At 69.7% G+C, this 54905-nt stretch carries 55 protein-coding genes and 1 pseudogene (1 of these 56 running past the window's edge); 18 read left to right on the top strand and 38 right to left on the bottom strand.

Annotated elements, in window-relative coordinates:
• Positions 1-249: the 3' portion of a hypothetical protein gene (locus EIZ44_RS39680; RefSeq protein ID WP_134734092.1), read on the top strand. It extends 15 nt beyond the left edge of the window; 249 of the gene's 264 nt are visible here — the last part of the coding sequence; its start codon lies off the left edge, out of view; the stop codon is at positions 247-249.
• A 14-nt stretch (positions 250-263) separates the two neighbouring features.
• On the opposite strand, the gene EIZ44_RS39675 is transcribed toward EIZ44_RS39680, so the two are convergent.
• Positions 264-854 (bottom strand): TetR/AcrR family transcriptional regulator, encoded by a 591-nt coding sequence (locus EIZ44_RS39675; RefSeq protein WP_134734091.1) that lies wholly within the window; start codon positions 852-854, stop codon positions 264-266.
• A 44-nt stretch (positions 855-898) separates the two neighbouring features.
• On the opposite strand from EIZ44_RS39675, the gene EIZ44_RS39670 reads away from it, so the two are divergent.
• On the top strand, positions 899-1348 hold the full coding sequence (locus EIZ44_RS39670; protein WP_134734090.1) for an SRPBCC family protein: 450 nt from the start codon (positions 899-901) through the stop codon (positions 1346-1348).
• A 42-nt stretch (positions 1349-1390) separates the two neighbouring features.
• Here EIZ44_RS39670 and infA read toward each other — a convergent pair whose 3' ends face one another.
• Positions 1391-1612, bottom strand: a complete 222-nt coding sequence (gene infA / locus EIZ44_RS39665; RefSeq protein WP_037818449.1) for a translation initiation factor IF-1 — start codon at positions 1610-1612, stop codon at positions 1391-1393.
• Positions 1602-2393, bottom strand: a complete 792-nt coding sequence (locus EIZ44_RS39660; protein ID WP_037818540.1) for a GNAT family N-acetyltransferase — start codon at positions 2391-2393, stop codon at positions 1602-1604. The genes infA and EIZ44_RS39660 overlap by 11 nt, the downstream gene beginning before the upstream one ends.
• Positions 2394-2852: 459 nt before the next feature.
• On the opposite strand from EIZ44_RS39660, the gene soxR reads away from it, so the two are divergent.
• Positions 2853-3314 (top strand): redox-sensitive transcriptional activator SoxR, encoded by a 462-nt coding sequence (gene soxR / locus EIZ44_RS39655; RefSeq protein ID WP_037818450.1) that lies wholly within the window; start codon positions 2853-2855, stop codon positions 3312-3314.
• Positions 3315-3387: 73 nt separating this feature from the next.
• Here the strand turns inward: soxR and EIZ44_RS39650 are convergent, their stop codons facing one another.
• Positions 3388-5610, bottom strand: coding sequence for an ATP-binding cassette domain-containing protein (locus EIZ44_RS39650; RefSeq protein WP_205673455.1), 2223 nt, complete (start codon positions 5608-5610; stop codon positions 3388-3390).
• A gap of 743 nt (positions 5611-6353) precedes the next feature.
• Between EIZ44_RS39650 and EIZ44_RS39645 the strand changes: the two genes are divergently transcribed.
• Together EIZ44_RS39645 and helR are read left to right on the top strand one after the other, a co-directional pair.
• Positions 6354-7466: an aldo/keto reductase gene (locus tag EIZ44_RS39645; RefSeq protein ID WP_134734089.1), complete on the top strand. Its 1113-nt coding sequence runs from the start codon at positions 6354-6356 to the stop codon at positions 7464-7466.
• Between the two features lie 1569 nt (positions 7467-9035).
• Positions 9036-11207, top strand: coding sequence for an RNA polymerase recycling motor ATPase HelR (gene helR, locus EIZ44_RS39640; protein WP_134734088.1), 2172 nt, complete (start codon positions 9036-9038; stop codon positions 11205-11207).
• Between the two features lie 4 nt (positions 11208-11211).
• Here helR and EIZ44_RS39635 read toward each other — a convergent pair whose 3' ends face one another.
• Entirely contained in the window at positions 11212-12177 is a 966-nt protein-coding gene (locus EIZ44_RS39635) for an Lrp/AsnC family transcriptional regulator (protein ID WP_037818452.1), read from the bottom strand.
• A 110-nt stretch (positions 12178-12287) separates the two neighbouring features.
• Here EIZ44_RS39635 and EIZ44_RS39630 point away from each other — a divergent pair, with 110 nt between their 5' ends.
• On the top strand, positions 12288-13700 hold the full coding sequence (locus EIZ44_RS39630) for an amidase (protein ID WP_134734087.1): 1413 nt from the start codon (positions 12288-12290) through the stop codon (positions 13698-13700).
• A gap of 306 nt (positions 13701-14006) precedes the next feature.
• Here EIZ44_RS39630 and EIZ44_RS39625 read toward each other — a convergent pair whose 3' ends face one another.
• Positions 14007-17102: an AfsR/SARP family transcriptional regulator gene (locus EIZ44_RS39625; RefSeq protein WP_338081106.1), complete on the bottom strand. Its 3096-nt coding sequence runs from the start codon at positions 17100-17102 to the stop codon at positions 14007-14009.
• 126 nt (positions 17103-17228) lie between these two features.
• On the opposite strand from EIZ44_RS39625, the gene EIZ44_RS39620 reads away from it, so the two are divergent.
• The 4 genes from EIZ44_RS39620 to EIZ44_RS39605 are packed head-to-tail and all read left to right on the top strand — an operon-like array spanning position 17229 to position 21431.
• On the top strand, positions 17229-18095 hold the full coding sequence (locus tag EIZ44_RS39620; RefSeq protein ID WP_134734085.1) for an NAD(P)-dependent oxidoreductase: 867 nt from the start codon (positions 17229-17231) through the stop codon (positions 18093-18095).
• A gap of 41 nt (positions 18096-18136) precedes the next feature.
• A complete protein-coding gene (locus tag EIZ44_RS39615; RefSeq protein ID WP_439098638.1) occupies positions 18137-18961 on the top strand; it encodes an NAD(P)-dependent oxidoreductase in 825 nt (274 codons plus the stop codon).
• 59 nt (positions 18962-19020) lie between these two features.
• On the top strand, positions 19021-19263 hold the full coding sequence (locus EIZ44_RS46215) for an ArsR/SmtB family transcription factor (protein WP_205673454.1): 243 nt from the start codon (positions 19021-19023) through the stop codon (positions 19261-19263).
• A 14-nt stretch (positions 19264-19277) separates the two neighbouring features.
• Positions 19278-21431 (top strand): HEAT repeat domain-containing protein, encoded by a 2154-nt coding sequence (locus tag EIZ44_RS39605; protein ID WP_134734083.1) that lies wholly within the window; start codon positions 19278-19280, stop codon positions 21429-21431.
• Here the strand turns inward: EIZ44_RS39605 and EIZ44_RS39600 are convergent.
• Positions 21370-21966, bottom strand: coding sequence for a gamma carbonic anhydrase family protein (locus EIZ44_RS39600; RefSeq protein ID WP_134734082.1), 597 nt, complete (start codon positions 21964-21966; stop codon positions 21370-21372). The two genes, EIZ44_RS39605 and EIZ44_RS39600, sit on opposite strands and share 62 nt — an antisense overlap.
• A gap of 78 nt (positions 21967-22044) precedes the next feature.
• Between EIZ44_RS39600 and EIZ44_RS39595 the strand changes: the two genes are divergently transcribed.
• Entirely contained in the window at positions 22045-22695 is a 651-nt protein-coding gene (locus tag EIZ44_RS39595) for a dienelactone hydrolase family protein (protein WP_134734081.1), read from the top strand.
• Between the two features lie 9 nt (positions 22696-22704).
• Here the strand turns inward: EIZ44_RS39595 and EIZ44_RS39590 are convergent, their stop codons facing one another.
• The 14 genes from EIZ44_RS39590 to EIZ44_RS39525 form a co-directional block, all read right to left on the bottom strand.
• Positions 22705-24777 (bottom strand): xanthine dehydrogenase family protein molybdopterin-binding subunit, encoded by a 2073-nt coding sequence (locus tag EIZ44_RS39590; RefSeq protein ID WP_134734080.1) that lies wholly within the window; start codon positions 24775-24777, stop codon positions 22705-22707.
• On the bottom strand, positions 24774-25778 hold the full coding sequence (locus tag EIZ44_RS39585; RefSeq protein ID WP_134734079.1) for an FAD binding domain-containing protein: 1005 nt from the start codon (positions 25776-25778) through the stop codon (positions 24774-24776). Before EIZ44_RS39585 ends, EIZ44_RS39590 begins: the two co-directional genes overlap by 4 nt.
• Positions 25775-26326, bottom strand: a complete 552-nt coding sequence (locus EIZ44_RS39580) for a (2Fe-2S)-binding protein (RefSeq protein WP_134734078.1) — start codon at positions 26324-26326, stop codon at positions 25775-25777. The genes EIZ44_RS39585 and EIZ44_RS39580 overlap by 4 nt, the downstream gene beginning before the upstream one ends.
• 100 nt (positions 26327-26426) lie before the next feature.
• On the bottom strand, positions 26427-26711 hold the full coding sequence (locus EIZ44_RS39575) for a gas vesicle protein K (protein ID WP_037818464.1): 285 nt from the start codon (positions 26709-26711) through the stop codon (positions 26427-26429).
• A gap of 11 nt (positions 26712-26722) precedes the next feature.
• Complete coding sequence (locus EIZ44_RS39570; RefSeq protein WP_051172506.1) at positions 26723-26935, bottom strand: gas vesicle protein; 213 nt, start codon at positions 26933-26935, stop codon at positions 26723-26725.
• Complete coding sequence (locus EIZ44_RS39565) at positions 26902-27636, bottom strand: GvpL/GvpF family gas vesicle protein (RefSeq protein WP_134734077.1); 735 nt, start codon at positions 27634-27636, stop codon at positions 26902-26904. The genes EIZ44_RS39570 and EIZ44_RS39565 overlap by 34 nt, the downstream gene beginning before the upstream one ends.
• On the bottom strand, positions 27633-27971 hold the full coding sequence (locus EIZ44_RS39560; protein WP_134734076.1) for a gas vesicle protein: 339 nt from the start codon (positions 27969-27971) through the stop codon (positions 27633-27635). Before EIZ44_RS39560 ends, EIZ44_RS39565 begins: the two co-directional genes overlap by 4 nt.
• A gap of 14 nt (positions 27972-27985) precedes the next feature.
• Positions 27986-29008 (bottom strand): SRPBCC family protein, encoded by a 1023-nt coding sequence (locus EIZ44_RS39555; RefSeq protein WP_134734075.1) that lies wholly within the window; start codon positions 29006-29008, stop codon positions 27986-27988.
• Positions 29001-29573, bottom strand: coding sequence for a hypothetical protein (locus tag EIZ44_RS39550; protein WP_037818471.1), 573 nt, complete (start codon positions 29571-29573; stop codon positions 29001-29003). Before EIZ44_RS39550 ends, EIZ44_RS39555 begins: the two co-directional genes overlap by 8 nt.
• A 13-nt stretch (positions 29574-29586) precedes the next feature.
• The gene (locus EIZ44_RS39545) at positions 29587-29823 is read right to left on the bottom strand and encodes a gas vesicle protein GvpG (protein ID WP_037818472.1); all 237 of its coding nucleotides are present in this window, start codon (positions 29821-29823) and stop codon (positions 29587-29589) included.
• Positions 29823-30551, bottom strand: a complete 729-nt coding sequence (locus EIZ44_RS39540) for a GvpL/GvpF family gas vesicle protein (protein WP_037818473.1) — start codon at positions 30549-30551, stop codon at positions 29823-29825. Before EIZ44_RS39540 ends, EIZ44_RS39545 begins: the two co-directional genes overlap by 1 nt.
• The gene (locus EIZ44_RS39535; RefSeq protein WP_205673453.1) at positions 30548-30991 is read right to left on the bottom strand and encodes a gas vesicle structural protein GvpA; all 444 of its coding nucleotides are present in this window, start codon (positions 30989-30991) and stop codon (positions 30548-30550) included. The genes EIZ44_RS39540 and EIZ44_RS39535 overlap by 4 nt, the downstream gene beginning before the upstream one ends.
• An 18-nt stretch (positions 30992-31009) precedes the next feature.
• The gene (locus EIZ44_RS39530; protein ID WP_037818560.1) at positions 31010-31276 is read right to left on the bottom strand and encodes a gas vesicle protein GvpO; all 267 of its coding nucleotides are present in this window, start codon (positions 31274-31276) and stop codon (positions 31010-31012) included.
• A 265-nt stretch (positions 31277-31541) separates the two neighbouring features.
• Positions 31542-32456, bottom strand: coding sequence for a hypothetical protein (locus tag EIZ44_RS39525; RefSeq protein ID WP_037818474.1), 915 nt, complete (start codon positions 32454-32456; stop codon positions 31542-31544).
• Between the two features lie 187 nt (positions 32457-32643).
• Between EIZ44_RS39525 and EIZ44_RS39520 the strand changes: the two genes are divergently transcribed.
• Positions 32644-33387 carry a S1 family peptidase gene (locus tag EIZ44_RS39520; protein ID WP_134667925.1) on the top strand — a complete coding sequence of 248 codons (744 nt, stop codon included), beginning with the start codon at positions 32644-32646 and terminating at the stop codon, positions 33385-33387.
• Between the two features lie 102 nt (positions 33388-33489).
• On the opposite strand, the gene ligD (EIZ44_RS39515) is transcribed toward EIZ44_RS39520, so the two are convergent.
• From ligD (EIZ44_RS39515) to EIZ44_RS39505, 3 genes and pseudogenes are all read right to left on the bottom strand, one after another.
• On the bottom strand, positions 33490-34353 hold the full coding sequence (ligD, locus tag EIZ44_RS39515) for a non-homologous end-joining DNA ligase (protein WP_134734074.1): 864 nt from the start codon (positions 34351-34353) through the stop codon (positions 33490-33492).
• Complete coding sequence (gene ligD / locus EIZ44_RS39510) at positions 34350-35294, bottom strand: non-homologous end-joining DNA ligase (RefSeq protein ID WP_134734073.1); 945 nt, start codon at positions 35292-35294, stop codon at positions 34350-34352. The genes ligD (EIZ44_RS39515) and ligD (EIZ44_RS39510) overlap by 4 nt, the downstream gene beginning before the upstream one ends.
• Positions 35295-35439: 145 nt before the next feature.
• Positions 35440-35850: pseudogene (locus EIZ44_RS39505) on the bottom strand (DNA polymerase ligase N-terminal domain-containing protein); the annotation flags it as partial.
• 143 nt (positions 35851-35993) lie between these two features.
• Here EIZ44_RS39505 and EIZ44_RS39500 point away from each other — a divergent pair.
• Together EIZ44_RS39500 and EIZ44_RS39495 are read left to right on the top strand one after the other, a co-directional pair.
• Positions 35994-38480: an ATP-dependent Clp protease ATP-binding subunit gene (locus EIZ44_RS39500; RefSeq protein WP_134734072.1), complete on the top strand. Its 2487-nt coding sequence runs from the start codon at positions 35994-35996 to the stop codon at positions 38478-38480.
• A gap of 273 nt (positions 38481-38753) precedes the next feature.
• Positions 38754-39704 carry a cation:proton antiporter domain-containing protein gene (locus EIZ44_RS39495; RefSeq protein ID WP_240691543.1) on the top strand — a complete coding sequence of 317 codons (951 nt, stop codon included), beginning with the start codon at positions 38754-38756 and terminating at the stop codon, positions 39702-39704.
• A 23-nt stretch (positions 39705-39727) separates the two neighbouring features.
• Here the strand turns inward: EIZ44_RS39495 and EIZ44_RS39490 are convergent, their stop codons facing one another.
• From EIZ44_RS39490 to EIZ44_RS39475, 4 genes are all read right to left on the bottom strand, one after another.
• On the bottom strand, positions 39728-40138 hold the full coding sequence (locus tag EIZ44_RS39490; protein WP_134734071.1) for a hypothetical protein: 411 nt from the start codon (positions 40136-40138) through the stop codon (positions 39728-39730).
• A gap of 79 nt (positions 40139-40217) precedes the next feature.
• Positions 40218-40517 (bottom strand): CapA family protein, encoded by a 300-nt coding sequence (locus tag EIZ44_RS39485; protein WP_134734070.1) that lies wholly within the window; start codon positions 40515-40517, stop codon positions 40218-40220.
• A gap of 446 nt (positions 40518-40963) precedes the next feature.
• A complete protein-coding gene (locus EIZ44_RS39480) occupies positions 40964-41560 on the bottom strand; it encodes a bifunctional DNA primase/polymerase (protein WP_240691542.1) in 597 nt (198 codons plus the stop codon).
• A gap of 290 nt (positions 41561-41850) precedes the next feature.
• The gene (locus EIZ44_RS39475; RefSeq protein WP_240691541.1) at positions 41851-43128 is read right to left on the bottom strand and encodes a GGDEF domain-containing protein; all 1278 of its coding nucleotides are present in this window, start codon (positions 43126-43128) and stop codon (positions 41851-41853) included.
• Between the two features lie 173 nt (positions 43129-43301).
• On the opposite strand from EIZ44_RS39475, the gene EIZ44_RS46045 reads away from it, so the two are divergent.
• Positions 43302-43430 (top strand): hypothetical protein, encoded by a 129-nt coding sequence (locus tag EIZ44_RS46045; protein WP_255443806.1) that lies wholly within the window; start codon positions 43302-43304, stop codon positions 43428-43430.
• Positions 43431-43434: 4 nt separating this feature from the next.
• Here the strand turns inward: EIZ44_RS46045 and EIZ44_RS39470 are convergent, their stop codons facing one another.
• On the bottom strand, positions 43435-44643 hold the full coding sequence (locus tag EIZ44_RS39470; protein ID WP_167754422.1) for an MFS transporter: 1209 nt from the start codon (positions 44641-44643) through the stop codon (positions 43435-43437).
• Positions 44644-44781: 138 nt separating this feature from the next.
• Between EIZ44_RS39470 and EIZ44_RS39465 the strand changes: the two genes are divergently transcribed.
• A complete protein-coding gene (locus EIZ44_RS39465) occupies positions 44782-45195 on the top strand; it encodes a hypothetical protein (RefSeq protein ID WP_134734066.1) in 414 nt (137 codons plus the stop codon).
• 7 nt (positions 45196-45202) lie between these two features.
• Here EIZ44_RS39465 and EIZ44_RS39460 read toward each other — a convergent pair whose 3' ends face one another.
• The 3 genes from EIZ44_RS39460 to EIZ44_RS39450 form a co-directional block, all read right to left on the bottom strand.
• Positions 45203-45547: a hypothetical protein gene (locus EIZ44_RS39460; RefSeq protein WP_134734065.1), complete on the bottom strand. Its 345-nt coding sequence runs from the start codon at positions 45545-45547 to the stop codon at positions 45203-45205.
• A gap of 33 nt (positions 45548-45580) precedes the next feature.
• Entirely contained in the window at positions 45581-47404 is a 1824-nt protein-coding gene (gene murJ, locus EIZ44_RS39455; protein ID WP_134734096.1) for a murein biosynthesis integral membrane protein MurJ, read from the bottom strand.
• Positions 47405-47662: 258 nt separating this feature from the next.
• Positions 47663-48550, bottom strand: coding sequence for a LysR family transcriptional regulator (locus EIZ44_RS39450; protein WP_134734064.1), 888 nt, complete (start codon positions 48548-48550; stop codon positions 47663-47665).
• 190 nt (positions 48551-48740) lie between these two features.
• Here EIZ44_RS39450 and EIZ44_RS39445 point away from each other — a divergent pair, with 190 nt between their 5' ends.
• Entirely contained in the window at positions 48741-49943 is a 1203-nt protein-coding gene (locus EIZ44_RS39445; RefSeq protein ID WP_134734063.1) for an MFS transporter, read from the top strand.
• Between the two features lie 14 nt (positions 49944-49957).
• Here EIZ44_RS39445 and EIZ44_RS39440 read toward each other — a convergent pair whose 3' ends face one another.
• The 6 genes from EIZ44_RS39440 to EIZ44_RS39415 form a co-directional block, all read right to left on the bottom strand.
• The gene (locus EIZ44_RS39440; RefSeq protein ID WP_134734062.1) at positions 49958-50572 is read right to left on the bottom strand and encodes a DedA family protein; all 615 of its coding nucleotides are present in this window, start codon (positions 50570-50572) and stop codon (positions 49958-49960) included.
• Positions 50569-50871 (bottom strand): hypothetical protein, encoded by a 303-nt coding sequence (locus EIZ44_RS39435; RefSeq protein ID WP_134734061.1) that lies wholly within the window; start codon positions 50869-50871, stop codon positions 50569-50571. The genes EIZ44_RS39440 and EIZ44_RS39435 overlap by 4 nt, the downstream gene beginning before the upstream one ends.
• Positions 50868-51170, bottom strand: coding sequence for a hypothetical protein (locus tag EIZ44_RS39430; RefSeq protein WP_134734061.1), 303 nt, complete (start codon positions 51168-51170; stop codon positions 50868-50870). Before EIZ44_RS39430 ends, EIZ44_RS39435 begins: the two co-directional genes overlap by 4 nt.
• Positions 51167-52225, bottom strand: coding sequence for an alpha/beta hydrolase family protein (locus EIZ44_RS39425; protein WP_134734060.1), 1059 nt, complete (start codon positions 52223-52225; stop codon positions 51167-51169). Before EIZ44_RS39425 ends, EIZ44_RS39430 begins: the two co-directional genes overlap by 4 nt.
• 69 nt (positions 52226-52294) lie before the next feature.
• On the bottom strand, positions 52295-52942 hold the full coding sequence (locus tag EIZ44_RS39420; protein WP_134734059.1) for a response regulator: 648 nt from the start codon (positions 52940-52942) through the stop codon (positions 52295-52297).
• Positions 52939-54333: a sensor histidine kinase gene (locus tag EIZ44_RS39415; protein WP_134734058.1), complete on the bottom strand. Its 1395-nt coding sequence runs from the start codon at positions 54331-54333 to the stop codon at positions 52939-52941. Before EIZ44_RS39415 ends, EIZ44_RS39420 begins: the two co-directional genes overlap by 4 nt.
• 214 nt (positions 54334-54547) lie before the next feature.
• On the opposite strand from EIZ44_RS39415, the gene EIZ44_RS39410 reads away from it, so the two are divergent.
• Entirely contained in the window at positions 54548-54754 is a 207-nt protein-coding gene (locus EIZ44_RS39410) for a hypothetical protein (protein WP_134734057.1), read from the top strand.
• Positions 54755-54905: the final 151 nt, after the last annotated feature.

The raw sequence follows: 54905 nt of genomic DNA, 5'->3' as shown, positions 1-54905 counted from the left end.
CGGGTTCCGCTCGCGCTGCTCGACGCGCTCGCTGCCGGGCTCGGGCTGGGTTATCTCGCCCGCGACTATCGCGACGCGCTGGTCTCGCACGGGCCGGTGGTGTCGGTCGCCGCGGTCGTCGGGATTGCGGTAATCGTGGTGGCATTTCGGGGATACCGCGTGCTTCGCAGTGCGAACACGCGCCTGGAAGCGATAATCGCGGACGAGTTGTCCCGGCGTAAGCCGTCACCTCGGCCGCGGCGGCGATAGGCCGCGAGGGGAAATTACCTGCCCAGTTCGACAATGGCGGCGTACAGGCCGGGCGCGAGGGCATCGGCTAGGCCGCCGGGCGGGACTGTTTCGCGCAGAAGGTGCAGCCAGGCGAAAACCGAACCGAGCAGCATCGCGTGCACGACTGACATCTCAGGGCGCCGAGCCAGTTCGCCGCGGGCGATCGCGCGGGCGAGCACTTCGGTCAGGTAAGCCCGTTCTCGCACCAAAAACAACTCGCCCAGCCGGGCGGTGGGTGCGTCTTCGGTGCGGAGGTCGGCGAGCAGGCCTGGCAAGGCGTTGCGTACTTGCGGTCCGTCCAAAGCGGACTGAATGTCGGCGAGAACGCCTGCTACATCGCCACGCAAGGTGCCGGTGTCGGGTGGTGCCGCGAGGGCGTCGTCGTGCACGACCGCGGCGAAGACGAGTTCCGCCTTGGACTTCCAGCGCCGGTAGAGCGCCGCCTTGCCGACGCCGGCGCGCGCGGCGATCGCGTCGACCGTGCATCGTTGGTAGCCGACTTCCTCCAGCAGTTCGTTGACCGCGGTTTGCACCGCCGCGTCGATCCCCTGCTCCCGCGGCCGTCCGCGCCGGTTGTGCGTCATGGAGCACAGTTTACGAGACTTCCAGTTCCGTATATGTTCGGGGCATGACCTGGGACAAAACCTCCACCCGCACCCTCGCCGTCGACCCGGCCGCGCTGTGGGACGTCCTCGCCGACGTCGAGAACTGGCCGCGCTGGGACCCGGACGTCGCGCGCGTCGTCCTGCACGGGCCGGTCGCGACGGGATCGACCGGATTCCTTTACCCCAGCGGCGGATTCCGCGGCGGCGTGCACGCGAAAATCGCGAAGGACTTCACCTTCACGAGCTGGCGGCCCGGCCACGAGTACACGCTCCGCCAGCCGGTTCCGCTCGGGACGATGGACCTCCGGCTGAGCGTCGCGGCCGTCCCCGGCGGGGCCGAGCTGACCCAGCGCATCGTCCTGGACACGCCGCTGCGCGCGGTCATGGTGCGGATCATCGGCGCCGACATCGTGGCGAACTTCGGCCGGAAATGCGACGCGCTGACCCGGCTCGCCGCCGCGAAAACGGGCTGACCGCCCTTGCGGTCCCGGCGGGAACCGCAAGGGCGGACCGGACTAGTTCCGGTACCGGAACAGGATCCGGCCCCGGTCGAGGTCGTACGGGCTCAGCTCCACCAAAACCCGGTCGAACGGGACGATCTTGATGAAGTTCTTCCTGATCTTGCCGCTGATGTGGGCCAGCACGTGGTGCCCGTTCGCCAGCTCGACGGTGAACCGGGCGTCGCGCAGGCACTCGACCACGGTTCCCTCGACTTCGATCCCGCCCTTACCGGCCATTGCGCATCAACTCCACCGTGCTGTTCGCCCGCCGCGCGCCGATGCCCTCGAACAGCGCCGTCGCCGCTTCGTTGGCCTCATTCACTTCGGCGGAGGCCGTCGGGATTCCTGCTCGGTGCAGGATGCCGAGCGTGTTCAGCAGCAACCCGCGTGCGATGCCGCGACGTTGCCGATCCGCGCGGACGGCGATGAGCCCGATCCGGGGCAGGCGCGTCACCTGAACCACCCGGAGCAGACCCACGTACTCGCCGTCCTCGACAGCGACGGCGTACTTCGACGGATCCACAATCGTGTCGTCAGCCAGTCGAGGCAGCACCTCGGCCGGCATCTCCGACCAGCCCACGCTCGCCTCGACCTCGGCGCGGACGACGCGGTCGAGCTCGCGCAGCGGACCCTCGTCGGCGGATCCTGCGGGCACGACCGTGACGCCCGGCGGCAGCACGACCGGCCCGGTGACGTGCGGATCCGTGGGCACGACGTACTCCCACTCGCGCCGCCGGACTGTCAGCCCGGCCCGTTGCCAGCCCTCCAGCAGTTCGCGGTCGGTTTCGTCGACCACGGTATGGAGCGGGTCCGGCAGCGCGGCCAGCATCTCGCGGGCCAGCTGGTCGAAGACTGAGCGATGCCAGGCGTCGACGCTGAGGAAGACCCGTCCGTCGGGCCGGGTGGTGGCTTCGGCGCGACCGGCCAGCCTGCCGTCGTCCAACGCCTGCCAGAGTCCCGGTTCGACCCGGGTGATGCTCACCGCGGGTTCGCCCGCGGTGAAACGCACAGTGTCCATGATGGTCACCTTTCGGAGTGCCTTTGCTCAAGGCGCTCCTGGCAACCCCTACGTCAGTCGCCCGACCGTGACGACACGGGGAGCACCCACATCGAAACAGCGTTCATGGGGCTCACCTCCTGGCGTCGAGTCACGGTCGGGCGAACGATAACCGCGCGCTGCGGGCCTCGTCCACCGAATTAAATTCTCCTCAGCCGATCCGCAGCACCCCCTTGCCGCGACCGTGTCCGGCGGCGCACAGATCGAGCAGCTCCCGCAGCCGCGGGACAGCGGACCCCGCAATCGTTTGCGCGAGGCTGCGATTTCCCGTCCAGCACCACGGACACAGCACGTCGGCCCCATGCTCAGGGTCGCAATCGGCACAAAATTCCCTTCCCGCGCAATCGCCGCCTTCCGCCCGGCGGTGCTTACAGTGGACTTCATCAAGCGGACTTGAGGTCAAGCACGGAAAGAGCTGCCATGCCCCAGATCACGCGCGAGGTCGTCTGGCTGAAGCCGGGACAGATCGCCGAACGCGCCGGTGTGAGCGTCCCGACGCTGCACTACTACGAGAGCCGCGGACTCATCGCGAGCAGGCGCACGAGCGGCAACCGGCGCGAGTACCGGCGGGACACGCTGCGCATGATCGCCTTCATCCGGACCGCGCAGCGCGTCGGCGTGTCGCTGGAGGAGATCAAGGACGCGCTCGCCGAACTGCCGGACCGGCGCATCCCCACCAAACGCGACTGGGCGCGCATCTCCCGCCGCTGGCACGACCGCCTCACCGAGCGGATCGAGGAGCTGACCGCGCTGCGCGACCGGTTCTCCGACTGCATCGGCTGCGGGTGCCTGTCGCTGAAATCCTGTCCGTACTCGAATCCGGACGACGTTCTCGGGCAGGGCGGGACCGGGGCGCGCCGGTTCCCTGGCTTCGGGTCGTGAGGGCCACCCGCACGGAATCTGATTCCCTCGGGGTGGCCCTCACGGACGGAACCGGAGGACAGCGCGGGTCGGCTTAACCGCTGAGGGCGGCCCGGAAGTAGCGGCCGGTCGCGCCGTCGTGTTCAGCGAGTCCCTTCGGCGTGCCGGTGTAGAGCACCTGGCCGCCGTTCTCACCCGCGCCGGGACCCAGGTCGAGCACCCAGTCCGCCGCCGCGACGACGTGCAGCGAATGCTCGACCACGACGAGCGTCCGGCCCTCGTCGACGAGCCGGTCCAGCAGCGCCACCATCCGCGTGGTGTCGCTGGGGTGCAGGCCCGCGGTGGGTTCGTCGACGAGCAGATCGTCACTGGTCGAGTCGAGCTGGCGGGCGAGCTTCAGCCGTTGCCGCTCACCGCCGGAGAGCGTGTCGAGCGTGCGGCCGCTCGCGAGGTGCCCGAGGCCCAGTTCGCCGAGCAGCGCGGCCAGCCGGACCACGTCCGGATGCGGCACGTATCGCGCCAGCGCCGACACCGGCGTGCCCAGCACTTCGAGCACCGTCCGTCCGTCGAGCCGCGTTTCCAGTGCCTCCGCGCGGAATCCGGTCGCATTGCACTCCTCGCACGGCGTGTCGACGTCCTCCAGGAACGCCAGATCGGTCCGCCGCACGCCGGTGCCGCGGCAAGCCGGGCACCCGCCCTGCGACCGCGGGTTGAACAGCTTCGGCGACTCGCCGCTCACCTCGGCGAACGCGCGCTGCACCGGATCGGCGAGCCCGAGCCAGGTGCCGACCGTCGACCGGCTCGTCGCGACGATCTGGCTCTGGTCGACGACCGTGAACCGCGGATGCCGCTCGGCGAGTTCGCCCGCCAGCGTCGACTTCCCGGACCCCGCCACCCCGGTGATCACCGTGAGCACGCCTGTCGGGACGTCGACGTCGATGTCGCGCAGGGTGTGCCGGTTCAACCCGCGCAACGGCAGCCAGCCGACGGGTTCCCGCAGCGTGTCCTTGATCCGGACGCCGGTGCGCAACGCGCGCGCGGTCGTCGTGTCCGCCTTCCGCAGCTTCGCCGGCGGACCGTGGAACACCACGCGTCCGCCCGCTTCCCCGGCTCCCGGGCCGAGGTCGATCACATGGTCCGCGGCGACCATCACCGCTTCGTGGTGGTCCACCACCAGCACCGTGTTGCCGTGATCACGCAGCCGCCGCAGTACGTCAACGAGGGACGCGACGTCGGCCGGATGCAGCCCGTCCGTCGGTTCGTCCAGGACGTAGGTGAGGTCGGTGAGGCTCGATCCCAAGTGCCGCACCAGCTTCAGCCGCTGCGATTCGCCGCCGGAGAGCGTCGGCGTCGCGCGGTAGCAGTGCAGATGCCCAAGGCCGAGCGTGATCATCGATTCCAGCCGCAGCCGCAGCGCCGCCACCAGCGGACGCGCCCACTCGTGGTCCAGTCCGGCGCAGAATTCCAGCAGCCCCGCCGCGTCGCGGTAGCCGAGGTCCACAATGGACACCCCGTTGATCCGGCTCTCCCGCGCGGCCGGAGCGAGCCTGCTGCCGTCGCACTCCGGACACGGCCGCTGCCGGGTCACGTCGGCGAGCGCCGCCCGCACCGCCGGACCCATCTTGGCCTCGCGTTCCACGAGGAGCCGGCGGATCCGCGGCACCATCGACTGGTACTTCGCGCTGGCCGGGAAACGGGGCAACGGATTGGGCGGCTTCTGCGTCGGACCGTGCAGGAGGAACTGCACCAGTTCCTCAGGCCATTCCCGCAACGGCAGATCGTTGTCGAAGAATCCCGAGTAGACATAGCGCTTCCAGATCCAGCTGCCGACCGCGAAACTGGGGAAGACCATCGCCCCGTCGTTAAGCGACCGGCCGCGGTCGATCATCCGCTCGCCGTCGATGTCGGTGACCGTGCCGAGCCCCGCGCAAGCCGGGCACATGCCGGACGGATCGTTGAACGAGTAGGCGGGCGAATACCCGGCGGACGGTTCGCCCAAGCGGGAGAACAACATCCGCAGCATCGTCCACACCTCGGTGGCGGTGCCGACCGTGGATCGCGAATTCGTCCCGAGCGGCCGCTGATCCACCACGACGACGGTCGTCAGGCCGCTCAGCGAACTGGCCTCGGGAGCCGGATCGTGCGGCAGTTTCGTGCGGACGAACGCGGGCATCGTCGAGTACAACTGCCGCCGCGACTCGGCGGCCAGCGTCGCGAACGCGAGCGACGACTTGCCGGACCCGGAAACGCCGGTGACCGCGACCAGCTGGTGCTTGGGGATGTCCACGTCCACGTCGTCCAGGTTGTGAGTGCGCACACCGCGGAGACTGATCATGTTCGACGGCATGTCTCGCAGCCTACGTCCTGGGAAGGGGTGCGGCGGGGCAGGTGGAGGCGGGGTGCTTTGTTCGGGGAAGCGCTCGGCCATGTGGAGCCGGACGTCGACAGACAGGTTCGCGCGAGGCAGGTTAGGTGATGTTCGTTCGGAGCGCGCTCGACCGGGCGAAGCGAGCTGGGCTTCCGCAGGGCGGGCTTTCGTGGGCGGGGTTCGTTCAGGGAAGCACTCGGCCATGCGGTGCGAGCCTGGACATCGCCAAACATTGTTCCGCGCGCGGGGCAGGCGATGCTCGTTGGGGAAGTGCTTATCGAGACGTGTCGGGCATTCGCCATCCGCATGGATGCGCAGTGCTCGTACGAGGAAATACCTGGCGGGCAAGAGAAGCGAGGCCTCGGGGCTGGATTATTCGGGCCGGAACATTCGGTCTGGAGTTCGCGGTCGCCGGTGGTTCCTTCGCCGGTGCGGTGGCTTTGATGTTCCTCGCGATCAGCTCGGGACAGAGCGCCGTCGCCGGTCGTGGCTCCAGGTCGAGTGGTCCGCGCAACTCCTCGACCGCGATCACTCCCCCAACCGGCATCGGCTGACGCCTGCGGGTCGCACCGCGCTTCCCCTGCGTCGGCCGTCCTGAAGTTTGGACTTGCTGGTCCATTTTTCCGAAGGCACCCTGGCCAAGCCAGGCGGGCACGGCCCGCGCGTGTTTCGGGAACGGAGCGAGGACCCCGATGTCTCTTGACCAGTATTACCTGCTCGGCCGGTCCGGATTGCGGGTCAGCAGGCTCGCGCTCGGCACGATGAACTTCGGCGTCGACGGGTTTCACGCCGCTTACGGGAAGTCCGAGGAGGAGGCGCGGCCGATCTTCCGCAAGTACGTCGAGGAGGGCGGCAACTTCGTCGACACCGCGGACTTCTACACCGCGGGCGAGAGCGAGCGGCTGCTCGGCAAGTTCATCGCCGAGACGGGGAACCGGGATCGGCTCGTGCTGACGTCGAAGTTCACCAACAGCGTCGACCCGGGCGATCCCAACGCGGGCGGGAACGGGCGCAAGCACATGATCCGGTCGGTGGAGGCGTCGCTGCGCCGGCTCGGCACCGACTATCTCGACCTGTTCCTGCTGCACACGTGGGATCGGATCACGCCGGTCGAGGAGGTGCTGCGCACGTTCGACGACCTGGTGCGGGCGGGGAAGATCCGGTACGCCGGGCTGTCGGACGTGCCTGCCTGGTACGCGAGCCGCGCGCAGACTCTCGCCGACGCGCATTCGCTGCCGCCGATGATCAGTCTGCAGCTGCCGTATTCGCTGGTCGAGCGGACGATCGAAACGGAGCACGTCCCGGCGGGTCTGGAGCTGGGCCTGGGGATCACCGCGTGGAGCCCGCTCGGCAGCGGGTTCCTGAGCGGCAAGTACCGCAGCTCGTCGAACGGCCTGAGCGGCGAGGGCCGCTTGACCGGCGAGGGCGCCGTGGCGGCCGGGACCTGGACCGCGCAGCAGTGGGAACTGCTGAAGACGCTCGAGACGGTCGCGGACGAGCTGAACGTGGCGATGGCTCAGGTCGCGATCAACTGGGTGGCGACGCAGCCCGGCATCGCGTCGGCGATCGTCGGGGCGAGCAGTGCGGAGCAACTGGACGCGACGATGCACGCGCTCGACTTCACCCTGCCCGCCGACCTGCGCGACGCCCTGGACCGCGCGAGCGAGGTGCCGCCTGCCGGGCCGTACCGGATGTTCACGCCGGACTACCAGTCGTGGCTGATCAACCCCGGTGCGAAGGTGGGCGACAAACCGGAGGGGTATCGGCCGGTGGTGCGGAACTGGGCTTCGCCGAAGCAGGCGTGAACCGCGCGGGATTCCGCGCTGCAAGAAATGTTTTCCTCCGCCCTTTTCAAGATATAGCGCACCCCGGGGCTTGCCGCAAGCCCCGGGGGATGCCGCAGAATCGCTGCTCGACCATGAGAATCCGGCTGTCGGGAGCGAGTGTGGGATCGGTGTGGGCACGATCGGGCTTAGAGACGTGCGGGAATGTCCTGCCGCCGGGAATCCGTCCGACGCGGCTGCCGAGAGCGCATGCGCGCGACTCGGCGCGACCGCCGCCGTCCGGTCGGTTTCGGCTGGCTGATTGTGCTCGGCCGAACCGTTCGCCGTCGCCGAATCGGGCCGGTGCCGGGAACGGGGCCCTTGCTTTGCCGCCGCTGCAACGCCTGGGGCACGAAGGCGCGCGGAATTGGGTGCGCGCTCGCGCCTGGGTGCCCTCTACGGCACAGCTCGGGGATTCGGCTCAGCCTTCGACGCTCAACCTGCCGCCCTGTGACCGCCGCGTGCGAGGGCGCTCAGGGATGCCAACTGGCCACACGTGCGGCTGGAGCGCACGCCTCGGGCAGCGTCGTCGCGCCGAGCGAGACCGTCACCCACAGGTGGAATCGCCGCCTGGGCGAGGTCGTCGCGCCGGGCCGAATGGCCGCGGCAGGAGAACGCACGTCTTCGCGCTGAGCGNGTCGTCGCGCCGGGCCGAATGGCCGCGGCAGGAGAACGCACGTCTTCGCGCTGAGCGAAGCCGTCACCGCAGGTGGAAACCGGCCCCTGGGCAAGGTCGCCACGCCGGGTCGACGTGCCGCGTCAAGCGAACGCGCGTCGTCGCGCCGAGCAAAGCCGTCACCGCAGGTGGAAACCGGCCCCTGGGCAAGGTCGCCACGCCGGGTCGACGTGCCGCGTCAAGCGAACGCGCGTCGTCGCGCCGAGCAAAGCCGTCACCGCAGGTGGAAACCGGCCCCTGGGCAAGGTCGCCACGCCGGGCCGACTTGCGGCCTCAGGCAAAGGCGCGGGTCGTCGCGCCGAGCGAGACCGTCACCGCAGGTGAAACCGCTGCCTGGGCAAGGTCGCCACGCCGGAACCGAATGGCCGCGTCAGGCAAAGGCGCGGGTCGTTCGCGCGGATCGGGCTTCGAGCCGGGTCTAATCCCCGGGCTGCGGACCGAGGCCCCGGCTCTGGCTGGTGCGCCCGGCCCATCCGGCGAACCTGGCCGCCGAACTCGGATCGGGCAGCGCGGCTCCGCCAGCACAGGCCTACCGCCACGAGGCCGCTCACCCGCCAGCACAAGCCCGCCAGCACAAGCCCGCCAGCACAAGCCCGCCAGCACAAGCCCGCCAGCACAAGCCCGCCAGCACAAGCCCGCCAGCACAAGCCCGCCAGCACAAGCCCGCCAGCACAAGCCCGCCAGCACAGACCCACCGATCCGACCCGCTCCACCCAGCCCGGACCGCTCAACTCACCACGCGAGAAAACCGCGGCACAACACCAGTCCGCCTGCCCACTTGACAGAAGGTGGACAATAAAAAATCGACGCGTCTTCACCAAGCAATCAGAAGTTCACGCCGAATCTGGTTTCAGAATAACAGCAGCGAGGGGCACTTGTCAACTCAGGGGTACGAAGAAGAACTGCGGTCCGAACAGGACTACGTCGCCGGGCTCTATCGGCGGCTCGACGGGGAGCGCAGGAGGGCCAAGGAGCGCTACATCGCTGCCCTCAAACGAAACGACGAGGCGCCGGGCGAGCGGGACGTCGAAGTGCGCGCGCTCACTCGCGAAACGCGGCGGCTTTCGGTTGCCGACTCCGGGTTGTGTTTCGGGCGGCTCGACACCGTCGAAGGCGACCATTCTTACATCGGCCGGATTGGGCTTTTCGACGAGGACGACGAGTACAAACCCGTTCTTCTCGACTGGCGCGCGCCGGCGTCGAGCGCGTTTTACACCGCTACCGCCGCGACGCCCGAGGGCATGCGGCGACGGCGGCAATTCCACACGCGCGGGCGGCAGGTCACCTCGTTCACCGACGAGGTCTTCGGCCGGCCCGGCAGCGGCGAGGAGAACGACGCCCTGCTCGCGGCGGTCAACGCGCCCCGCGGGGAGGGGATGCGGGACATCGTCGCGACGATCCAGGCCGAGCAGGACCGCATCATCCGGCTCGACCATCCCGGCGTCCTGGTCATCGAGGGAGGGCCCGGAACCGGGAAAACCGTCGTGGCGCTCCACCGCGTCGCGTATCTCCTGTACACGCAGCGCGAGCGGATGGAGCGCCACGGCGTCCTCGTCCTCGGGCCGAATCCGTCGTTCCTGAACCACATCGGGCGCGTGCTGCCGTCGCTCGGCGAGTCCGACGTGGTGTTCACCACCCCGGGCAGTCTCCTCCCTGGGCTGCACGCGCGCGCCGAGGACGAGCCGGAAGTCGCGCGGTTCAAGGGGTCTCTGCGGATGCTCGACGTCCTCCGCGCGGCGGTCGCGGACCGGCAGGAGCTGCCCGCCGAACCCGTGCTGATCGAGCTCCGCGACACCACCGTCCGGATCGACGCGGCGACCGCCGAGTGGGCTCGCGACGAGGCGCGGCAGAGCGGGCGGCCGCACAACGAGGCGCGGGCGGTGTTCGTCGAGATCGTCACGTACGTGCTCACCGAACGCGCCATGTCCCGCATCGGGCGCGGTTGGCTCACCCGCGACGACAAGGAGGAATGGGAGGACCTCCGTTCCACGCTCGTCAACGAACTCCTCGCCGACCCCGCATTCGTCAAGGCGATCGACCACCTCTGGCCGATTCTGACCCCGGAAAGCCTGCTGACCACGCTCTACTCCTCCCCCGCCCGGCTCAAGGCGGCCGGTGCCGACCCGGCATTGCTGCGCGAGCAGGGCGAGCCCTGGACGGTGTCGGACGTCCCGCTCCTGGACGAGCTGATCGACCTCCTCGGCAAGGCTCCGGACCGCGCGAAACAGCAGGAGAACGCCGCCGAGCGCGAGGCGGAGGCCGAGTACGCGGCCGGCGTGCTGGACATCATGCGGCTCGACCGCGAGGAGATGGACGAGGACATCGGCCTGTCCGCGGAGCACCTGCTCTACGACACCGACCTGGCCGAGCGGTTCGTCGAGCACGACACCCGCGACCTCGCCGAACGCGCCGCGGCGGACCGGGACTGGACCTACCGGCACGTCGTGGTCGACGAGGCGCAGGAACTGTCCGAAATGGACTGGCGGGCGCTGATGCGGCGGTGCCCGAGCCGGTCGTTCACCGTGGTCGGCGACCTGGCGCAGCGGCGGTCGGCGGCGGGTGCGCTCGACTGGGGCACGATGCTGGATCCGTACGTCCCGGGCCGCTGGGCCTACCGTTCGCTCACCGTCAACTACCGCACCCCGGCGGAAATCATGGCCGTCGCGGCGGCGGTGCTGGCCGAGTTCGCGCCGGGGGCCGAGCCGCCGGAATCGGTGCGCGCGTGCGGGGTCCGGCCGTGGTCGCGGAAGGTCTCCGACGACGAGTTGCCCGCCGCGGTCGAGGAATTCGTCCGTGCCGAGGCGGGCCGGGAAGGGACGAGCGTCGTGATCGGGCCGCCGGACGTGCCGGGCGCGGTGGCGGCGTCGGAGACGAAGGGGCTGGAGTACGACGCTGTGCTGCTCGTGGACCCGGACCGGATTCTCGAGGACGGACCACGCGGCGCGGCTGAGCTGTACGTCGCGCTGACCCGGGCGACCCAGCGGCTCGGCGTGCTGCACCGCGGCGCGTTGCCGCCGGTGCTGAACGGACTGGAGGAACTCGTCTAACCGGTCAGGGGCGCAGTTCGGGCGCGAGGACGCTGCTGCGTTTCAACGCCTTCAGCACCACCCCGGTGTGCACCGAATCCGCCTGCCGGGACCAGCCGGAACTGCCGACGAACTCGTGCAACGCGGCGATGTCGGGCAAGGTGACGTCAGCGAGCAGCTGATACTCGCCCGTCATCGCCGCCGCGTAGCGCACGTACGGCGAGCCCAGGAGGGCGCGGCCGATGTCGTCGACGTCGTGCGGGCGGCAGCGGATCCACAGCAGCGCCTCGACCGGCAGCCCGAGCACGGCCGGTTCCACCACCGCCCGGATGAACACCTTTTCCTCCCGCCGCAACGCTTCCAGCCGGCGGCGGACGGTCGATTCCGAGATCCCGGCGGCACGGGCGAGTTCCTCGTGCGTGCGCCGGCCGTCCTCGCGCAACGCGCGCACGATGGCGCGTTCGTCGCTGCTGAAGTCCACGCCGTCGGGCTGCCGGGGCTGCGGAGTCGGCTGCGGAAGCGACGAGATCGCCTCCGTCTCGGCCGGGCTCAGCAGGCCGGGCTGCCATTCGTGGATGGTGCGGTAGTACCGCGTGACGGTATCGGCCGTGAGATCGAGCAGGCCGGGGATTGCCGCCATCTCGTCGAACATGAAGGTCGGCAGCCGGTTGCGGTCGCAGAAGACCTCGGCGACCAGTTCACCCTGTCCGGTGATCAGGTAGCAGAAGCTCGTCTCCGGCCGTCCCGCGAGCGCGGTGCCCGCGGGACGGCCGAGCCCGGCCCTGCAGCGGCCGCGCACCAGCAGCGGCACGCCGTGCGGCGAAACGGCGACAACCGTCACGACGCCGGTGCGCAGCAGGTGCGTCCCGCGCCGGGCCACCGTGCGCTCCGGCGCGTCCAGCACCTCGGCGATCCGCCGCCAGGACGCGCGGCCGTCGACTTGCAGCGCGCCGGCGATCCGGCGGTCGAGTGGGTCCAGCCGTGCGGTCATCAGCCAATACTGTGGCTGATTCCGTCATTTGTCGAGCAGGTCTTGTCCGACCCCAGCACCACGCGCGAAGCTGACGTCGCGAACGGACACCGGGGTCAGGAAGGAAACCAGTGAGCGCTGAGGAGATCTGCTACTTGCCCGCCCGCGAACTGGCCCGGCGGCTGCGCGTCCGCGAGCTGTCCGCCCGCGAGGTGCTGCAGGCCCATCTCGACCGGATCGAGCAGGTCAACCCGCAGATCAACGCGATCGTCACGCTCACCGCCGAGCGCGCGCTGAGCGAGGCCGCGGCCGCCGACGAACGTCTCGCACACGGCGAGGAGGTCGGTCCGCTGCACGGGATTCCGGTGGCTCACAAGGACACGCACGACGTCGCCGGGGTCCGCACCACCTACGGTTCCCCCATTTTCGCCGACCACGTCCCCGACAGCGACACGCTCGTCGTCGAGCGGATCCGGAACGCGGGCGCGATCACGCTCGGCAAGACGAACGCGCCGGAGTTCGGGGCCGGTTCGCACACGATGAACCCGGTTTTCGGGGCCACGCGCAACCCGTACCGGCGCGACCTGTCCGCGGGCGGCAGCAGCGGCGGGGCGGCGGCCGCACTGGCCGCGGGTCTGCACCCGCTCGCCGAGGGCAGCGACATGGGCGGTTCGCTGCGCAATCCGGCGTCGTTCTGCAACGTCGTCGGCCTGCGCCCGTCGCCCGGCCGCGTGCCGACTTGGCCCGCGACGCTGCCCTGGGAGGCGCTGGGCGTGCAGGGGCCGATGGGCCGGACGGTCGCCGACGTCGCGCTGTTGTTGTCGGTGATCGCCGGGTACGACGAGCGCAACCCGATCGCGCTCGACCAGCCCGCCGCGCCGTTCGCCGGGTCGCTCGACGCCGACCTCGCCGGACTGCGCGTGGCGTGGTCGCCGGACCTCGGCGGCCTGCCGGTCGACCCGGCGGTCACCGCCGTGCTGGAACCGGCGGTGCGGGTGTTCGCCGAACTCGGCTGCCGCGTCGAACCGGCCTGCCCGGACCTTGCCGCGGCCGACGAGGTGTTCCGCACCCTGCGCGGCTGGCTCTTCCACACCGGGTTCAGCGGTCTGCTCGAAGAGCATCCGGACAAGATGAAGCAGACGCTCGCCGACAACATCGCTTTCGGCGCAACGCTTTCCGGTGCCGACATCGCCCGCGCGCAGACGCGGCAGCTGCAGCTCATCACCGGGATGCGCGAGTTCTTCACGCAGTACGATCTGCTGCTCGCGCCGGTGAGCCAGGTGCCGCCGTTCCCGGTGGAGTGGGAGTACCCGGAAGTCGTTGCCGGGCAACCGATGCACGACTATCTGGAGTGGATGCGCTCGGCGTACTCGGTCTCGGCGACCGGCTGCCCGGCGCTGTCGGTGCCCGCGGGGTTCACCGAGGACGGACGTCCGGTGGGGCTGCAGATCATCGCGCCGCTGCGGGGCGAGCTAGGACTGTTGCGGGCCGCGCACGCTTTCGAGCAGGCGACCGGGCACGGCAACCGGCGGCCCGTCTTCTGAGCCGCGAGCCACGGTCCGTGAAGGGCTCCTTCCGGGAATCAGATTCAATGCCAGGAACTTAAGCCGCGTTGCCCCGGTGCCCGGCGCACAGGTTGCAGCGGGCAAGGCGAACGTACGTGAGGGGGACCCTGAGGGAATCTGATTCCCTCAGGGTCCCCCTCACGACCCTGCCAACCCGGTCACATACGGGTAAATCGGGCGTTTCGCCGGATGGTGAGACCTTTGCGGACGGCCATTCGGGCCGAAGCACCGCGACCCAGTCCCTGGCATGGGGAATCCACGTCCGTGAAGGGCTCCTTGAGGGAATCAGATTCCCTCAAGGAGTCCTTCACGGACCGCAGGCAGCGTTTCCCGTTCGCCGCCTACGCGGAACTCGGCCGCGAATTCTGCCGCGCCGAGGACCTCGCTCGCGCGGGCGGTGATCCGGTCCACGTCAGTGCGCTCCGCGGCAGGCAGCGGTGCGCCGATCCCAGCGCGGGAAGCTGCGGCCGCGCCCAGCAGACGTGCGGCTTCGCGGGCTGCTCCGGCCAGTGCGTGCGCGCCCGCCAACCCTTCCAGCGCCAACGCGATCGCTCGCGGATCGCCGGTCCGGTGCGCGATCTCGTACCCTTCCTGCTGCCGTCGCAACGCCGTCTCCGCATCTCCGCGCAATTCGGCGACGAAACCGAGTTCCGCGAGGATCAACGTGTTCCCCGGTTCGAAATCGACCTGCTTGTTCCACTCGAGCAGCGTCCGCAAATGCTGTTCGGCGAGGTCGAGGTCGCCCTCGCGCCGGGCGCCGAGGGCCAGTCCGGTCAGCGCATACATCTCCCCCGGCGTGAAGCCGTGCTCCGCGGCGACCTCGCGAGCCCGGTCATGCAGTTCGCGAGCGGCGACGTAGTCCTTGCGCAGCAGCGCAATCCGGCCTAGCCACGACAGCTGGTACGACGCTTCCGGCCACAAGCCCAGTTCCTCGGCGATCTGCAATCCTTCGATGTGGACCGCTTCAGCGCGCGCGTAATTCCCGGCAAGGGAACTGAGTGCACCGTGTGCGAAGTTCGCCTGCAGCTGACCCCATTTGTCGCCGATTTCGGCGAACAACTCCGCGCAGCGATCGGCGTAACGCCACGCTCCCGCGATATCGCCTCTCGACAGGGCCTGGCTCGCGTGGTCGCCGCTGGCCGCCGCGATCCCCCACCGGTCGCCGGTCGCTTCGAAGGCGGCGAGTGCCTCCAGGGTCAGCGGTTCCGCGCCGGGCAGATCGGCCACTGTGGACAGTGCGTAGCCGATGAACCACTTGGCCCGAGGGCTCGTCGGCAGATCGGCCACGGGACGCCAGTCCGGCCGGTCGCCAGCGAGGATGCCGAGTGCGGTGAGCGTCGCCTGTGCTTCCACGCGCAGGTCCTCGTCGCCGCCGGGCAAACCGAGGGCGGCGCGCAGGGAGCGCATCGCCTCGGCCATCCGGCCGCGCAGGAATCGGTACCACGCCAGCCGGTTCGCCAAGCGCAACGCGTCGTCGGCGCTCCCCCAACCGGCCAGATTCTCCGCTGCGGCACGGAGATTCGGCAGGTCCACGTCGAGGCGCTGCAGCCAGCGCCGTTGGTCGCGGGCGCGGAGACCGGCGTCCGCGGCACCGGCGAGCTCGACGTAATACTCCGCGTGCCGACGCCGCGTCTTCTCGACCTCGCCAGCGTCCCGCAGCCGTTCCAGGCCGTACACTGCCACCGACTCAAGCAGCCGGTACCGCGCGTTCGCGGGCACGACCAGCGAGCGGTCGACAAGCTTCGCCAGCAGACCCAGCACCTCGCCTTCTTCGACGCCGTCGCCCGCGCAGACCGCCTCGGCCGCGTCCAGCGAGCAATCCTCGGTGTGCACCGACAACCGTTGCAGCACAAGGCGTTCCGGCTCGCTCAGGAGTTCCCAGCTCCAGTCGATCATCGCGCGCAGAGTCTGCTGCCGGGCAGGCACACCCCGGCGAGTGGTGTCCAGCAGACGGAACCGATCGTCCAGGCGGCGCAACAACTCCGGCACGCCCAACGCGCGCACACGGGTCGCGGCGAGTTCGAGCGCCAGCGGCAATCCGTCCAGTTTCTGGCAAATCTCGGCGACCGCCTCCGCGTCGGCACTGTCCACAGTGTACCCAGTGTCAGCGACCCGTGCCGTGAACAGCCGCGCGGCGCTGTCGTGATCCAGCGGCGGCACCGGGAACTGCGTTTCCCCGGCGAGCCCGAGCGGTTCCCGGCTGGTGGCGAGGATCCGCAGTCCGGGCGCGGCCGCCAGCAGCCGTGCGGCGGTCGCGGCGACCGGCTCGATCAGCTGTTCGCAGTTGTCCAGGACGATCAGGGTTTCCTTGCCGCGCAAGGACTCGGCCAGTCGCTGCACCGGATCCGCCTGCGCTGGCGTCGCCGCGTCCCGGATGCCCAGCGTCGCCGCGATCGCCTCCACCACCCACTCGATCGGCGGGCACTGGCTCAGCGCGCATTCGTGCCGGTCCATGCCGGTCAGCTCCACAAGCCACGCGCCCGCGGCGAAGTCGCCGCCGAGCCGGTGCGCGGTCTCCAGCGCGAGCCGGGTCTTGCCGACGCCGCCGGGTCCAGTGAGCGTCACCAACCGGGATTCGCGAACGAGCGTGCTGACCGCCTTGGTCGCGGCGGTCCGGCCGACCAGTTCGGTAAGCGGCACCGGAAGCTGCGAGACGACGGCAGTCAGAGACGGGTCCTGCGCCAGGATCGACCGGTGCAGCGCGGTCAGTTCGGGGCCGGGATCGAGGCCCAGCTCGTCCGCGAGACGGCGGCGGAGTTCGTCGTAGGAAGCCAGCGACTCGCTCTGCCGACCCGCCGCATACAGCGCGCGCATCTGGAGAGCGCGCAGCCTTTCCCGCAACGGATGCTGCCGGACGAGGTCGGCGAGCTCCGCGGTCAGCGTGGCATGTTCGCCAAGTGCGAGCCGCGCGTCGGCGAGGTTTTCTTGCGCGACAAGGCGATCCTCTTCCAGCCGCTGAATCACTGGCTGCGCGAAGGCTTCGTCGGCGAACTCGGTGAGCGTCGGGCCTCGCCACAATGCCAGCGCTTCGGTGAGCAAATCGGCCTTCGCCCGCGGGTCTTCCGCCGTGCTCGCCGCGGCGGTCAACGCACGGAAGCGTCCGACGTCCACCGCTTCCAGTTCGGTCCGCAGGACGTAACCGGGGGCCTGGAACACCAGCGCGCTGCCGGACCCAGGTTCGGCGCGTTCGAGCGCACGGCGCAGCTGCGAGACCTTCGTCTGCAGGGTGTTGACCGGGTTGCCGGGCAGCTGGTCGCCCCACAGGTCGTCGGCCAGCCGGTCCGCCGACACCGGAGCGCCCTCGTGCACGAGCAGGACCGCGAGCAGGGTCCGGACCTTGGCCTCGGGCACCCGCACCGGCCGGCCGTCGTCGCTGCTCACGGCCAAGGGCCCCAGGATCCCGAATCGCACAGATCCACCGTAACCCGCATCCGTGCGCGGACCCGCAGCGAACCGTGCGCGGCCCTCGGCACCGTGGTCGACAGATCAACGAACTGGAGGGACCACATGTCCGGGAATGCGACCTCAATGACCGTGCTGGGGCTCGGTGCGATGGGCAGCGCGCTGGCCGGTGCGCTGCTCGAAGCGGGACGGCCGGTGACGGTCTGGAACCGCTCTGCGGACAAGACGAAGCCGCTGGTGGAGCGGGGTGCGGTGGCGGCGGGGTCGGCCGCCGAGGCGGTCGCGGCGAGCGAACTGGTGATCGTCTGCCTGCTGGACGACGCGTCGGTGCGCGAAGTGCTCAAGACGGCCTCGCTGGCGGGCCGGACGGTGGTGAATCTGACCAACGGCACCCCTCGCCAGGCCCGTGAACTGGCCGAATGGGTCGAGGAGCAGGGCGGGGCGTTCCTCGACGGGGGCATCATGGCGGTTCCGCCGATGATCGGGCGGCCGGGCGCGTTCGTGTTCTACAGCGGACCCCAGGACGTGTTCGACACGCACCGCGCGGCGTTCGACGCGTTCGGCGGCAGCAACTACGTCGGCGAGGACCCGGGGCTGGCGGCGTTGCACGATCTCGCGCTGTTGTCGGGGATGTATGGCCAGTTCACCGGCGTCTTGCAGGCCTACGCGCTGATCCGCAGCGAAGGGCTTTCGGCGGTCGAATTCGCGCCGTTGCTGAGCGGATGGCTGGCCGCGATGGGCAGCTTCGTCCAGCACGCTGCGGTGGAGGTCGACAGCGGCGACTACACCCAGAACGTCGTGTCGAACCTGGGGATGCAGGCCGCCGCGTTCGAAAACCTGCCCATCGCGGCCGCTGACCAGGGTGTCAGCTCCGAACTGCTCGCGCCGCTGCACCAGCTGCTCCTGCGCCGGGCCGCCGACGGCCACGGCGCGGAAAACCTGACGAGCGTCATCGAACTGCTGAAGAAATAAGGAGAACTCTGGTGAGTGTGACAGTGATCGGCCTCGGCCCGATGGGGCAGGCCATGGTGCGGTCCTACCTGGCAGCGGGCCACGAGGTGACGGTGTGGAACCGCACCGCAAGCCGCGCCGACGACGTGGTGGCCGCTGGTGCGAAGCGCGCGGGAACGGTCGCGGAGGCGCTGGCCGCGAACGAATTGGTAATCCTCAGTCTCACTGATTATCAGGCGATGTACGACATTCTCGCGCCGACCGAGGACGCGCTGCGCGGGAAAATCGTAGTGAACCTCAGCTCGGACACGCCGGAGCGGACCCGGGTGGCCGCGGAATGGCTGGCCGCGCGCGGTGCGGAGATGATCGCGGGCGGGATCATGGTGCCTGCGCAGGTCGTCGGCACCGAGGGTGCGTTCGTGTTCTACAGCGGCGCGCAGCCGACGTTCGAGCGGATCGAACCGGCCCTGCGCGTCATCGGACGGCCGGACTACCGAGGCGCGGATCCGGGTCTGGCGCAGCTGTATTACCAGTCGTTGCTGGATCTTTTCCTCACGACGCTGTCGGCGTTCCTGCACTCCGCCGCGCTCGTCGGCACCGCCGGGGTGTCCGCCGCGACGCTGGTGCCGTACGCGAACGAGCTGCTGACGCTGGTGCAGACGTCGCTGGACGAGGCGGCGAAGAACGTCGACAGCGGCAGCCACCCCGGTGACGAGGCGAACGCCAAGATGATGGGCGCGACGGCCGACCACATCCTCGCCGCGAGCCGGGACGCGGGCATCGACGTGGCCCTGCCCGCCGCGGTCAAGGAGCACTACGACCGCGCGGTCGCCGCCGGGCACGGCCGGGACAGCTGGACCAGCCTGTTCGAGGTGATCCGCGGCTGAGCGCCCGCGGTCTGGGAAGCCGCCCGGGTCGAACCCGGGAGGACCAGCTGACCGGTCTGGTGGGGTGGACGCGGGCGCAGCTGCTGTGCGCACTGGCGGCGGACGCGTCCACTACGGCGTTGGCCGCGCGGCTGGGAGTTTCGCTGGCGGCAGTCAGCCAGCACACGAAGACGTTGCGGACGGCGGGGTTGATCACGACTACCGGGCGGGGATGGGGGTGCATCATTCGCTCACACCATTGGGGAGGGCATTTCTCGAGCCGCGGTAACCCCGGCGGGCCCAAGGGATTCTCCTGGTCGTAACAGGGAATGCGCCGATGTCGATCACACCCTCGGCCGGGCTGGGGTCCCGGCCCGGAACGGGGTGGACGGTGTTCTCTGGTCTCGACGAGATCGACTGGGCGGGAATGAAGCACGCGTACGGGCCGGCGACCGATGTCCCGGACCTGCTCCGGGGTCTGGTTTCGCCTGACCCGGTGGTGCGGGAGCGGGCGCTGGACGGCATGGAGGGCGCGGTCCACCACCAGCTCGACGTGTACGACTGCACAGTGGCGGCGCTGCCGTTCCTGCTGGAAGCGGCGGCCACGCCGGGGTTGCCCGGCCGCGCCGGGATCCTCGGGCTGGTCGCCAGCATCGGCGGCGTGGGGTGGGAAGTGCCGAACACCGGTCCCGCGGCGGAGGCGGCCCGGACGCTCGCGGCGGCGGGTCCGGGTCTGCTGAGCTTGCTCGAGGACCCCGATCGCGAGGTGCGCCGGGCGGTCGCCGCTGCGCTGCCCGGCTGCCGCGACGATCTGGCCCGGGTGACCTCCGCGGTACTGGCCCGGTTGCCGGTCGAGTGCGACGCCGAGGTTCAGGTCGCGCTCGTCGAGGCGGCGGGCATGCTGGGCACGGGCGGGGAGATCAGTGCCGCGTTGGAGTCGATGGCCGTTGGCGCGCAGTCAGCCCGGGTTCGGGTCGCTGCGCTGACCGAAAGCATCCGCATCGGGCCCGCGCAAGTGCCAGCGGGGGTCGTCACCGCGCTCACCGCGGCGGTGGAGGCTGCCTATGCCGAGGAACCGCCGCCGCCGCGACCGGATCCGGTCAGCACCGAAACCTTGCGCGGCATGCTTCATCAGCGTGGGCTCAGCTACGAGAACAGCGAGCCGGCACCGCATCTAGACCGCCTCGTCACGGACGTCAGCTGGGCGTTCGGCGACCGGGTTGCCGCGCGCTCCGCATTCATCGCGGCGCAGTTGCGCGCCGCGGACTGGGCGCAGCGCTACCACGCTGTCTTTGCCGCCCAGACGCTGCTTTTCGGCTGGCGAGGCGACCACAGCGAACTGGTCTCTCTGATCGGCGACCAGCTGGGCGACTCGCCGCCGCGGCTGCGCATGCGGGCCGCCACCACGTTGTCGATCATCGGCGAACTCGCCGCTCCGGCCGCGGACGCGCTCGTGGCCTGCATCGAATCGGCTCCCCGCACCGGTGAGTACACCCCGGCCGGTTCCCTGGCGTGGACAATGCCGACCCCGTACAGCGGCGGCGACGTCAGCCCGGCCATCCGCGCGCTGTGCCGCATCGGCGACAGCCGAGCCTTGCCGGTGCTGCGGTGGCTGCTCGAACAGGATCCGCTGCCGAACTACCTCAATTCGCACATCGCCGGTCTGGGACCGACGGCCGCGGAACTGGTTCCGCTGATCCGGCAGCGCCTGCGAGGTCTCGGCGAGAACGACGACCGAGCCCGGGAAGCCCTGTGCGACTCCTTGGCCGAGATCGGGCCCGCCGCGGCCGAAGCAGCACCGGAGGTCCTGGCCGCGCTGGAATCCGATCCGGCGCAGGCCGCCTCGATCCTGACCAAGATCGGCGCCGGTGCCGAGGCTGTTCCGTTGCTGCGACCGCTGCTCAAGAACCCGGACGACGGAATCGCGGCCAGAGCCGCGACGGCGCTGTGGCAACTGGACAAGGACGCCGAGACCGCACTGCCGGTGATCCTTCGGGCGTTGCGCAAGGACGACAACTTCACCGCCAGCGCGGCCGCGGCAGGCGTGCGGGACCTGGGACCCGCCGCCGCAGCCACGATTCCGGCGTTGCGCGCGCTGCTCGATCGTGTCGACGAATACGGGTGGCTGCACCAAAACGCCGCGACCGCGTTGTGGCGGATCAGCGGCGATCCCGAGCCTGTGGTCGCCGTCCTGCAGTCGGTCTGGACGCGCAGCCGTCGCCGCTGGCCCGGTATCGCGCGAGACCTCACCGAACTCGGGTCCGCGGCTGCCCCCGCCGCGCCGTTGCTGCGAGAGGCGCTCGCGTCGCCGCGCCGCTATCTCGTCGAACGGGTCGCCAAATCCGATGACGGCTTGGCCAATGACATCGACATCGTTGGTGACGAAGCCTTTCAGCGCGATGCCCGCACGGTGCTCGCTTCGGTCGACGTCATTCGTCAAGAAGACGATCACCTTGATGGGAGCCGTAAAACTCGGCTTGGCGGCGCATGAGTTCGCGCATCGGGGTGCCTCTCGGCGTGCCGTAGACAGTGCCCGGGAAATCCAGGGTGCGCTGCAGTTCCCACAGCTCGTCGTGCCGGTCCGGGGAGAACAGTTCGGCCGGGTTGCCAGCGGCGATCCAGCCGATGGGAAGCACCGTGCCGGGTTCGAGGTGGGAGTTGACGTGCAGCACGCTGTTGATCCGCAGCTCGGACCCGGCGCCGGCGACTGAGCCCGGGAACAGCGAGGCTCCGGTCGCGACGAACACCTCGTCCTCGATCACGGCTCCGTTGACGTGGGCGTGCGGTCCGATCAGCACCGCGTCCCCGAGCGTCGAGGGCTGTGCGGCCCGGCCGCGGACCAGTGCGTTTTCCATGACCACTACGTCCGAACCGGTGCGGACCTCCCCGTCTTCCGCGGTCAGCACCGCGCCGTGCAGGATTCGGGCTCGTTCGCCGAGGACGACTGCGCCGCACAGCACCGCGGTCGGGGCGACGTACGCCGACTCCGGGACCACCGGGCGTCGTCCTCGATGTTCGATCAGCATCGGTCCACGCTAACCCGCCGTCCGTTTGGCCGTCGCCCTGCCGGGATATCCGGTTCCGGACGCTGGCAGGAGGAAGCCATGACGGAACCGTTCGCGGTCGGTGCCGGGACGTCGTCGGCCGAGGGTGAGTTGACGGTGCCCGCCGATGCTGCCGGGGTGGTGGTTTTCGCGCACGGCTCAGGCAGTTCGCGGCACAGCCCGCGCAACCAGGCGGTCGCCCGGACCTTGCAGGACCACCGCTACGCGACGCTGCTGTTCGACCTGCTCAGCCAGGAGGAGCACGACCGGCAGCGGTTCGACATCGGGCTGCTGCGGGACCGGTTGCTGCGCGCGCTGGACGAACTCGGCCGGCATCCCGCGGCGGGCGGATTGCCGGTGGGGCTGTTCGGAGCCAGCACGGGAGCCGCCGCGGCGTTGAGCGCGGCGGCGAGCCGGCCGGACGTCGTGCGGGCGGTGGTTTCCCGCGGCGGCAGGCCGGACCTGGCCGAGGATGTCTTGGCGGAGGTGCGTTGCCCGGTGCTGCTGATCGTCGGGGGCAACGACGACACCGTGCGCAGGCTGAACAAGGCGGCTGCGGCTCAATTGCCGGGCGACCGGGAACTCGTGGTGGTGCCGGGGGCGGGGCACCTGTTCGAGGAGCCCGGCGCGTTGGGACAGGTCGCCGACGCAGCCGCCGCGTGGTTCGACCGGCATCTTCCGGACGGCGGCGACCACGCCTTCGCGCTGTGACGCCGTTGCTCAGGGCAGTCCCGGCAGGAGCTTGTCGAGCGTGATCGGCAGGTCCCGCACCCGGACCCCCGTCGCGTGATGGACCGCGTTAGCGATCGCCGCCGCGGTCCCGACGATGCCGATTTCGCCGATTCCCTTGCTACCCATCGGATTGAGGTGCGGATCGGTTTCGTCGAGCCAGTCCGCGCGCAGGTCTTCCACGTCCGCGTTGGTCGCGATGTGGTACTCGGCCAGGTCGTGATTGACGACATGCCCGAACCGAGGGTCGAGGACGCTGTTTTCGTGCAGCGCCATCGACAATCCCATGACCATGCCGCCAAGCAGCTGCGAGCGCGCGGTGACCGGGTTGACGATCCGGCCGACCGCGAACGTGCCGTGCAGCCGCGACACCCGGACTTCGCCCGTGTCGGCGTCGACGCGCGCCTCGGCGAACTGTGCTCCGAACCCGTACGTCGAGTATTTCTTGTCGTCCGGGTTTTTCGGGGTGTCGGCCTGTGCCTCGTCGCCGTCACCGGGGTCCGAGCCGTATTTGTCCCGGAACGCCTCCGCGGCCGCGACCACTGCGGAACCCCACGAAGCGGTTCCGGTCGAACCGCCGGCCACCGTGGCTTTGGGGAGATCGGTGTCGCCGATCCGGACGTCGACGGAATCGACGGGCACGTCCAGTGCGTCCGCCGCGATCTGCGGCAGGATCGTCCACGCGCCCGTCCCCAGGTCGGCCGCGCCGATTTCGACGGTATAGCGGCCCTTCTCGTACCGGATCGTCGCGCTCGATCCGGGCATCCGCTTCGCGGGGTACACCGAAGCCGCGACTCCGCTGCCGACCAGCCATCGCCCGTCTCGGCGACCACGCGTCCGGGAGTCCCAGCCGAAGCGTTCGGCTCCGGTGCGCAGGCATTCGACCAAGTGTCGGCTAGAGAACGGGAGGCCGGTTTCCGGATCCTCCTCCGGTTCGTTGCGCACCCGCAGTTCAATCGGGTCAATGCCGAGCGCTTCGGCGAGTTCGTCCATCGCGACTTCCGGGCCGAACATTCCCGGGCACTCCCCCGGCGCGCGCATCCACGACGGCACCGGCACGTCGAGCCGCGCGAGCCGGTGACTGGTGGCCCGGTTCCGCGCGGCGTACATCATCCGCGCGGGCGCCGCGGTCTGCTCGGCGAATTCCTTGATCCGCGAGGTCTGCTCGACGACGGCCATGTCGAGCGACTCCAGCCGTCCGTCGCGGTCGGCGCCGAGGCGGACCCGCTGGATCGTCGGCGTGCGGTACCCGGCCAGGCTGAACATCTGCTGCCGGGTCAGCGCGAGCTTCACCGGACGGCCCGGCACAGTCCGGGCGGCCAGCGCGGCGAGCACGACGTTGGCGTGCGGCATCCCCTTCGAGCCGAAACCGCCGCCGATGTAAGGGCAGATCACCCGGACGCGCTCGGCGGGCAGGCCGAAGGTCTTCGCCACGGTGGACCGTACCGAGTGGACGCTTTGGGTGGAGTCCCACAGCGTCAGCACGCCGTCGTCCCACAAGGCCGTCGTCGTGTGCGGTTCGAGCGGGTTGTTGTGGTACATCGCCGTGGTGTAGGTCTGGTCCACGGTCACGGCGGACGCGGTCTCGAGGTCGCCCTCGCTCGTGTCGGTCGCGAAGCTCGGGTTGACCTTGTCCGGCTGGTACAGGTCGGGATCGTCGGCCTTGAGCTCGGCGACGAACGGATCGGTCTCGTATTCGACGTCGACGAGTTCCGCCGCGTGCCGCGCGGTTTCGGAAGACTCAGCCAGGACGAGCCCGATCACCCTGCCGCGAAACGGTATTTCGCAATCCTGCAGCACCGCGAGTTCCGCGTCGTCGGTGTCGGCGAGCCGCTCGGCGGTGAAGGGGGTGATCAACGCGCGGACGCCGTCGAGGGCTTCCGCTTCGACGCCGCTGATCCGCAGGCAACGACCGCGGGCGATGGCCGCTTGAATCGGATGGCAGTACAGCGGTGCTTCGGCGGGGTGTTCGTAGGCGTACGGCGCGGTTCCGGCGACCTTCGCCGGACCGTCGCGGCGGGTGAGCCCGCGTCCGATCGCCCGGGGTTCCAGCAGTCCGGTCATCGGTCGCGCTCCTCGGTGGTCAGGTCGCGCAGCACCGCAGTCAGGGTGCGGGCGGCGAGCGGGATCTTGAACGCGTTCCCTCCGTCGAGGCCGTCCAACGCCCTGGCGTCCGCGAGTTCAGCATCGGCTGCCGAGCGGAAAACATCCGCGCTGGGTCGGTTGCCGCGCAGGACTTCCTCTGCCCGCTCAGCGCGCCAGGGTTTGTGCGCTACGCCGCCGAAAGCCAGCCGGACATCCTCGATAACACCGTCTGAAATAGACAGTCCAACTGCGACAGAGACGAGCGCGAAGGCGTAGGAGGCCCGGTCGCGCACCTTGCGGTAGGTCGAACGGCGCGACCAGGAAGTGGCGGGCAGCGTGATGTCGGTGATCAGTTCGCCGTGTTCGAGGACGGTGTCGCGTTCCGGGTGCTCACCGGGGAGGCGGTGCAGGTCCGCGAAGGGCAGCGTCCGCTCTCCGGACGGGCCGAGCACGTGGACGCGCGCGTCGAGCATCGCCATCGCCACTGCCATGTCGGAGGGATGCGTCGCGACGCACTGATCGGACGCCCCGAGGATCGCGTGATGGCGCGTGTAGCCGCCGAGGGCCGAGCAACCGGAGCCGGGCGAACGCTTGTTGCACGGGGTCGTGACGTCCTGGAAGTAGACGCATCGGGTGCGCTGCAACGGGTTCCCGCCGACGGTGGCCATGTTCCGCAGCTGCGGCGACGCTCCGGACAGCAGCGCCTCGGCCAGCACCGGATACCGTTCCCGGACCCGCCGGTCGGCCGCGAGGTCGCTGTTGCGGACGCCCGCGCCGATCACCAGTTCGCCGTCGTCCTCGCGGATCTCGGTCGACATCAAGCCGGTCACGTCGACGATGCGCTCCGGGCGCGCCACCCCCAGTTTCAGGTGGTCGACGAGATTGGTGCCGCCGGCGAGGAACATCGCGGACGGTTCGGCCGCCACTGCCCGCACCGCCTCGGCCGTCGTCGCCGGTTTGCCGTACGCGAAGGGCTTCATCGCTGCTCTCCCGCCTCGCGGATCGCCGCGACGATCCCGGCGTAGGCACCGCAACGGCAGAGGTTTCCGCTCATTCGCTCGGAGATTTCCTCGTCAGTCCATTGCGGAGTATCGGCCACCGACTTGGTGACGTGGCTGGGCGCGCCGTCGCCGAACTCGGCCAGCAATCCGGCCGCGGAACAGATTTGGCCGGGCGTGCAGTAGCCGCATTGGAACCCGTCATGGTCCACAAACGACTGTTGCAGCGAATGCAGCTCGCCGTCCTCGGCCAGGCCAGCGGCTGTGGTCACCTCGGTGCCGTCGCAGGTGAGCGCGAGCGTCAGGCACGACAGGACTCGGCGGCCGTCAAGCAGAACCGTGCAGGCACCGCATTGGCCGTGGTCACAGCCCTTCTTGGCGCTGTAGTTGCCGATCTGCTCCCGCAGCAGATCCAGGAGGGTGCGGCGCGGGTCCACGGCGAGCCGGTGCTCGGTCCCGTCGACGCGCAGCGCGATCGTCCGGACCGCACTGGCGGTTTCCGGGATGGGTTCCGTCTCGGCCGGTCGCATACCGCCGCCATACCCGCTCACCCCGCGCCCAAACCTCCGCCTGGTCGAGGGCAGGTTGCCGGCGTCCTTGCCGCCGTGGACCGCGACCACACGAACTCGCTCACAACAGCGTCCCCAACGGGCCGAGGTCGAGGTTCAAATCCGCGGCGGAAAGGTCGTACCGGTCCCGGAGTTCGGTCAGCCGTTCTTCGAGCAGCATCAGGGTCAGGCCGAGGCGTTCCTCCTGCGCCTCGGTCAGCCCGCCCTCCTCGACGCGGCGCAGGGCCTGGCGTTCCATCAGCTGCCGGAGCAGTTCGATGATCGTCAGAACCAGCTTCATCAGGTCGCGTTCCACCGTGTCCGCGTCGGTTTCGAGGCGGGTGGCCAGCGCGTCGGCCTTGGGCATCGGCCCTCCTTTCACCAGGGCGCCGGGCAGTCTTCGCGGACCGAGGTGATCAGCGCGCGCAGGGAGATGTGCACCAGATCGACCTCGGCGACCGACAGCACCAGGTCGCCGGTGAGCACCACGCCCCCGGCGAGCAGCCGGTCCAGCAGGTCGACCAGGGCGAGCCGGTCGGTTTCCTCGACCGCGCCCGTCACGAGATCCCCGCGAAGGAGTACGGGGCCCACGGGCCGGTGACCTCGACTTCGACTCCGGCGACCTCCGATTGCCGCAGGTCCGCGAGCCGCTCCAGGAAGCGTTCGCGGCCGGCGTCGGGGACCAGGCAGGCCAGGTTGAGGATGTTGCGGTCGGCGCGGCCGGTGAGGGCGGGGTCCTGGGTGCGGTGCCGGTGGAGGTCCGCGGACAGCTCCGCGAGTTCCCGCTCGATTCGCTCGGCGACCGCGAGCGCTTCGTTCGTCCGGGTGTCCCGCGCTTGGCGTTGGCGGAGTCGTTGCCGCAGGTAGGAACGTCCGTCGGCGGGCGCTTCGGCAGCGGGCTCTTCGGCAGCGCGGAGCGAGGCGAAGACTTTCACGCCCCATTCGGCGTGGTCCCGGACCCGGCGCAACGCTTCCGAGAATTGCGCGGAATGCTCGGCGAGCATTTCCCGGACCCGGTCCTCGTCACGGTAGATCGTCGCCATTCGCAGCGGCAGCACGCCCGTCCGACGACTCGCCTCGTCCACGACGGCGTTGTGCGCGCGGGCGATTTCTTCCAGCCACGGAAGGTGCTGCAAGGACGCTTCGTCGAACCCCTCGTCCGGGGCCGGGCTGGCCAGCGCGGTCAGCCCGGCCTCGGAAATGGCGGAAACCGGCTGCTCGCGGAGCCCGGTGATGCCCTCCGCCGGGTTTTCCGCGGCGAATTCCGTGACTGCGTAGCAATACCAGCTCATTGTTCCGCTCGCTCTCCCCGCGCGAGTTCGAGTTGCGCGCGCAGTCGTTCGTTCTCCTCGATCAGCTCCTTGCGCTGCGAGCCCGACGACAGGGACGGGTCGTGCTCCCACCAGTCGATGCCCATTTCCTTGGCCCGCTCGACCGACGCGACCAGCAACCGCACCTTGATGGTCAGCAGCTCGATGTCGAGCAGGTTGACCTGGATGTCCCCGGCGATCACGATGCCCTTGTCCAGCACCCGTTCCAGGATGTCGGCGAGGTTCGCGCCGCCGCCGGAACCGCCCGGGCGGGACACTCCGGCCGGTCTCCCGGCGGCCAGGCTGGACTCGCTCATCTGCTGCCTCCTCGTCACCGCGCCGCGACGGCGCGGCGGCCCCGGGGACGTTCGTCCTCGGGTTCGTCGTCTTCCTCTTCGTCTTCCTCGTCGAGGTCGTCCTCGTCTTCCTCGGGAAGGTCTTCCTCTTCGGGCTCGTCGTCGCCGCGGTCCTCTTCCTCGCGCGGTTCGTCTTCGCCGCCGTCCTCGCCCTCGTCCTCCCGCACCTGCTCCGGGGAGCGCACGACCTCGCCGTCGCGGATCTCGCCGCGCCAGCCGTCGCCCGAGGCCTCCCCCGCCATCGTGATGAACCGGCGGAAGTGCTTGAGGTCCAGCCGCGCCCGGCGGCCCTGCGCGCGCCAGATGTTGCCGGTCTTCTCGAACAGCCCGGCCGGGTAGTACTCGATGACCAGCAGGACCTTCGTCAGGCTCGGGGCGAGTTCGTGGAAGGTCACGACGCCTTTGATCGTGCCCTTGGCCCCGTCGGTGGTCCACGCGATCCGCTCGTCGGGGATCTGTTCGGTGATCGTGGCCTTCATCGACCGATTCGACCAGAAGATCTTGAACCGCCACTGCGACGTCGTGTCGTCGGTCTGCTCGGCGCTTGTGACGCCCTTGGCGAAACTGCTGAACTTCTGGAATTCGGTCCACTGGTCGTATGCCTCGCGGACCGGCACACCAATGTCGATGTCCTCGATGATATTGATGATCTTCTTGCCGCCGGACCCTTTGCCGCGCTTGCCGAACAGCCCCGACACCGAGTTCTTGAGGGCGGTGCCGCCGGCCTCGACCGCCGCCCGCACCGGGGATTTCCCTTCGGCGATCTTCTCGCCCGCGCTGAACAATCCCTTCAGCGAGCCGCTGCCGCCCGCGTCGGCCAGCCGCCGGGACGCCTCGCCCAGTTTGCTGCCTGCCGAAGACATCACCTGTTCGGCCTTGGCCTGTGCGTATTCCTCGCCAGCATGCAGCAGTTGTTCCGTCGCGGGGTTGCGCGCGGCCAGTTCCCGCAGCTTCGCCAGGGGACCGAGTTCGTCGTTGTCAGAACGGGATTCAGCCACGGTTCACCCCCGAAGTGCCCGAGGAGCGCTTCTGCGTACGGCCGCCCGAGGACGTCCGTTTCCGCGAAGTCGAACTCGACGAACTGCCGGACGACTTGCGCGACCCTTGCGTCGCACGCGGTTTCGCCGGACGTTTGCGCGCACGGGGCCGGGTTTCGCTTTCTTCCGTACCGCCGTCCTCGTTGTCGTCGGCGTCTTCCGGCTCCTGATCGTCCGAGTCGTCGCGACCGCTGACCGCCGCCGGGAGACCAGCGGCCTTGTCCCGCAGGGTGTCGGTGTGCTCTTGCAGCGAACTGGCCAGCCGCCCCGCCTGGTGCGTCAGGATGTCCGCGGCCAGGGTCTTGCCCGCGCCCAGCACCTCGTCCCGCACCTGATCGCGGACCCCGGCCAGTTCGGGCGACGAAGCCAGCTCGCGCGTGACGTCCGACAGCAGCTTCTTCGGATCCAGGTTCAGCTTCCGCCCGACGAGCCAGGCGCCCATGGTGATGGCCAGTTTGGCTTTCTTCCGTCTCCCGAGCACGTAACCGCCGACCACGGCGGCCGCGACCTTCATTCCCGGTGTCATCTGTTCGCTCCGTTCATCCGGCAACCCCCCGGTCGAATTCTTCGAGCAGATCGAGTATTTCGTCTTCTCTGCGGTCGAACTCCTCTTCGGTGATCCCGCCGGCCACCAGTTCCTTTTCCAGCGCAACGAGCTCCCGCTGCAGCTGTGCGATCTGCTCCTGCTCGGCGGCGTCGACGACCTGCCCGGTCACCCAGACCACGCCCCGCACCGGCGCCAGCGGAAGCAGGAGAATCTCGCCGAGCAGTCCCACTATTCGTCCTCGGTAAAGCTGTACGGAGGCAGCGGTCCTTGTGCGCGGACCTCCGCCACTTCCTCGACCAGGGTCGTCAGCCGCTGCACCGCGTCCTGGAATTCCGCCAATTTCTGCTGCGGCACCAGGAACGAGCAGTTGAAGAAGCATCCGTCGACCCGCGGTCCCGGAGCGTGCTCGGACGCCAGCGGAAGCAGGTAGCTCAGCACCGCGTTGGCATCCTCGCCTTCGCGTTCCTCCAGCCGTCCGGCGACCAGTTCGCCGAACCGCACCTGCTCCGCCTGCCCGCGACCGGCGTCCTCCCGCAAGCTCGCGGCCAAGTTCCGGATTTCCTCGTCCCCGGCGAGAATCTGGCCGAGGACGGCCTCTTCCCGGTGCGAGACTTTGACGTTCATCTCCACATGTCCGCGGACGCGTTGCAGCGCAGCCGTGTACACCTCGGCTTTCGCCGCGATCTCCTCCTCGACAGCGGTGTCGTCGTCCGCGACGACACCGAAGCGCATCGGCAACGTCGGCCCCTTCTCGCACAATGCCTGCAAGATCTCCTGGTGGGCAAGAAGATCCCTGCGCTTCGCCCGCAGTTCACCCTCGACATCGCCGACCACCGCACGGAGTTCGTCTCCGGCCGCCAGCACCCGCGCGGGCGACGGCGACGGTCCGACGCCGCGCAGATCGCCCACTTCCGCGGGATGATCGGCGAACGTGATGCCGTACAGATAAGTGCTCATTCGCTCGACCTCGCACTGCTGCGCCGGCTGCGAGCGCGCGGCCGTTCTTCGGGCTCTTCGTCCTTCTCGTCCTTGTCGCTGGACTTCTGGAACTGCTCGGCGAACGTCTCGACCGCACCGGTCAACGCGCCTTTGGACTTCCCTTTGGCGCCTTTCTCGGTCACCTCGCCCAGCAAGTCGGGCAGCGTCATGGCACTCGAAGCACGGGTGAGATCCAGCCGGTTGCACGCTTCGGCGAACCGCAGATAAGTGTCCACACTGGCCACGACGATCCGCGCGTCCACAGTGAGCAATTCGATGCCCACCAGCGAAACCCGCACGAACGCGTCGATCACGAGACCCTTGTCCAGGATCAGTTCGAGGATGTCGTAGAGGTTTCCGGTGCCCGGCCCGCGTTGCAGCTGGCCGTTCTGGCCCTGCCGTCCGGTCGCCATGGTCATGAAATCGCCTTCCCTTCCTCACGCGTCGATCTGGCCGCGCGCGTATTTCCGGACCTGCTCGTAGCCGAGGAAGCCGCCCTGTGCGTCGACCCGCACGCAGTACGTGGCCATCAGGCTGGTGGTGTCCGGAACCCGTTCCAGCTCAAGCACTTCGACCAGCAGCTTCCATCCGTCGCCGTCCCGGGTGAACGCCGACACGGATTCGATGTCCTTTTCGGTCAGCTCCTCGAACACCGCACGCGCGTCGCGCATGAGCCCGGCGGGCGACCGGCTGTTTTCAGCCATCACGCCTCCGGCCGTCGTCGCGTCCACTCTCGTCAGGCCGATGAAACATGTGGAGTCGGCTACCCCGGGTGCTCCGGCCAAAACTGCCTACTCGCCAGGAACATCGAAATTGCGCCGAACAGCGCAGCGCCGCCCACCAGTCAGCGCAGAATCGAACGCTCAGTAGCGGACCGCGCGCGAAGCGCTCTGTTCCCAACGGAAAGCACTGTCTGTCCAAGAAGGACAAACCGCGGCCGTCCGCAGTGGATCGCGGACGGTCACGAAATCACCACCGCCACCGCATTCCGTGAATTCCGGCCCCCTGCCCGGTCCGGATCACGTGCGCGGGCACGCCGGGCCGCAGCCGGACCTCCGCGGTCTCCTGCTCCGGCCCGGACGGCGAGTCCTGCCGGTAGGCCACGCATTCGGCGGGCAGCGCCGCGGGATCGAAATGCACTTCCAGCAGGTGTTCCGCGATCGGCAGCCGGAACCGCCGGTCGTAGCGCGAATCCGGTTCCTCGTCGCGGAACGCGAACCGGTACTCGACGATCCCCGTCTCGCCTGGCGCCAGCGGATGGTCGAGGACGAGTTCCGTCACCGAGAACGCCTGTTCCGGCGTCGTCCGCACGACGCCGGGCCGGCAGTACCGCGCAGACACCAGCGCCGGCGACTGCCCGGGCGTGAACCCGCGCAGCGCGACGATGCGCACGAACGCCGGTTCGTCCAGCGCCCGCAGCACTTCCCGCACGTGAAGACCGCGCATCCGTCCCACGGCGTCGACGTGCAGGGTTTCGTGCACGCTGACCGATTCCGGCGAAGAGTCCTCGAACGAGTTCAGCACCATCGGAAGCAGGCTGCGGTTCTCCCACAACCGGTCCCAGCGCGCCGCGCGCGGGGCCGGGGCGCCGGTGCGCGGCCGGTCCAGCAGCGCGCGCAGCGTCCCCGGCGGGACGTCCAGGACCGGCTCGAGCAAAGCCAGTGCCCGCAACGATTCCGGCCGTTCCGGACGGCTGCGCCCGGTGCGCCAGGAGCTGAGCGTGGTCGTGCTGACCGGTACGCCCGAGGCCGCGAGCCGTTCGCGCAGCCGCGCCAGCCCGAGGCCGCTGCGCTCGATCGCCAGCGTCAGGGCGCGTTCGAAGGGCCCCTCGGCCAGTGCCTTGGCCAGCCGCTCCCCGCCCGGAGCCGGGGCGAACAACCGCATTTCGCCTCTCCTGGAAAAAACGGACCGGTCGAGACGGATTCTCGGCATCCGTTCACCGGTTGGCAACCCGCCGAAAGTCGCGTCGCCGCCGCTTGCCCGCTACCGGCGGTTCGGCGGATTCCGCCGCCCGGCCGCGCTGCTTACGTTCGGAAGCGTCCCCCATCGGAAACTGTCCCCAAGGAGCGACATGCGCGCACTCACCCGGGCCCTCGCCGTGCTGACCGGTTCCTGCGCGGTGCTCGGCGCGTTCGCCGTGACCCCCGCGTCCGCGAGCCCCGCGGCGCCCGCCGCCCAGCCGTCGATCATCGGCGGCAGCACCGCGCAGAACCCCGGCTACATCACGCGCTTCAACGGCCACGCGAACGGCTACACCTTCTTCTGCACCAGCACCCTGATCGGCAGCCGCTGGGTCCTCACCGCGAAGCACTGCATGTACGACAACAACGGACAGCGCCTCACCGACATCGACCTGTACATCGGTTCCAACAGCGCCAGCGGCGGCGTGCACGCCAAGGCCGCCTCCACCTACGTCTACTCCGGCGGCGACCTGGCGCTGATCAAACTGAACACCGACGGCGGCAGCACGTACGCCCGCCTCGCCAGCAGCTCCGACGACGCGCAGGAAGGCGACAGCGCCACCGTGTACGGCTGGGGCGCGACGCAGAGCACCGACGAGGGCCACCACCAGTCGAGCGTGCTGAAGAAGGCCGAGGTGACGATCTCGAACACCCAGGACAGCGACAACTCCGGCGGACCGGCCATCACGGCGAGCACCCCGAACGGCGCGGTGGCGGGCGGCGACTCGGGCGGCCCGATGGTCGACGGCGGGATCCAGGTCGGGGTGTGCTCCACCAGCGACCGCTCCAGCGTCACCACCTACGGCAGCGTGGCCGCCGGGCGGGACTGGATTCAGCAGGTCTCCGGGGTCTGATCGCCGCGGGCCCTGGTGCACGTCGTCCGTGAAGGGCTCCTTGACGGAATCTGATTCCCCCAAGGAGTCCTTCACGGACAGCCCGGTGGCGGGAAAGGCGGGTCAGCTGAGCTTTTCCAGCGCCTTCTCCGCTGATCCGGCGTCCTTCTCCATTCCGCGCCACGGGTCGTCCTTGCGCGCCAGCCGCCGGTGCAGTTTGTCCGGGCCCCAGCCGTTCGGCTCGGCCTTGCCGAGTTCCCTCCAGTCCAGCGGGGTCGCCGACGCCGCGCCGGGGCGGGCGCGCAGGGAGTACGGGGCCACGAACGTCTGGGCGTAGCCGTTGCGGTTCGCGTCCACGAAGACGCGGTCGCCGCGCCGGTCCTTGCACTGGGCGGTGGTCAGGTGCTCCGGGTCGGCCGCGGCGATGCGGTCCGCCAAGGCTCGGGAGAGTTCCAGGACCACGTCCGTGGTCGCCGTGGCGTCGAGGGGCGCCACGACGTGGAAGCCGCGTCCGCCGGTGGCCTGGAGGTACGCGGCGAGACCGGCGTCGGCGTAGTGGTCGCGGATGCGGCGGGCTGCGGTGCGCAGGTCGGCGACGTCGGTGCCGTCCGGCGGGTCCAGATCGAGCACCAGCAGGTCCGGCCTCTCCGGAGCGTCCACAGTAGACAGCCAGACGTGGAACTCCACCGTGCCCTGGTCCGCCAGGTACAGCAGGGAATCCTCGTCGTCGCACACGACGTACTCGTCGGTCCCGCCGCCCCGGCGCGGCACGCGTTCGGTGCGCAGCCACGACGGGAAGTGCTCGCCCGGATGCTTCTGGAACCACCCCTCGGACTCGATGCCGTCCGGGTACCGCCGCAGCGTGAGGGGGCGGCCGCGCAGGTGCGGCAGCATCGCGGGCGCGACCGTGCGGTAATGCTTGACGACGTCGCCCTTGGTGAGACCGTCGGCGGGGTAGAAAACCTTGTCAGGATGGGAAATCTTCACGGGTGCTCCCGGATCACGTCGGACGGCTTCTTGTCCTCGCGCAGGCCGGTGAACCTCGGGTGCCGCAACCGGCCGTCGCGGGTCCACTCGGAGAACCCGATCTGGGCGACCAGCTCGGGCCGCACCCAGCGCGCACCCGGCTCTCGCACCGGATCGGCGAACGGCGAACCGTCCGTTTCGCGCCGGACCAGTTCGGCGTGCAGCGAGGTCAACAGCCGGTGGTCGAACCCGGTGCCGACTTTGCCCGCGTACCGCAGCCGCCCCTTCTCGTGGTAGCCCAGCAGCAGCGCGCCGAAACCGATGCGGCTGCCCTGCGGGGCGGTGAACCCGCCGATCACCATCTCCTGCCCCTGCTGGCACTTGAACTTCAGCCAGTCCGGCGAGCGGCCGTGGTGGTACGGCGCGTCGGCGCGTTTCGCGATCACGCCCTCCCAGCCGCGGCGGCACGCCTCCTCGAAGTACTTCTCGCCCTCGGTGTTGCGGTGCGAGGACAGGCGGAGCGGGTCTTTGAAGGTGAAGGCGTCGCGCAGGATCGACTTGCGCTCGCGCAGGGGAAGCGGCGTGGTGTCCTGCTCGTCGTAGTACAGGAGGTCGAAGAGGTAGTAGTACACGCGCACGCCGGTCGCGCGGGCGCGCTCCGGATCGGTCAGGTGGATGCGCGGCTGGAGCGCGGCGAAACTGGTCTGGTCCCCGTCGAACGCGACGATCTCCCCGTCCGCGACGAATCGCGGTCCGCCTTGCGCGGCAAGGGCTTCCACGATCTCGGGGTACGCGTTGTCCATCACCTTGCGGTTGCGGGAGTACAGCGTGGGCGTGCCGCCGTCGCGCACGCAGATCGCGCGTACGCCGTCGAGCTTGCGCTCGTAGATCCAGTCCTCGTCGGAAAAGCGGCGGTCGGTGAGGGTGGCGAGGGTCGGCTCGCGCCAGCCAGGACCAGTCATTCGAGGTCCCGGTTGGTGCGTCCGGTGAGCACGGATTCGAGCTGGGTCTTCGCGGGTTTGCGGCGGCGGTCGGCGCCCTCGTCGTCCTTTCGATCAGCAGCCACTGCTCCTGGCCGGAAGAGTCGCGGCGGATCAGGGAGAAGGCGCCCTTCAGCTTCTCGCCGTGCAGGCAGACCTTGAGATGGCCGTCTTCGAGGGCTTGGTCGGCCGGGTCGTCGGTGAGCACGTCGAACGGGCCGGTGTCCCACACGATCACGGTGCCGCCGCCATACTCCTCGGCGGGAATGGTGCCCTCGAACCGGGCGTAGTCGAGCGGGTGGTCCTCGGTGCGGATGGCGAGCCGCCGGTCCGAGGAATTCAGCGACGGACCCTTCGGCACCGACCACGAGACGAGAACGCCGCCGATCTCCAACCGGAAATCGAAGTGCAGGCTGCTCGCGTCGTGCCGCTGGACGACGAACACCGGTTCGGCGTTCCCGCGGCCCCCGCTCGGCTCCGGGGTCCGGCGCGGGTCGCGTTTGGCGCGGTACGCGGCCAGCCGGTCCTTCGAGGACATCCCACCACCTCCGACCGCCCGGGTGCCCGCACGCCGGGAGCGCGAAACGTGCGGCCTGGAGGCACGACCGGCGGCGCCCGTTTACCGGCGCGGGCAGCGGGTAAGCGGACTCCTGACCCCGATTCCGAGATGTGAGCGCTCCGATGACCGGATTTTTCCCGCCCGGCCAGGGCAACAGCCCCTTCGACCAGTTCCTGTCGCAGTTCTTCGGCCAGGCCGCGCCCGGCCGCCGCGGCTACTCGGTCGACGTGGCGCGCCTGCTCACCGACCAGGCTCGCGGGCTCGTCGCGGAGGCGGCGGACCGCGCGGGCGCGTGGGGCGGGCGGCACGTCGACACCCAGCACCTGCTGTGGGCCGCCACCCAGCTGCCCGCCACCGCGCGCGCGCTGACCCGCGCCGGGGTCGACCCGGCCAAGGTCGCCGGACGCGTCGAACGCGACCACGCAGCCAACGGCGAAACCACGGCGACCGCGCTGGCGCCCGGTGCGAAACGCACGCTGATCGACGCCCACCAGCTCGCCCGCGGGCTCGGCTCCCCGTTCATCGGCCCCGAGCACCTGCTGGCCGCGCTCGCCGCCAACGAGGAGTCCGAAGCGGGCCGCATCCTGCGGGAAGAGGGCGTGACCACCGACCGCCTCCGGCAGGATTCCGCCGCGGACAGCCCGACACCGCTGCAGGACACCCCGACGCTCGCCCAGTACGGCGAAGACCTCACCGCCCGCGCCCGCGACGGCCGGATCGACCCGGTGATCGGCCGCGACGACGAGATCGAGCAGACCGTCGAGGTGCTGTCCCGCCGAACCAAGAACAACCCGGTGCTGATCGGCGAGGCGGGCGTCGGCAAGACCGCGATCGTCGAAGGCCTCGCGCAGCGGCTCGCCGACGACGACGTGCCCGACATCCTCAGCGGCCGCCACGTCGTGCAGCTCGATCTCACCGCGATGGTCGCCGGCACGCGCTACCGCGGCGATTTCGAGGAGCGGATGTCCGCGCTGCTCAAGGAGATCCGCGAGCACGGCGACCAGCTGATCGTGTTCGTCGACGAGCTGCACACGATCGTCGGTGCCGGCGCGAGCGAGGGCAGCGGCGGCCAGGGCGCCGGGAACATGCTGAAACCGGCGCTCGCGCGCGGCGAGCTGCACATCGTCGGGGCGACCACGCTCGACGAGTACCGCACCGGCATCGAACGTGATCCGGCGCTGGAACGCCGGTTCCAGCCGATCCTGGTGCCCGAGCCGACTGTCGAGGACGCCGTGTCGATCCTGCACGGCCTCCGCGACCGCTACGAGGCCCACCACCAGGTCCATTACACCGACGACGCGCTGCGGGCGGCCGTCGACCTGTCCGACCGCTACCTGACCGAACGGTTCCTGCCGGACAAGGCGATCGACCTGATCGACCAGGCCGGTGCTCGCGTCCGGCTGCGCGCGCGGACCAAGCCCGACGGCCAGCGCGAGCTGCAGGCCAGGCTCGACCAATTGCAGTGCGAGAAGGACCAGGCCGTCGCCGAGGAGGATTTCGAACGCGCGTCCTCGCTCCGCGACGAGGCAGCTGACGTGCGGAAACGTCTCGAACAACCCGTCGAACGCCCAGGCGGACCGGTGGAGGTCACCGACGCGGACATCGCCGAGGTCGTCTCCCGGCTGACCGGCGTGCCCGCGACGCGGCTCACCGAGACCGAGCGGGAGCGCCTGCTCGGCCTGGAGGAGCACCTGCACGACCGCGTGATCGGCCAGGACGACGCCGTGCGCGCGGTCGCCGAGGCGGTGCGGCGGTCCCGCGCCGGGCTCGCGGAGCCCGACCGGCCGTTCGGCAGCTTCCTGTTCCTCGGCCCCACCGGCGTCGGCAAGACCGAACTCGCGCGGGCGCTGGCCGAGGCGCTGTTCGGCGACCAGGACAGCATGGTGCGCATCGACATGAGCGAGTACTCCGAGCGGCACACCGTCAGCAGGCTGATCGGTTCGCCGCCCGGGTACGTCGGGTACGAGGACGCCGGCCAGCTCACCGAGGCGGTGCGGCGCCGTCCGTACTCCGTGGTGCTGCTCGACGAGGTCGAGAAGGCGCATCCGGACCTGTTCAACGTGCTGCTGCAGGTCCTCGACGACGGCCGTCTCACCGACGGCCGCGGCCGCACGGTCAACTTCGCCAACACGGTCCTCATCATGACCAGCAACCTCGGCTCGGACCTCGTCGGCAGCTCGACCCACGGCGCGCTCGGCTTCGTCCAGCCCGCCGACGGCGACGGCGACCAGCTGCGCGAACGCCTCATGCGGCGGCTGCGCGAATCGTTCCGCCCGGAGTTCCTGAACCGGATCGACGAGATCGTCGTCTTCCGCCGCTTGGAAGCCGGCCAGCTCGACCGGATCACGGAACTGCTGCTGGAGCGCACGAAACGGCGGGCGCACGCGCAGGGTCTCACCGTCGAGTTCACGCCGGAGGCGGTGCGGCGGATCAGCGAACTGGGCTACGAACCGCAGTTCGGCGCGCGGCCGCTGCGGCGGGCGATCCAGCGGTACGTGGACAACCCGCTGTCGAGCCGGCTGCTGTCCGGCGACGTCGCGCCCGGCACCGCGGTGCGCGTGGACGCGGGCGACGAGGGACTTCGCTTCGACACCTCAGCGACCGCCTGAGGTGCCGCCGCTCCCGGTCCTGTTCGGCGTCGCCGGACTGCTCGCGCTCGCCGCGGCCGTGCTGCCGAAACTGGTCGCCGACCGCCCGTTCTCCACCCCGCTGGTGATGTTGCTCGCCGGGCTGCTGCTCGGCCTGCTGCCGCTGCCCTACCTCGGCGACTGGGCCTCGCCCGCCCAGCATGCGGACGTGGTGGAATCCTTCACCCAGCTCGGCATCGTGCTCGCGCTGGCGGGTGCGGGCCTGTCCGTGGACCGGCCGTTCGGGCTGCGAAGATGGATGTCGCCCTGCTCGGCTGGTGGTGGCTCGGGCTCGCCCCCGCCGCCGCGCTGCTCCTGGGTTCGGCGCTCTCCCCCACCGACCCGGTGCTGGCCGGCGACGTCGGAGTCCCCGACCCCGGCGTGGAACCGGATCTGGCGCGGGACAACGAGATCCGCTTCACCCTCACCACCGAAGCGGGCCTCAACGACGGTCTCGCGATGCCGTTCGTCCTCGTCGCGCTGCTGCTGGCGGGAACCCACGTGTCGATCGGCACCGACGTGCTGCTGCCGCTGCCGATCGGGGTGCTGGTCGGGCTCGCCCTCGGCCGGCTCCTGGCGTGGGCGTTCTTCCGCATCCCGTCGTCGCGCTTCCGGCTGGCCGAATATTCCGACGGATTGGTGCTGCTGGCACTGGCCTTCCTGCCGTTCGCGGTGGCGGAACTGCTGCACGGCAACGGTTTCCTCGCCGTGTTCACCGCAGCCGTGTGCGTGCGGACCAGTGAGCGTTCGCACGGCTACCACGAGGTCCTGCACACCTTCGGCCGCCAGCTCGAACGGCTCTTCGTCGCCATCACGCTGCTGGGTCTGGGCTTCGCCCTCGGCGACGGCCTGCTGCGCGGGACAACCCTGCTCGAAGTCCTCTTCGCGGCTGTCGCGGTGTTCGTTATCCGGCCGCTCACCGGAGTCGGTTCCCTCATCCGCTCCCCCGCCCGCGGACGCGCCGCGCTCGCGATCGCGTTCTTCGGCGTGCGCGGCATCGGAACGCTCTACTACCTCGCCTACGGACTCCACCAAGCCAACCTGCCGGGCGCCGACCAGCTGTGGCGGGTGGGCGCGCTGGCGGTGGCGCTTTCCGTGCTGATACACGGGATTCTGGCCGCGCCGGTGATGCGCCGGGTCGAAGAGCGGGGTGCGCACGTGCCGCGGCACCCTGGCCGAGCCGCGCGGTCACGCTGGCGTACGTGAGGGGAACCCTGAGGGAATCAGAGTCAATGAGGGTTCCCCTCACGTACGTTCCCTCGCACCAGCCCCGCCGCGTTGCCGAGAAATCCCCATTGGGGTACGGAAATCCCGGTCAGGGAATCGCGACCCGACACGGTGGTGGAACGAAAGCGGAATCCGCCCGCTTTCCGCCAGCAGGTTTCCGACGCACCCCGGACCGGCACTTCGCCCGACGTGATCGCCCATCGTGCTAGGAGCGCTTCCCATGTCCGGTTTGTGTGCGCCGGAATGCGCGAAAGGTGTGTACCCGCAGGTTCGTCGAAGAAGGTGCTGTCGAACTCAAAGCTCTGCCGCACCCGGATCGCCCCGATCAACAGACGCTCGGCCGTCGCGTTGAAGCCCAGTGGAAGCGCGGAACAGAACCTGGAGGAGGCCAGCGTCTGGCCGGTGGCGGACACGACACACGGCCGGGTCGCCACCTCGATCGTCTCGCCGCCCCCCCAGCATGCCGGACACCCGCGGCATCCAGCACGCGCATCATGTCGCGCAGGCCTTCGCCCCGAAGTCCAGCGTGTGGTTCGTCGCCAGGGAAACCAGGGCGAAGCCGAACTCCGCCAGTTCCGCCGCGCAGGACTCCCGGGTTTCCCGCGATTCGGTGCTATTACCGTAATGCGGTAATAATGTCTGATCGTTGGCAGGAAGATCCGATTGATCGAGTTGTCCTGGTGCCCGGGTATCCGGCGCGACAGAGCGGACACGACGTGGTTGCGGTCCGATGACGCCGTGCTCGCCGACGTTGCGTTGGTCGCCCCTCACGCGACTGAGGGGAATCGTCATTGCCGGACTGGTCGAGGTGGCTGCATGGCAAGGAATTGGTTGCCCGGATTGATGCTTGCCCTGAGCGTGGCCGCAGTCGGCTGCGGCGCAGCGCCGACACCGTCGCCAGCACCGGCCGCGTCCCCTTCTGCGACTAGTTCCGAGCCAGCTCCTGAACCCTCGACGCCCGAGACGACGACAGCTCAGCCGTCGAGCGGCACCGAAAAACCGCCGACCACGAGAACCCCAGCAGCCGCGAAGAAGACCTCGACGCGCAAAACTCCGCCCCGGAAGCCGCCCCGGTACGGCTACGAATGCCGAGACGGCGACGAGGTGAAATACGACGTCTGCGCAGGCCACAAAGCGTGGGTCGACGGGCAACGAGAATTCACCGATTGCCTGGACAGCGGCGGAACATGGGACATAGCCAAACAACGCTGCAACCGCTGAACCTGCCCGCGCGAGACCTACGCGGATTCGCCGGAAAGCTCGGCAAGTTTCCGTAAAATCCCGGCCCCGTCACCCAGCAAGTCGCGCTCCAACGGCGATATCCGCCACCACACCACCCCGGCGACGACCCGGCTCGGCGGAAGTACCACGAGGTCACCCGGAGAAAGAACCTCCACCCCGGACGCCAGTTCGGAGTCCCCGCAAGTCCCGGGCTCGATGAAGAAAAAAGCTCCGTGCGGCGACAACGCCATCGGGCCGAGCGGGCGCCCGCCGTCGAACGCGGCTAGGGCGCGCCAGCCTAGGTGTGTCGGCGCGCGCACGACGTCAAAATGCTCTCCTACCGGGGCGAGAATCGCCTGCCGATGCACGGCCCACCATTTCGAAACCACCCGGCGATCGACCGTGGCCTCAGACGGGGACATCGTCGACTCCCGGCCGCCAAGCCGCTCGAAACTGACCGGATCCCAGGTCGTCAACCCGTCGCACACCGGCCCCGGCAGCACTGGCCAGCCCAGCGCGGCGTAGTTCTCGGCCGCCGCGCGCAGCGAGCGCAGCGCGACCCCGTGGTCCCCAGCCAAGCAACGTGAACGGCTACCGCGCGCGACAGCGGTCATCACAAGAGCCCCTTCCGAGTGACGAGACCCGTCCGCGCAGGTCAAGCCGCGACGGACGGTGCGGGAACCGGGGTACCGCCCGACCACCATGCGTCCGCGGCGAGGCGCAGACCAGCCAGTGAACCGGGAGCAAACCGGCAGCGCGCACCGTTCAGGGTGGCGGCTAAAGCGAACCGAGTTCCTCGTACGGGGTGCTCATCTCGGATTCTCCCAGCAGGTCCAGGAACAGCTGGAATTGAACGAAATTGTCCCGGCCGAAGGTTCCGTCAGGCGGCCATATCGCGTCGCATTCAGGGCATTTGACGAGAATGATCCGCAACCGCGTTGCCCTGATCTTCCCGAGATTTCCCTGACGGCATCTCGGACATTCCATGCATCCCCCGCACCGGCACCGCTCCTGCGACCCTGATCTGGTTGCGGCCGTTCTGCTTGGCCTGCAGCAACGCACCGTCCGCCGACATGAGCAGTTGTTCGACCGAAATGCCGTCGCCGGGATACGACGCCACCCCCATCGAGGTGCTCACCCCGGACAGCGTGCGAGGCTGACCGTCCGTAGTGGCGGTGAGCACGACCGGAGTACGCGCGAGCCGGGAGCAGATCCGCTCGGCGACAGCCAGCAACTGGCCCGGTTCGAGGCCCGGCAGCAGGATCGCCAGTTCGTCCCCGCCATAGCGGGCGACGAGATCCTGAGACCGGACTTCCGCGCGCACCAGGTCGGCGACCGCGCGGATCGCCTGGTCGCCCGCCGGGTGCCCGTAGGTGTCGTTGATGGCTTTGAACTTGTCGACGTCCAGGAAAAGCACGCCGAGGCCGGTCTCGCTGAGTTTCGCGCGGTCGAGGGCAGCGGTGACGACGTCGGCCCAGTACACCGGCGTCGCCAGGCCCGTTTTCTGATCCGTGCGCGACGCCCGCAAGTACTGGGGCAGCAGTAGATCGCGGTGCACGCACAGCACGGCGATCATCGGAGCGGGCAGCGCCCACGGCTCGTGGACCAGCAGGACGGCCATGGTCGCGCCGAGCCCCAGCGCCGACGCGACGACCAGCTGGTCGCCCGGATGCCCCAGCGCCTGCCGAATCGGCAGTTTCTCGGGCGACGACCACCCGATCGCGACGACGACCAGGGCGTAGTTGACCAGCCACCACACCCCGGCCGCGGCGGCCACGCGCAGCAGCGACCACACGTCGTGCGGCAGCAGAGGACCGTCCAGGACAGCGGAGGCGACGGCCGACGCGAGCACGAACGTCGCGGCCGAATAGAACTTCCGGAACAGGATCGTCGGCCCGTAAACCCGGTACCAGCAATACACATACGACACCGCGGTCAAGCCGATGACGAGCGGCAGCGGCAGCACCAGCAGCGCGGCGAACACCCACAGGCTCTTGAGATTCGTGTACGGCGCTTTCTTCGACGCCTGCTCGCGACGCCGCTCGATCGTGCGGACCGCCTCGAGATGCGCGACCGCGGCCGCGGTGAGGATGGCGAACCACAGCCACTGCGTCGGGGTGATCGCGGCGGACAGGGACGAAAGCACCGCGATCGCGACCGCCACGGCGTCGACCGTGAGCACCAGGCACAGGGCGGGACGCCGCAGGGACCACAATCCCCACGTCGTTATGCGTCTGCCACTCTTTCCCGTCACGCTGGTATTCGCCCCTGTCAACGAAGATTAATCACGGTAATCGCATTGTCACCGGCCGTCGATACGCCGGTCGGACCAACCACCGCGAGAAAGGCATCACTATGCGCAACGCACCCGGCAACGAATGGACCCGTTTCGCCCGCGGCAACGAGTGGACCCGCTGCCAGGGCAACGAATGGATCCGCCGAGGCAACGAATGGGGCCGCCGCGGGAACGAGTGGGCCCGCTGATCCGCTACCCCGGTTCGGCAGCGCGGCGGGCGCGGTTCCAAGCCGCCCCCGCCGCGATCGCCGTCAGCACGCCGAGCACCCCGGCGACGGCGAGGACCGTGCTCGGGCCGGCCGCCGTCGCCGCGAGCCCGGCCAGCGCGATCCCGGCGCCCTGGCTGGTCGTCAACGCGGTCGCGGCGAGTCCGTAAGCCTGGGCCCGCCGATGGTCGGGAACCGCCAGTGTGAACGCCGCCGACGCGGGCAGATGGTAAGCGCTGGCCATGCCCGACAGCCCCCATAAGACCGCTGTCACGGCCAGCCCCGGCTGAATCGCGCACACCACGAGCGGAACGCTGGCCGCCACCGCGAGCGGCCCGAGCAACCGCATCCGCATCGGCGACGGCAGCCGCGACACGATCAGCATCCCGAGCACCGTCCCCGCCGGACTCGCCGCGAGCAGCACCCCGACTGCCTGAGCGGACCCGCCGATCGACTCCGCGTACGGCGCCGCCAGCCCCTCGACCGTGACGTAAAACCCGGCCACGCAAGCCAATCCGACCAGTGAACGCAACCGCGGCGTCCGCACGACGAGCACCGTCCCGGCCCGCAGATCGGCCCACCACCGCCCCAGCCGCGTCCCATCGCCCACCACCCCCGGCGCGGGCCGCACCCGGATCCCGAACCGCACCACCGCCGCCGACACCACGAACGTCACCCCGTCCGCGACGAGCGCCTGCCCCGGACCGAGAAACGCGACCAGCGTCCCGCCCGTCGCGAACCCCGCCACCTGCGCCAGCTGGACCACCGTGTCCAGCACGCCTTTGCCCAGCAGGAACTCCTCCCCCGGCAGAACCGCCGCGGCCGTCGCCGCCCGAGCCGCGTTGCCCGGTGCCCCAGCCGCCTGGACCACCACCAGCAGCGCCGCGACCGCAGGCAACGGCAGCGCGGGAATCGCCATGACCGTGACGAGCCCCGCACGCAGCAGATCCGCCGCCACCATGACCCGCCGCCGAGGCCACCGATCCGCCAGGCCCGACAGCAACGGACCGGCGAAAATCGACGGCACGTACGTCAAGGCGTAGACCCCCGCGGTCCAGCCCGCCGACCGCGTCCGGTCGAAGACCAGCAACGACAACGCCACCCGCGCGAACTGATCGCCCGCGACCGAAACCACCATGCTCGCGAACAGCGCCCGGAACTCCGGTCTGCCGAACACCTGCCGATACGTCGCCACGAGCCCAGCTTGGCCGATCACGGGCGGGCGGGCACACCCCCGCAGGTACGGGATGCGAATGCACGTCTTGCCGGGAGATTCCTTTTCCCGTCCGAAATCAGGCGCGCCCTTCCCGGCTCCGGCCGTAGGATCCGCCAGGTGACCGAGGACGATCTTCTCGAGCGATACGGACTGCATCCCGCTGGCGGCCAGTTGGACGAGATCCGCGGCATCCTCGCGACAGAGATGCAAGCCGGGTTCGACGCGAACACCGAACTGATGAAAATCTGTTGCATACAGCTATTCCACTACGGCTCGCTGAACGACGTGCTGCTTATCTGGGAGGCCAAAGAGTCCGGCTGGGACGCGCACTGCTCGATTGACGTGCAACTATTGTGCGGGGCAGGATTGGACGAAACCAAGGCGTTTCTCCGCGCTCACCCGGCCACGCTGGCTCGGGAGGCCCTGGAGTACCTGACGGAGTGCGAGGAAGCCCGAGACTTCGACTCGTTCTCGGTCGAGCGCTGGTCAGAGGGATACCACAGCTACTACGGTGTGCCTCTCCCTGACTGACAATTGCTCAGGATCTGTTCAAGCGGACCAGCCCATCCCTCGCGAGCGTGCGCACGATCGCCCAGTCGGCTGAGGTCTCCAGCGAGTCTGCGTGCCACAGGTCCTCGTTCTCCCGGCCGCTCATCGCCGCCAGTTTCTCGTCGACCGCGTCCAGCATCGCGACGACCGAACTCGCGATCAGGCCGGATTCGGAAAGCTCCGGCACGAATCCGCGCACAGCGTCGAATTCGAGAGCCAGCTCGTCCGCGGACGGATAGGTCCGCAGCTCCCGCAGATAAGCGACCTGCGCAGCGGCCGGTTCCGCCAGATGTTCCACCGCCCGAACCAGCGCACGAGTCTGCTCCGAGGTCATCGGATACGCACCAGCCAGGCGACTGAATCCGAACTACCCATCCGTCGATCGCTCCCCCCGCTTCACCAACCGCGCAAGCCTCTTCCGCGCAGGCGCGAGCTCTTCAATCCTCAACGCCGCCAGCACCCCAAACGACACCCCGAGCCCAACCAGACCCTGCAGAATCAGCTTCACCCACGCAGTAGCCCGCCCCCCGAAGTCCGGCACGAGCCATCCGGCCGCCAGCGCCGCAGCAGCGCCGAGTGCGCTCGCGACCAGCGTGAACAGGATTACCCCAAGCGCCCGCTTGCTGCGCAGGTGGCCGAGGCTCACCCACAGCCAGACCTGGCCCAGGATCGCGCCGACCACGAACGTCAGCGAGTTCACCAGCATGGTGCCCAGCACGATGCTGTGCGCGTCCAGCAACACCGGGCACAGATACAGCAGCGGAACCTTCACCACGGTCATCACGACCATGATCAGGGTCGGCGTGCGCGCGTCCTTCATCGCGTAGAACACCCGCAGCTGCAACATGACCAGCGCGTAAGGCAGCAGCCCGAACGACGAGACCGCCAGTGCCTCGCCGAGCCGGCCCGCCTGGGCGACGGAGTTCGCGCCGCCGCTGAACAATGCGATGCCGATCGACTCGCCCACCACCGTCAGCACGGCGGCGATCGGCACCAGCATCACCGTGGAGATGCGCGACGCGTAGGAAAGATCGGCCACGACCTTGCGGACATCGCCGTCCGCGGCGTTGCGCGACAGCCGCGGCATGATCGCGGTCAACAGGGACACCCCGATCACCCCGTAGGGCAGCTGGAAGAGCAGCCAGGCGTTGGCGTAGATCGTCACCCCGCCCGGGTCGCCGCTGGTCAGCACCCGGGTGTTGACGGTGAGGCCGGCCAGGCTGATCGCGACGTAGCCGAGGATCCACAGCGCGAGGCCGCCGAACTCCTTCATCCGCTTGTCGATGCCCCAGCGCCACTTGAAGCGGAATCCCGTCCGCAGCAGCGGCGGCACCAGCAGCACCGCCTGCACGGCGATGCCCAGCGTGACGCCGATGCCGAGCACGAGCAGCTTCGGGTCGCCCATCCGCACCGGATCGGTCGAGATCTTGCCCGGCATGAGCATGAACAACGCCAGGGTCGCGATGACGACGACGTTGTTCATCACCGGCGCCCACGCCGTCGGGCTGAAGATGTGCTTGGCGTTGAGGATCGCGGACACCAGCGCGAAAACGCCGTAGAAGAAGATCTCGGGCAGCAGCAGCCGGGCGAACGCGTTGGTCAGTTCGGAGTTGGCGTGCCCGCCCTGGTCCAGGTACAGCGAGGTCAGCGCGGGTGCCGCCGCCACGGCGAGGACGGTGCCGACGCCCAGCACCGTCAGTCCCATCGTGAGCATGCGCTGCGTGTACGCCGCACCGCCGTCGGGATCGTCCTGCGAACGCACGATCAGCGGCATCACGACACTGCTGAGCACGCCGCCGAGCAGGAGTTCGAAGACGCTGTTCGGCAACGTGTTGGCGATCGTGAACGAGTCGTTGACCACGCCGGTGCCGACCGCCCACACGAGCATGATCTTCCACAGGAATCCGGTGACCCGGCTGACCAGCGACGCGATGGCCATCTTCCCGCTCGACTTGGCGATCGACGGCGCCTTCGGCTCGACCCGCGGCGGGCGGCCGGGGCGTCCCGGCCTTTCGCCGGGCGGGGCGGCGGGCAGCCGCGGCAGCATCTGGGTGGCGAGCGAGTCGTAGGGGCGCAACGCATCCGGATCGACGACCGGCCACTTAGAACTCGCGGGCACCCCGCCGACGCGCGGGATGAACACTGTCGCGTCCGGATCGTCCGGTGCCAGCGGCGGCGCGCCGAACGGCATGCTGTTCTGCCCGCGCTCCTGCCGCCACGACCGGACCGGCGGCCATCGCGGCGCGGACGGCGGCGGCTGCGGCAACTGCCCGCGATGACCGTCTTCCGCCGGCGGGTGCTCAGGCGGCGGGCGCCGGGTGACCCGTTCGACGGGACGGTCGGGTGGCCACTCCGGGTCTCTCTCCAACACTGCCCCATCGTCAACGGTCGATTCGATCCCCCAGCGTAGTCACTTCGCGCACAGCAGCGGTCGACCGCGGAGCCGTGCTCAGCCGTCCTTTTCCGGCGGAAGCTCCAGCATCTCGAGAAACGCGGTCGCCGCCGGGGTCAGCCCGGTGTCGGCCCAGATGAGGTATTCGACGCGCGTCGGAGCGTCCGTGATCTCGATCGTGGTCAGGTCGGACAGCTGGGGCACGTACATCGACGGAAGCATCGCGATTCCCAAGCCCTGCCGGACAAGCCGGGCCATCATGAAGTCGGCGGTGGTCACCTCGAACGCGACTTCGCGGTTCAGACCGGCGGCGGCGAACGCCTCGTCCGACTGGTTCCGGCCCGCGGTGTTGAGCGGCAAGTCGATAAATACCTCGGTCGCGAGCCGGCGAAGGTCGACGGTGCGTTCCCCGGCGAGCGGGTGGTCCGGGGCGACAACGGCGACGAGCCGGTCGCGGGCCAGCTCGCGTGCGTTGACTCCTTGGGGCCGCATCGAGGTCGGAAGGCCGAGGAACGCGACCTCGATGATCCCCTGCCGGACCTGGTCAGCGAGGTCTTCGCTGGCGCCGACCCGGATCCCGAGGCGCACCTGGGGGTATTCGATGCGGTATCTGCGCAGCGCGTCGGGGATGTCCACCGCGGCGACAGTCGGGATCAGTCCGACAGCCAGCCGTCCGCGCACCTCGCCGACAGCGGCGGAAACCTCGGCGGCAGCCCGTTCGGCCGCGTTGAGGCTCTCGCGGGCCGCGGACAGGAACGCTTCCCCGGCGGGGGTGATCCGCACGCGCCTGCTGGTCCGTTCGAACAGCCGGGCGCCCAGCTCGCGTTCGAGACGCGCGATCTGGTGGCTCAGCGCGGATTGCACCACCAGGCACCGCTCGGCGGCGCGGGTGAAGCTCATGGTCTCGGCGACGGCGACCACGTACCGCATCTGCTGCAACTCCACCTATCCATCGTGAATCACGATAGATGGGATGACAAGGTTGTGTTGGACTCATGGATCGGTCGTCGCGAGACTGGTTCGCACAAGCAGTTCCCGAGACACCGGAGCGCCCGGTCTCCGGAACTGACGGGCTCGGCGCACTGAAGCGCAACCGAGCCGGATACCCCGCGAACCACCGAATCCAGGAAGAAGCATGTCCTCATCCAGCACTGCCTCGCCCTCGTCTTCGCGGGCATGGCTCGGCGTCGCCGCCATCACGGCGAGCCTGTTCGTCTTCGTCACCACGGAACTCATGCCCGTCGGCCTCCTCACTCCGATGAGCGGCGGGCTGGCCGTCTCGGTGGGCATCGCCGGGATGGTCGTGACCGGATACGGCGTCTCCGCAGGCGTCGGCGTCCCGTTCATCGTGGCCTGGACCCGCCGGGTCGACCGCCGGGCGCTGCTCGCCGCGCTGCTCGTCGTCCTCGCCGCCGGGAACCTGATCACCGCGCACTCGCCCGATTCCGTCGTGGTCCTCGTGACCCGGTTGATCATGGGCTTCGCGCACGGGGTCTTCTGGGCGATCGGCGTCAGCATGGCGACGCGCCTGGTGCCGGACCAAGCCAGCCGCGCCGCCGCGGTCGTCCTGTCGGGCATGTCCATCGGCACGGTGGTCGGCGTGCCGTTGGGCACCTTCATCGCCGATCTCACCGACTGGCGCACGACATTCACGATCTGGGCCGGGCTCAGCGCGATCGTGTGCCTGCTCGTGGCCGCGGCGGTTCCGTCCCTTCCCTCGACCGACGCCATCCCCGTCCGCGAGATCTTCCTCTTGCCGGTGCGCAACGGCCGCCTGCGCGCAGTCATGATCACCGTCACGCTTTACGTGCTCGGCCACTTCGGCGCCTACACCTTCATCCGCCCGTTCATGGAAGGCCAAGCGGCCGCCTCGCCCGGTCTGATCACCGTCCTGCTGATCGTCTTCGGCGTCGGCGGCGCAGCGGGCAACTTCGCCGCCGCCCACACCGTCACCAAGAACATGAAGGCGACCTTCGTCGTCGCCTGCGCCGGGCTCGTCGTCTCGCTGCTGCTTCTGCTCCTCGTCGGCAATCACCCGGCCGGTCTCGCGGTGTCCGTGGCGTTGTGGGGAATTGCCTTCGGCGCGGCCAATCTCTGCCAGGTGAACATGATCCTGGCCGCGGCCCCGGACGCGTTCGAAGCGGCGATGTCGTTGAACACCATGGGGTACAACATCTCCATCGCCCTCGGCGCACTGCTCGGCGGCCTGTTCGCGAACAACGTCGGACTGACCGGAGCCATGTGGTTCGGCGTCGGACTCACCGCGGCCGCACTGGTATCAGCGTTCGCCTCTATGCGCACCGCCCCGGCTGACGAAGCTGCCGCCAGGCCAGCCTAGAAGGCAGACGCGCCTCATACGTTCGCCCGTGACCGAGCAGCGCGGCGGAGCGCCATGCCCGCCGCGCCCAGCACGAGTACGGCGAGAAGAATCCAACTCCCCCGGCCGACCCAGGTTTCGATCTGCCGCGCCGCCTCGCCCGCGGCCGCGCCGATCGCGATGTGCAGCGCGCACCAGGCCGTCGCCCCGACAGCCACGGCAGGCAGGAACTTGCGCAGCGGCAAGCCCGACGTGCCCGCCGCCGCGGGGACGAGCGTCCGGAGCACCGGGAGGAAGATCGCGATCAGCACGGCCCACGCGCCCCGCCGGCGCAAGGTGTCCGCGGCGCGATCCCATGCCGCCGCGCCGTACCGCCGCACCAGTCTGGTCTGTCGCAGCCAGGGCCCGTATCGCCGTCCCAGCCAGTATCCGAGGAGGTCGCCCGCGATGGCGCACACAGTGGTGACCAGCCACATGACGACGAACCGGTCCGGAGCCGTCGCTGTCGTGCCAAGGACGAACAACCCCGTTTCACCCGGCGCGATAAACCCGAGCCCCAGCGTGCACTCGCCGAACACCAGAACCCCCGCGACCGCGGTAACCGCCGCCGGAGGCAAGGACGCGAGCCCGTCGAGCAGCTCGGCGATCACGGGATCAGCTCCACGACCGGATGCGCCGCCCGGTCGAACACGGTCGTGGAGCGGCCGCGCAGATGCAGATCGAAGAAAGCTGCGACGTACTTCCGTTGCGCGGCAAAGCTTCCGACTGGATCAACAGTGACGAACCGGTCCAGAGCCGTCGCTGTCGTGCCAAGGACGAACAACCCCGTTTCACCCGGCGCGATAAACCCGAGCCCCAGCGTGCACTCGCCGAACACCAGAACCCCCGCGACCACGGTAACCGCCGCCGGAGGCAAGGACGCGAGCCCGTCGAACAGTTCGGCGATCACGGGATCAGCTCCACGACCGGATGCGCCGCCCGGTCGAACACGGTCGTGGAGCGGCCGCGCAGATGCAGATCGAAGAAAGCTGCGACGTACTTCCGTTGCGCGGCAAAGCTTCCGACTGGATCAACAGTGACGAACCGGTCCAGAGCCGTCGCTGTCGTGCCAAGGACGAACAACCCCGTTTCACCCGGCGCGATAAACCCGAGCCCCAGCGTGCACTCGCCGAACACCAGAACCCCCGCGACCACGGTAACCGCCGCCGGAGGCAAGGACGCGAGCCCGTCGAACAGTTCGGCGATCACGGGATCAGCTCCACGACCGGATGCGCCGCCCGGTCGAACACGGTCGTGGAGCGGCCGCGCAGATGCAGATCGAAGAAGGCCGCCACGTACTTCCGTTGCGCGGCAAGGCTCCCGACGGGGTCGACGGTGCCGATCATGGCCGTGTGGTCGCCGGGGACCTGCGGCAGCATGACTTGCGCGTCGGTGAAACTCATGTGTTCGGCGTCGGGCAGGTACACGTCGCGTTTCCAGCCGGTCGACGCGGCCCAGAACGCGGCCCAGTCGTCGTTGTGCCGGTGGTTGCGGGGCCGTCCGCTGCTCGTGCCGCCGCCCATGAGCAGGAACGGGCGCGTGACGCCGGCCCGGGCGGCGTTGCCGTAGCGCGGGTCCATGCTGCCGTCGAGGTTGATGCCCGCCTTGATCCTGGGGTCGGCGATCATCGCGTCGGCGGTCGTGTAGCCGCCCATGGAGTGGCCGAACATGCCGACCCGCGACAGTCCGAGTTCGTCGAGCACGAAGCTCGTGTCGCGTACTCGTTCGGCCAGCACCTGCGCCGGGTCGAGACCGGCTTGCGGCAGCTCGACTCGGTCGGGGAACTGGACGGGCGCGACCGGCGTGTGGTCCATGCCGATCACGAGGTATCCGCGGCTCGCCAGATCCTCGACCAGCGCGGTGCCGAGGAAGCGGGATTGCATCGCGCCGGGCGAGTACAAAATGGCCTGTTCGCGGACGGGCAGCGGAATCGCTCCAGTGCGCGAGTGGGTGACGGTGCTCGCGAAATCGGCGGAGCCCGGGCCGATGAGACGGTCGTAATAGTCCGCGACGCCGGGCGAGAACTGGCGGGCGGGTTTGCCGTTCCCGGCCGACGGATACCACAGCGACACCATCATCTCGCGGGCTTTGCCGGTCCACGGGTCGATGCGGTTCCGGTCGACGAGGTGCAGTTCCTTCGTGCCTACCGGGTACCGGCCGGTGGGCGCGGGCAGCTTCATGGCGGCCGGACTGGCGACAGCCACGCCCGCCTGCCCGACGAGAGCCGCCGCTATCAGAGCGACAGCGATCAGGGTTTTCCTCATGCGGCCAGACTCGTCGCGGCGGCCGTACCCCGGCATCTGTCTCCGGGCAACGGACGGACTAGCCGAAGGTCATAGAAGCCCAGCCTCGTGCGCGATGATCGCCGCCTGCACCCGGTTCGCGACCTCGAGACGTCGCAGGATCGACGTGACGAACACCTTCACGGTGCCCTCGACGACGTGGAGGCGACGGGCGATCTCGGCGTTGGGCAGGCCGGCACCGACAAGGGCGAGCACCTCCCGTTCGCGCGGGGTGAGCGCGTCGACGGCCTTGCGCGCCCGCGCCTCGTTCGAGAGCCGCTTTCCCCGGACCTGCTGGATGACCCGGTGCGCGACCGTCGGCGCGAGATAGGCGGCTCCGTCCGCGACCGCGCGGATCCCGGCGAACAGCTCGCGCGGGTCACCGGTCTTGAGCAGGAACCCGCGGGCGCCGCCGTCGAGCGCGGCCGCGATCTGCTCGTCGGCGGAAAACGTGGTCAGCATGAGCACGCCTGCCGTCGGGACCGTGCGGGTCAGCTCGGCCGCCACGGCGAGACCGTCGAGGACCGGCATGACGATGTCCAGCAAAACCACGTCGGGCCGGTGCGCGATCGCCAGCTCGACGGCCGCGCGCCCGTCGCCGGCCTCCGCGACGATCTCGATCTCCGGGTCGGCGGCGAGCACGGCGGCGATGCCCGCGCGGGTCAGCGGTTCGTCGTCGGCGAGCAGGACGCGGATCATCGCGACACCGCCGCCCGCGGCGCGGTTTCCTTGACCGCCAGCCGCCCGGCGGCGAAGCACAGGCGATAGAACAGGCGCGCGTCGGTCTGGACGCTCGCCCAGTAGCGCCGGCAGTCCGCCGCCCGGGCCGGCCCGGGCAGTTCGGGCGCGGGATCGCCGAGCATCTGGAAGCGGGGCAGCATTTTCTCGACGTCCTCCTGGGACTGTCCGACGACCAGCCGCTCGAACACGGCCGGGTCGAGCCGGTTGTCGGTGCCGGTCACGAAGTACAGGCCGAGCGCGAGCACGAGCACCCCGCCGCCGGCCGCGAGCGGAACCCGCGCGAGCCGCCACAGCCGCGGCCGCTCCCGCTCCCGGCGAGGGCCCTCCGCCGGCACGACGACGGTCAGCACGAACCGGTCGCCGCGCATCCCGGCCGTGACCTCCCCGATCTCGCGAAGCCCGGCGATGCCGAAACCGGACTCGGAATCCGCAGTAGCGGCCGGATTTCCGACCGTGACGGTCGTGGTATCGCCCTCGGCGACGACGTCCACGGTCACCGGCGCACCCGGCGCGTGCCGCGCGGCGTTGGTGAGCCCCTCTCGCACCACCCGATACACGGCGGGGACGTTCACCGGCACACCGGTGACGGTCAGCCGGACCTCCTGACCGGCGGCTTGCGCGCGAGTGACGAGGCGATCGAGGTCCGGCACCGGCTCGCCGAGCAGCCCGATGATCTCGCGCAGCCGCTCGGTCGCGGCGGTGACCCCAGCCCGCACCTCACCAGCGCGGACGCGAACGTCCTCGTCGAGCGCGGGGGCCACTTCCAGTGCGGCCGCGCGAAGTGCGACGAGTTCCAGTTCGTGGCCGAGGGAATCGTGCATCTCCCGCGCGATGCGATTGCGCTCAAGCAAGGCGGCCCGTTCGAGCCCGGCAGCGTGGAGCCGCGCGCGTTGACGCCGGTAGCGCCCCGTCAGCCAGGGACCGCCCGCGACCGCGAGGACGACGAGGACCTGGAGGAACCAACGGTAGAGACCGTGAAGGACACCGAATCCGCCGCGCTCGGCGACCTCGGCGAACACCACGACCGGCAAACCGGCGCCGAGCACCGCGGCGACCGCGCCCAGCCGATCCTCGCCCCACCGCCCGGCGAGATAAGCGAACCCGGCGACGGCGGCCCAGGGCCAGAACCGGACGGGATTCGCCGTCGCGGGCACGAACGACAGCACGAGCACCACAGCGACCGCACAAGCCACGACAGCGGAGGGGAACCGGCGGACCAGCACCGCCGCGAGGCCGACTCCGGCAAGCCCGGCGAGCAGTTCCTCCCACCGGGCCGTGCCGCCCGCGAAACTCTCGAACCCCAGCACGGCCGCGACGAAAAGCAGACAAACGATCCGGCCCACTGCCATGCGGATCACCTTACCGACCGCGGATGCGGCGACACCTCCGACCGGAAACCCCGAATAGCCAGCCGGGCCTGCGGCCGTCAGGAAGGAACCGTGAAAACCGCACTGTTCTTGCGAGACCAGGCAGGCCCGAACGCGCATGGTAGCGCTGGCGCTACCGTGAAGTCGGGTGTTGAAGGCATGTCGGCGGGCGTCGGCGGTTCCTAATGTCGTCGGCATGGAAATGGAAGCCTCCCGCAGCCACCAGGCCGGTGGTCCGGCCGTCACCGCCCTGCTCTGCCTGATCTTCGTCGCCAGCGCCGCCACCAACTCGATCGGCGGTTTCACCGGGCTGGACACCATGTTCCGGATGACCTCCGGCGGAATCGCCGTGGCGTGCCTGCTGATCCTGATCGTGCGCTTCGCCGCGCGCCGCAAGGGCTGACGCCGATGTTGACCGCCGTGCCGGTGGTGCTGGCCGCGTCGCTGCTGGCGCCGAATACCGCTGCTCCGGACCCGGTTCGCACGCTCGCCCAGGAGATCGTCGCGTCCGGTGCGACCGGCGTGCAGATCCGGACAGTCCACGACGGACACTC

It is taken from the genome of Amycolatopsis nivea, from assembly GCF_004522235.1.
Taxonomy (GTDB): Bacteria; Actinomycetota; Actinomycetes; order Mycobacteriales; family Pseudonocardiaceae; genus Amycolatopsis; species Amycolatopsis nivea.
Note: the sequence above shows the minus strand (reverse complement) of the source record. Positions and strands in the feature narration are given on the sequence as shown.

Bases quoted from the DNA above. Each gene is read 5' to 3' on its own strand.
- EIZ44_RS39480 (WP_240691542.1), bottom strand. From the start codon at position 41,560: ATGACCGCTGTCGCGCGCGGTAGCCGTTCACGTTGCTTGGCTGGGGAC.
- EIZ44_RS39540 (WP_037818473.1), bottom strand. From the start codon at position 30,551: ATGAGCACTTATCTGTACGGCATCACGTTCGCCGATCATCCCGCGGAA.
- EIZ44_RS39580 (WP_134734078.1), bottom strand. From the start codon at position 26,326: ATGCGACCGGCCGAGACGGAACCCATCCCGGAAACCGCCAGTGCGGTC.
- EIZ44_RS39660 (WP_037818540.1), bottom strand. From the start codon at position 2,393: ATGGACACTGTGCGTTTCACCGCGGGCGAACCCGCGGTGAGCATCACC.
- EIZ44_RS39620 (WP_134734085.1), top strand. From the start codon at position 17,229: ATGTCCGGGAATGCGACCTCAATGACCGTGCTGGGGCTCGGTGCGATG.
- EIZ44_RS39605 (WP_134734083.1), top strand. From the start codon at position 19,278: ATGTCGATCACACCCTCGGCCGGGCTGGGGTCCCGGCCCGGAACGGGG.
- soxR (WP_037818450.1), top strand. From the start codon at position 2,853: ATGCCCCAGATCACGCGCGAGGTCGTCTGGCTGAAGCCGGGACAGATC.
- EIZ44_RS39485 (WP_134734070.1), bottom strand. From the start codon at position 40,517: ATGACGATTCCCCTCAGTCGCGTGAGGGGCGACCAACGCAACGTCGGC.
- EIZ44_RS39495 (WP_240691543.1), top strand. From the start codon at position 38,754: ATGGATGTCGCCCTGCTCGGCTGGTGGTGGCTCGGGCTCGCCCCCGCC.
- EIZ44_RS39575 (WP_037818464.1), bottom strand. From the start codon at position 26,711: ATGCCCAAGGCCGACGCGCTGGCCACCCGCCTCGAAACCGACGCGGAC.
- EIZ44_RS39520 (WP_134667925.1), top strand. From the start codon at position 32,644: ATGCGCGCACTCACCCGGGCCCTCGCCGTGCTGACCGGTTCCTGCGCG.
- EIZ44_RS39415 (WP_134734058.1), bottom strand. From the start codon at position 54,333: ATGGCAGTGGGCCGGATCGTTTGTCTGCTTTTCGTCGCGGCCGTGCTG.
- EIZ44_RS39425 (WP_134734060.1), bottom strand. From the start codon at position 52,225: ATGAGGAAAACCCTGATCGCTGTCGCTCTGATAGCGGCGGCTCTCGTC.
- EIZ44_RS39460 (WP_134734065.1), bottom strand. From the start codon at position 45,547: ATGACCTCGGAGCAGACTCGTGCGCTGGTTCGGGCGGTGGAACATCTG.
- EIZ44_RS39595 (WP_134734081.1), top strand. From the start codon at position 22,045: ATGACGGAACCGTTCGCGGTCGGTGCCGGGACGTCGTCGGCCGAGGGT.
- EIZ44_RS46045 (WP_255443806.1), top strand. From the start codon at position 43,302: ATGCGCAACGCACCCGGCAACGAATGGACCCGTTTCGCCCGCGGCAAC.
- EIZ44_RS39550 (WP_037818471.1), bottom strand. From the start codon at position 29,573: ATGACACCGGGAATGAAGGTCGCGGCCGCCGTGGTCGGCGGTTACGTG.
- EIZ44_RS39645 (WP_134734089.1), top strand. From the start codon at position 6,354: ATGTCTCTTGACCAGTATTACCTGCTCGGCCGGTCCGGATTGCGGGTC.
- EIZ44_RS39600 (WP_134734082.1), bottom strand. From the start codon at position 21,966: ATGCTGATCGAACATCGAGGACGACGCCCGGTGGTCCCGGAGTCGGCG.
- EIZ44_RS39535 (WP_205673453.1), bottom strand. From the start codon at position 30,991: ATGACCATGGCGACCGGACGGCAGGGCCAGAACGGCCAGCTGCAACGC.
- EIZ44_RS39500 (WP_134734072.1), top strand. From the start codon at position 35,994: ATGACCGGATTTTTCCCGCCCGGCCAGGGCAACAGCCCCTTCGACCAG.
- EIZ44_RS39565 (WP_134734077.1), bottom strand. From the start codon at position 27,636: ATGAGCTGGTATTGCTACGCAGTCACGGAATTCGCCGCGGAAAACCCG.
- EIZ44_RS39525 (WP_037818474.1), bottom strand. From the start codon at position 32,456: ATGCGGTTGTTCGCCCCGGCTCCGGGCGGGGAGCGGCTGGCCAAGGCA.
- EIZ44_RS39590 (WP_134734080.1), bottom strand. From the start codon at position 24,777: ATGACCGGACTGCTGGAACCCCGGGCGATCGGACGCGGGCTCACCCGC.
- EIZ44_RS39445 (WP_134734063.1), top strand. From the start codon at position 48,741: ATGTCCTCATCCAGCACTGCCTCGCCCTCGTCTTCGCGGGCATGGCTC.
- EIZ44_RS39420 (WP_134734059.1), bottom strand. From the start codon at position 52,942: ATGATCCGCGTCCTGCTCGCCGACGACGAACCGCTGACCCGCGCGGGC.
- ligD (WP_134734073.1), bottom strand. From the start codon at position 35,294: ATGACTGGTCCTGGCTGGCGCGAGCCGACCCTCGCCACCCTCACCGAC.
- murJ (WP_134734096.1), bottom strand. From the start codon at position 47,404: ATGCCGTTCGGCGCGCCGCCGCTGGCACCGGACGATCCGGACGCGACA.
- EIZ44_RS39635 (WP_037818452.1), bottom strand. From the start codon at position 12,177: ATGACCGCACGGCTGGACCCACTCGACCGCCGGATCGCCGGCGCGCTG.
- EIZ44_RS39670 (WP_134734090.1), top strand. From the start codon at position 899: ATGACCTGGGACAAAACCTCCACCCGCACCCTCGCCGTCGACCCGGCC.
- EIZ44_RS39560 (WP_134734076.1), bottom strand. From the start codon at position 27,971: ATGAGCGAGTCCAGCCTGGCCGCCGGGAGACCGGCCGGAGTGTCCCGC.
- EIZ44_RS39585 (WP_134734079.1), bottom strand. From the start codon at position 25,778: ATGAAGCCCTTCGCGTACGGCAAACCGGCGACGACGGCCGAGGCGGTG.
- EIZ44_RS39675 (WP_134734091.1), bottom strand. From the start codon at position 854: ATGACGCACAACCGGCGCGGACGGCCGCGGGAGCAGGGGATCGACGCG.
- EIZ44_RS39410 (WP_134734057.1), top strand. From the start codon at position 54,548: ATGGAAATGGAAGCCTCCCGCAGCCACCAGGCCGGTGGTCCGGCCGTC.
- EIZ44_RS39530 (WP_037818560.1), bottom strand. From the start codon at position 31,276: ATGGCTGAAAACAGCCGGTCGCCCGCCGGGCTCATGCGCGACGCGCGT.
- EIZ44_RS39615 (WP_439098638.1), top strand. From the start codon at position 18,137: ATGGGGCAGGCCATGGTGCGGTCCTACCTGGCAGCGGGCCACGAGGTG.
- infA (WP_037818449.1), bottom strand. From the start codon at position 1,612: ATGGCCGGTAAGGGCGGGATCGAAGTCGAGGGAACCGTGGTCGAGTGC.